This window comes from Sphingopyxis sp. 22461 (assembly GCF_052044915.1).
Taxonomy (GTDB): domain Bacteria; phylum Pseudomonadota; class Alphaproteobacteria; order Sphingomonadales; family Sphingomonadaceae; genus Sphingopyxis.
Genome location: NZ_JBQENY010000005.1, coordinates 1 through 52,472, shown reverse-complemented (window position 1 = coordinate 52,472; position 52,472 = coordinate 1). Strand labels below are relative to the sequence as shown.

Annotated in this window: 69 protein-coding genes and 1 tRNA gene (1 of these 70 running past the window's edge); 19 read left to right on the top strand and 51 right to left on the bottom strand. The window is 62.3% G+C overall.

Annotated features, from left to right (window positions below; all coding sequences use genetic code 11):
• The 3 genes in view from ACTJI5_RS09765 to ACTJI5_RS09755 are tightly spaced (at most 12 nt apart) and all read right to left on the bottom strand, a layout consistent with a single transcriptional unit that may run on beyond the window.
• Positions 1–140, bottom strand: partial view of a 2-dehydro-3-deoxy-6-phosphogalactonate aldolase gene (locus tag ACTJI5_RS09765; protein WP_439511066.1) — the beginning only. 478 nt of this gene lie to the left of the window's left edge; the window shows 140 of its 618 coding nt (coding positions 1–140); it begins with the start codon at positions 138–140; its stop codon lies off the left edge, out of view.
• On the bottom strand, positions 137–1,009 hold the full coding sequence (locus ACTJI5_RS09760; protein WP_440860160.1) for a 2-dehydro-3-deoxygalactonokinase: 873 nt from the start codon (positions 1,007–1,009) through the stop codon (positions 137–139). The genes ACTJI5_RS09765 and ACTJI5_RS09760 overlap by 4 nt, the downstream gene beginning before the upstream one ends.
• Positions 1,010–1,021: 12 nt before the next feature.
• Positions 1,022–2,605, bottom strand: a complete 1,584-nt coding sequence (locus ACTJI5_RS09755) for a sodium/sugar symporter (protein ID WP_440860159.1) — start codon at positions 2,603–2,605, stop codon at positions 1,022–1,024.
• A 210-nt stretch (positions 2,606–2,815) separates the two neighbouring features.
• Between ACTJI5_RS09755 and ACTJI5_RS09750 the strand changes: the two genes are divergently transcribed.
• Entirely contained in the window at positions 2,816–3,535 is a 720-nt protein-coding gene (locus tag ACTJI5_RS09750) for a FadR/GntR family transcriptional regulator (RefSeq protein WP_058537320.1), read from the top strand.
• Here ACTJI5_RS09750 and ACTJI5_RS09745 read toward each other — a convergent pair.
• The 7 genes from ACTJI5_RS09745 to ACTJI5_RS09715 all read right to left on the bottom strand — a co-directional run bounded on the left by ACTJI5_RS09745 (position 3,532) and on the right by ACTJI5_RS09715 (position 13,368).
• Complete coding sequence (locus tag ACTJI5_RS09745; RefSeq protein WP_440860158.1) at positions 3,532–4,428, bottom strand: family 43 glycosylhydrolase; 897 nt, start codon at positions 4,426–4,428, stop codon at positions 3,532–3,534. The two genes, ACTJI5_RS09750 and ACTJI5_RS09745, sit on opposite strands and share 4 nt — an antisense overlap.
• 44 nt (positions 4,429–4,472) lie before the next feature.
• Positions 4,473–7,187, bottom strand: coding sequence for a TonB-dependent receptor (locus ACTJI5_RS09740; RefSeq protein ID WP_440860157.1), 2,715 nt, complete (start codon positions 7,185–7,187; stop codon positions 4,473–4,475).
• A gap of 114 nt (positions 7,188–7,301) precedes the next feature.
• Positions 7,302–8,432, bottom strand: a complete 1,131-nt coding sequence (locus tag ACTJI5_RS09735; RefSeq protein WP_440860156.1) for an endo-1,4-beta-xylanase — start codon at positions 8,430–8,432, stop codon at positions 7,302–7,304.
• A gap of 1 nt (position 8,433) precedes the next feature.
• The gene (locus ACTJI5_RS09730) at positions 8,434–9,579 is read right to left on the bottom strand and encodes an aldose epimerase family protein (protein WP_440860155.1); all 1,146 of its coding nucleotides are present in this window, start codon (positions 9,577–9,579) and stop codon (positions 8,434–8,436) included.
• Positions 9,580–9,645: 66 nt separating this feature from the next.
• Complete coding sequence (locus ACTJI5_RS09725; RefSeq protein ID WP_440860154.1) at positions 9,646–10,506, bottom strand: SMP-30/gluconolactonase/LRE family protein; 861 nt, start codon at positions 10,504–10,506, stop codon at positions 9,646–9,648.
• A complete protein-coding gene (locus tag ACTJI5_RS09720) occupies positions 10,503–12,233 on the bottom strand; it encodes an IlvD/Edd family dehydratase (protein WP_440860326.1) in 1,731 nt (576 codons plus the stop codon). The genes ACTJI5_RS09725 and ACTJI5_RS09720 overlap by 4 nt, the downstream gene beginning before the upstream one ends.
• Before the next feature lie 109 nt (positions 12,234–12,342).
• The gene (locus ACTJI5_RS09715) at positions 12,343–13,368 is read right to left on the bottom strand and encodes a glycosyl hydrolase family 43 (protein WP_440860153.1); all 1,026 of its coding nucleotides are present in this window, start codon (positions 13,366–13,368) and stop codon (positions 12,343–12,345) included.
• An 89-nt stretch (positions 13,369–13,457) separates the two neighbouring features.
• Between ACTJI5_RS09715 and ACTJI5_RS09710 the strand changes: the two genes are divergently transcribed.
• On the top strand, positions 13,458–14,420 hold the full coding sequence (locus ACTJI5_RS09710) for a Gfo/Idh/MocA family protein (protein WP_440860325.1): 963 nt from the start codon (positions 13,458–13,460) through the stop codon (positions 14,418–14,420).
• 24 nt (positions 14,421–14,444) lie between these two features.
• Entirely contained in the window at positions 14,445–15,452 is a 1,008-nt protein-coding gene (locus ACTJI5_RS09705) for an alpha/beta hydrolase (RefSeq protein WP_440860152.1), read from the top strand.
• A gap of 18 nt (positions 15,453–15,470) precedes the next feature.
• On the opposite strand, the gene ACTJI5_RS09700 is transcribed toward ACTJI5_RS09705, so the two are convergent.
• On the bottom strand, positions 15,471–16,538 hold the full coding sequence (locus ACTJI5_RS09700; protein ID WP_440860151.1) for a glycoside hydrolase family 43 protein: 1,068 nt from the start codon (positions 16,536–16,538) through the stop codon (positions 15,471–15,473).
• 324 nt (positions 16,539–16,862) lie between these two features.
• Between ACTJI5_RS09700 and ACTJI5_RS09695 the strand changes: the two genes are divergently transcribed.
• Positions 16,863–19,748, top strand: coding sequence for a TonB-dependent receptor domain-containing protein (locus ACTJI5_RS09695; RefSeq protein ID WP_440860150.1), 2,886 nt, complete (start codon positions 16,863–16,865; stop codon positions 19,746–19,748).
• A gap of 141 nt (positions 19,749–19,889) precedes the next feature.
• On the opposite strand, the gene ACTJI5_RS09690 is transcribed toward ACTJI5_RS09695, so the two are convergent.
• Positions 19,890–19,966 (bottom strand) — tRNA-Arg (locus tag ACTJI5_RS09690).
• Between the two features lie 133 nt (positions 19,967–20,099).
• Positions 20,100–20,288: a hypothetical protein gene (locus tag ACTJI5_RS09685; RefSeq protein WP_440860149.1), complete on the bottom strand. Its 189-nt coding sequence runs from the start codon at positions 20,286–20,288 to the stop codon at positions 20,100–20,102.
• Positions 20,289–20,383: 95 nt separating this feature from the next.
• Between ACTJI5_RS09685 and ACTJI5_RS09680 the strand changes: the two genes are divergently transcribed.
• From ACTJI5_RS09680 to ACTJI5_RS09625, 12 genes are all read left to right on the top strand, one after another.
• On the top strand, positions 20,384–20,710 hold the full coding sequence (locus ACTJI5_RS09680; RefSeq protein WP_440860148.1) for a hypothetical protein: 327 nt from the start codon (positions 20,384–20,386) through the stop codon (positions 20,708–20,710).
• Positions 20,707–20,889, top strand: a complete 183-nt coding sequence (locus ACTJI5_RS09675; RefSeq protein ID WP_440860147.1) for a hypothetical protein — start codon at positions 20,707–20,709, stop codon at positions 20,887–20,889. The genes ACTJI5_RS09680 and ACTJI5_RS09675 overlap by 4 nt, the downstream gene beginning before the upstream one ends.
• Before the next feature lie 15 nt (positions 20,890–20,904).
• Complete coding sequence (locus tag ACTJI5_RS09670) at positions 20,905–21,144, top strand: hypothetical protein (protein ID WP_440860146.1); 240 nt, start codon at positions 20,905–20,907, stop codon at positions 21,142–21,144.
• Positions 21,141–21,329 carry a hypothetical protein gene (locus tag ACTJI5_RS09665; RefSeq protein ID WP_440860145.1) on the top strand — a complete coding sequence of 63 codons (189 nt, stop codon included), beginning with the start codon at positions 21,141–21,143 and terminating at the stop codon, positions 21,327–21,329. Before ACTJI5_RS09670 ends, ACTJI5_RS09665 begins: the two co-directional genes overlap by 4 nt.
• Before the next feature lie 17 nt (positions 21,330–21,346).
• Complete coding sequence (locus ACTJI5_RS09660) at positions 21,347–21,568, top strand: hypothetical protein (RefSeq protein WP_440860144.1); 222 nt, start codon at positions 21,347–21,349, stop codon at positions 21,566–21,568.
• Positions 21,558–21,995 (top strand): hypothetical protein, encoded by a 438-nt coding sequence (locus ACTJI5_RS09655; RefSeq protein WP_440860143.1) that lies wholly within the window; start codon positions 21,558–21,560, stop codon positions 21,993–21,995. The genes ACTJI5_RS09660 and ACTJI5_RS09655 overlap by 11 nt, the downstream gene beginning before the upstream one ends.
• 8 nt (positions 21,996–22,003) lie before the next feature.
• Positions 22,004–22,873, top strand: a complete 870-nt coding sequence (locus tag ACTJI5_RS09650) for a DNA-methyltransferase (protein ID WP_440860142.1) — start codon at positions 22,004–22,006, stop codon at positions 22,871–22,873.
• 159 nt (positions 22,874–23,032) lie between these two features.
• Positions 23,033–23,698, top strand: a complete 666-nt coding sequence (locus ACTJI5_RS09645; RefSeq protein ID WP_440860141.1) for a hypothetical protein — start codon at positions 23,033–23,035, stop codon at positions 23,696–23,698.
• A 13-nt stretch (positions 23,699–23,711) separates the two neighbouring features.
• Complete coding sequence (locus tag ACTJI5_RS09640) at positions 23,712–24,005, top strand: hypothetical protein (protein ID WP_440860140.1); 294 nt, start codon at positions 23,712–23,714, stop codon at positions 24,003–24,005.
• Positions 23,998–24,210: a hypothetical protein gene (locus ACTJI5_RS09635; protein WP_440860139.1), complete on the top strand. Its 213-nt coding sequence runs from the start codon at positions 23,998–24,000 to the stop codon at positions 24,208–24,210. The genes ACTJI5_RS09640 and ACTJI5_RS09635 overlap by 8 nt, the downstream gene beginning before the upstream one ends.
• Positions 24,200–24,460 carry a hypothetical protein gene (locus ACTJI5_RS09630; protein WP_440860138.1) on the top strand — a complete coding sequence of 87 codons (261 nt, stop codon included), beginning with the start codon at positions 24,200–24,202 and terminating at the stop codon, positions 24,458–24,460. The genes ACTJI5_RS09635 and ACTJI5_RS09630 overlap by 11 nt, the downstream gene beginning before the upstream one ends.
• Before the next feature lie 122 nt (positions 24,461–24,582).
• Entirely contained in the window at positions 24,583–24,912 is a 330-nt protein-coding gene (locus ACTJI5_RS09625; protein ID WP_440860137.1) for a hypothetical protein, read from the top strand.
• Positions 24,913–25,743: 831 nt separating this feature from the next.
• Here ACTJI5_RS09625 and ACTJI5_RS09620 read toward each other — a convergent pair.
• From ACTJI5_RS09620 to ACTJI5_RS09590, 7 genes are read right to left on the bottom strand one after another with little or no spacing between them, the layout of a single operon-like run.
• Complete coding sequence (locus ACTJI5_RS09620) at positions 25,744–26,112, bottom strand: hypothetical protein (RefSeq protein ID WP_440860136.1); 369 nt, start codon at positions 26,110–26,112, stop codon at positions 25,744–25,746.
• Positions 26,109–26,372 (bottom strand): hypothetical protein, encoded by a 264-nt coding sequence (locus ACTJI5_RS09615; RefSeq protein WP_440860135.1) that lies wholly within the window; start codon positions 26,370–26,372, stop codon positions 26,109–26,111. The genes ACTJI5_RS09620 and ACTJI5_RS09615 overlap by 4 nt, the downstream gene beginning before the upstream one ends.
• 1 nt (position 26,373) lies before the next feature.
• The gene (locus ACTJI5_RS09610) at positions 26,374–27,057 is read right to left on the bottom strand and encodes a hypothetical protein (protein WP_440860134.1); all 684 of its coding nucleotides are present in this window, start codon (positions 27,055–27,057) and stop codon (positions 26,374–26,376) included.
• Positions 27,054–27,383 (bottom strand): hypothetical protein, encoded by a 330-nt coding sequence (locus ACTJI5_RS09605; protein ID WP_440860133.1) that lies wholly within the window; start codon positions 27,381–27,383, stop codon positions 27,054–27,056. The genes ACTJI5_RS09610 and ACTJI5_RS09605 overlap by 4 nt, the downstream gene beginning before the upstream one ends.
• Complete coding sequence (locus ACTJI5_RS09600; protein WP_440860132.1) at positions 27,380–29,242, bottom strand: hypothetical protein; 1,863 nt, start codon at positions 29,240–29,242, stop codon at positions 27,380–27,382. The genes ACTJI5_RS09605 and ACTJI5_RS09600 overlap by 4 nt, the downstream gene beginning before the upstream one ends.
• Entirely contained in the window at positions 29,243–29,650 is a 408-nt protein-coding gene (locus ACTJI5_RS09595) for a hypothetical protein (protein ID WP_440860131.1), read from the bottom strand.
• Positions 29,651–29,687: 37 nt separating this feature from the next.
• Complete coding sequence (locus tag ACTJI5_RS09590; RefSeq protein WP_440860130.1) at positions 29,688–30,026, bottom strand: hypothetical protein; 339 nt, start codon at positions 30,024–30,026, stop codon at positions 29,688–29,690.
• 89 nt (positions 30,027–30,115) lie between these two features.
• Here ACTJI5_RS09590 and ACTJI5_RS09585 point away from each other — a divergent pair, with 89 nt between their 5' ends.
• Positions 30,116–30,394: a hypothetical protein gene (locus tag ACTJI5_RS09585; RefSeq protein ID WP_440860129.1), complete on the top strand. Its 279-nt coding sequence runs from the start codon at positions 30,116–30,118 to the stop codon at positions 30,392–30,394.
• A 175-nt stretch (positions 30,395–30,569) separates the two neighbouring features.
• Here ACTJI5_RS09585 and ACTJI5_RS09580 read toward each other — a convergent pair whose 3' ends face one another.
• From ACTJI5_RS09580 to ACTJI5_RS09435, 30 genes are all read right to left on the bottom strand, one after another.
• Positions 30,570–33,182 (bottom strand): hypothetical protein, encoded by a 2,613-nt coding sequence (locus tag ACTJI5_RS09580; RefSeq protein WP_440860128.1) that lies wholly within the window; start codon positions 33,180–33,182, stop codon positions 30,570–30,572.
• Positions 33,182–33,547: a lytic transglycosylase domain-containing protein gene (locus ACTJI5_RS09575; RefSeq protein ID WP_440860127.1), complete on the bottom strand. Its 366-nt coding sequence runs from the start codon at positions 33,545–33,547 to the stop codon at positions 33,182–33,184. Before ACTJI5_RS09575 ends, ACTJI5_RS09580 begins: the two co-directional genes overlap by 1 nt.
• 10 nt (positions 33,548–33,557) lie before the next feature.
• Positions 33,558–34,154 carry a hypothetical protein gene (locus ACTJI5_RS09570; protein ID WP_440860126.1) on the bottom strand — a complete coding sequence of 199 codons (597 nt, stop codon included), beginning with the start codon at positions 34,152–34,154 and terminating at the stop codon, positions 33,558–33,560.
• The gene (locus ACTJI5_RS09565; RefSeq protein ID WP_440860125.1) at positions 34,155–34,814 is read right to left on the bottom strand and encodes a hypothetical protein; all 660 of its coding nucleotides are present in this window, start codon (positions 34,812–34,814) and stop codon (positions 34,155–34,157) included. It abuts the gene before it with no gap.
• Complete coding sequence (locus ACTJI5_RS09560; RefSeq protein WP_440860124.1) at positions 34,811–35,158, bottom strand: hypothetical protein; 348 nt, start codon at positions 35,156–35,158, stop codon at positions 34,811–34,813. Before ACTJI5_RS09560 ends, ACTJI5_RS09565 begins: the two co-directional genes overlap by 4 nt.
• On the bottom strand, positions 35,158–35,394 hold the full coding sequence (locus tag ACTJI5_RS09555; RefSeq protein ID WP_440860123.1) for a hypothetical protein: 237 nt from the start codon (positions 35,392–35,394) through the stop codon (positions 35,158–35,160). Before ACTJI5_RS09555 ends, ACTJI5_RS09560 begins: the two co-directional genes overlap by 1 nt.
• Complete coding sequence (locus tag ACTJI5_RS09550; RefSeq protein ID WP_440860122.1) at positions 35,391–36,794, bottom strand: hypothetical protein; 1,404 nt, start codon at positions 36,792–36,794, stop codon at positions 35,391–35,393. The genes ACTJI5_RS09555 and ACTJI5_RS09550 overlap by 4 nt, the downstream gene beginning before the upstream one ends.
• A complete protein-coding gene (locus ACTJI5_RS09545) occupies positions 36,791–37,423 on the bottom strand; it encodes a phage adaptor protein (RefSeq protein ID WP_440860121.1) in 633 nt (210 codons plus the stop codon). Before ACTJI5_RS09545 ends, ACTJI5_RS09550 begins: the two co-directional genes overlap by 4 nt.
• A gap of 7 nt (positions 37,424–37,430) precedes the next feature.
• The gene (locus ACTJI5_RS09540) at positions 37,431–37,751 is read right to left on the bottom strand and encodes a hypothetical protein (protein ID WP_440860120.1); all 321 of its coding nucleotides are present in this window, start codon (positions 37,749–37,751) and stop codon (positions 37,431–37,433) included.
• Positions 37,748–37,903 carry a hypothetical protein gene (locus ACTJI5_RS09535; RefSeq protein ID WP_440860119.1) on the bottom strand — a complete coding sequence of 52 codons (156 nt, stop codon included), beginning with the start codon at positions 37,901–37,903 and terminating at the stop codon, positions 37,748–37,750. Before ACTJI5_RS09535 ends, ACTJI5_RS09540 begins: the two co-directional genes overlap by 4 nt.
• 45 nt (positions 37,904–37,948) lie before the next feature.
• Positions 37,949–38,920, bottom strand: a complete 972-nt coding sequence (locus ACTJI5_RS09530; RefSeq protein WP_440860118.1) for a DUF5309 domain-containing protein — start codon at positions 38,918–38,920, stop codon at positions 37,949–37,951.
• 2 nt (positions 38,921–38,922) lie between these two features.
• Entirely contained in the window at positions 38,923–39,900 is a 978-nt protein-coding gene (locus ACTJI5_RS09525; RefSeq protein WP_440860117.1) for a hypothetical protein, read from the bottom strand.
• Positions 39,901–39,934: 34 nt separating this feature from the next.
• Positions 39,935–40,213 (bottom strand): hypothetical protein, encoded by a 279-nt coding sequence (locus ACTJI5_RS09520; RefSeq protein WP_440860116.1) that lies wholly within the window; start codon positions 40,211–40,213, stop codon positions 39,935–39,937.
• Positions 40,207–40,407: a hypothetical protein gene (locus ACTJI5_RS09515; protein WP_440860115.1), complete on the bottom strand. Its 201-nt coding sequence runs from the start codon at positions 40,405–40,407 to the stop codon at positions 40,207–40,209. The genes ACTJI5_RS09520 and ACTJI5_RS09515 overlap by 7 nt, the downstream gene beginning before the upstream one ends.
• Positions 40,404–42,434: a portal protein gene (locus ACTJI5_RS09510; RefSeq protein WP_440860114.1), complete on the bottom strand. Its 2,031-nt coding sequence runs from the start codon at positions 42,432–42,434 to the stop codon at positions 40,404–40,406. The genes ACTJI5_RS09515 and ACTJI5_RS09510 overlap by 4 nt, the downstream gene beginning before the upstream one ends.
• Entirely contained in the window at positions 42,431–43,756 is a 1,326-nt protein-coding gene (locus ACTJI5_RS09505; protein ID WP_440860113.1) for a hypothetical protein, read from the bottom strand. The genes ACTJI5_RS09510 and ACTJI5_RS09505 overlap by 4 nt, the downstream gene beginning before the upstream one ends.
• The gene (locus tag ACTJI5_RS09500; RefSeq protein ID WP_440860112.1) at positions 43,753–44,178 is read right to left on the bottom strand and encodes a hypothetical protein; all 426 of its coding nucleotides are present in this window, start codon (positions 44,176–44,178) and stop codon (positions 43,753–43,755) included. The genes ACTJI5_RS09505 and ACTJI5_RS09500 overlap by 4 nt, the downstream gene beginning before the upstream one ends.
• Positions 44,179–44,566: 388 nt before the next feature.
• Positions 44,567–44,881 (bottom strand): hypothetical protein, encoded by a 315-nt coding sequence (locus ACTJI5_RS09495; protein WP_440860111.1) that lies wholly within the window; start codon positions 44,879–44,881, stop codon positions 44,567–44,569.
• A complete protein-coding gene (locus ACTJI5_RS09490) occupies positions 44,878–45,075 on the bottom strand; it encodes a helix-turn-helix domain-containing protein (protein WP_440860110.1) in 198 nt (65 codons plus the stop codon). The genes ACTJI5_RS09495 and ACTJI5_RS09490 overlap by 4 nt, the downstream gene beginning before the upstream one ends.
• Positions 45,076–45,089: 14 nt before the next feature.
• The gene (locus tag ACTJI5_RS09485) at positions 45,090–45,644 is read right to left on the bottom strand and encodes a hypothetical protein (protein WP_440860109.1); all 555 of its coding nucleotides are present in this window, start codon (positions 45,642–45,644) and stop codon (positions 45,090–45,092) included.
• Complete coding sequence (locus ACTJI5_RS09480; RefSeq protein ID WP_440860108.1) at positions 45,637–45,885, bottom strand: hypothetical protein; 249 nt, start codon at positions 45,883–45,885, stop codon at positions 45,637–45,639. The genes ACTJI5_RS09485 and ACTJI5_RS09480 overlap by 8 nt, the downstream gene beginning before the upstream one ends.
• The gene (locus ACTJI5_RS09475) at positions 45,882–46,160 is read right to left on the bottom strand and encodes a hypothetical protein (RefSeq protein ID WP_440860107.1); all 279 of its coding nucleotides are present in this window, start codon (positions 46,158–46,160) and stop codon (positions 45,882–45,884) included. Before ACTJI5_RS09475 ends, ACTJI5_RS09480 begins: the two co-directional genes overlap by 4 nt.
• A 56-nt stretch (positions 46,161–46,216) precedes the next feature.
• A complete protein-coding gene (locus ACTJI5_RS09470; RefSeq protein ID WP_440860106.1) occupies positions 46,217–46,456 on the bottom strand; it encodes a hypothetical protein in 240 nt (79 codons plus the stop codon).
• A gap of 740 nt (positions 46,457–47,196) precedes the next feature.
• Entirely contained in the window at positions 47,197–48,552 is a 1,356-nt protein-coding gene (locus ACTJI5_RS09465) for a replicative DNA helicase (protein ID WP_440860105.1), read from the bottom strand.
• On the bottom strand, positions 48,549–49,046 hold the full coding sequence (locus ACTJI5_RS09460; protein ID WP_440860104.1) for a VRR-NUC domain-containing protein: 498 nt from the start codon (positions 49,044–49,046) through the stop codon (positions 48,549–48,551). The genes ACTJI5_RS09465 and ACTJI5_RS09460 overlap by 4 nt, the downstream gene beginning before the upstream one ends.
• A complete protein-coding gene (locus tag ACTJI5_RS09455) occupies positions 49,043–49,180 on the bottom strand; it encodes a hypothetical protein (RefSeq protein WP_440860103.1) in 138 nt (45 codons plus the stop codon). The genes ACTJI5_RS09460 and ACTJI5_RS09455 overlap by 4 nt, the downstream gene beginning before the upstream one ends.
• A gap of 106 nt (positions 49,181–49,286) precedes the next feature.
• Positions 49,287–49,766, bottom strand: coding sequence for a hypothetical protein (locus ACTJI5_RS09450; RefSeq protein ID WP_440860102.1), 480 nt, complete (start codon positions 49,764–49,766; stop codon positions 49,287–49,289).
• A complete protein-coding gene (locus ACTJI5_RS09445; protein ID WP_440860101.1) occupies positions 49,756–50,043 on the bottom strand; it encodes a hypothetical protein in 288 nt (95 codons plus the stop codon). The genes ACTJI5_RS09450 and ACTJI5_RS09445 overlap by 11 nt, the downstream gene beginning before the upstream one ends.
• Entirely contained in the window at positions 50,040–50,210 is a 171-nt protein-coding gene (locus ACTJI5_RS09440; protein WP_440860100.1) for a hypothetical protein, read from the bottom strand. Before ACTJI5_RS09440 ends, ACTJI5_RS09445 begins: the two co-directional genes overlap by 4 nt.
• A 2-nt stretch (positions 50,211–50,212) precedes the next feature.
• A complete protein-coding gene (locus ACTJI5_RS09435; protein ID WP_440860099.1) occupies positions 50,213–50,377 on the bottom strand; it encodes a carph-isopro domain-containing protein in 165 nt (54 codons plus the stop codon).
• On the opposite strand from ACTJI5_RS09435, the gene ACTJI5_RS09430 reads away from it, so the two are divergent.
• Positions 50,303–51,190 (top strand): S24 family peptidase, encoded by an 888-nt coding sequence (locus tag ACTJI5_RS09430; protein WP_440860098.1) that lies wholly within the window; start codon positions 50,303–50,305, stop codon positions 51,188–51,190. The two genes, ACTJI5_RS09435 and ACTJI5_RS09430, sit on opposite strands and share 75 nt — an antisense overlap.
• Before the next feature lie 262 nt (positions 51,191–51,452).
• Here ACTJI5_RS09430 and ACTJI5_RS09425 read toward each other — a convergent pair whose 3' ends face one another.
• On the bottom strand, positions 51,453–51,764 hold the full coding sequence (locus tag ACTJI5_RS09425) for a hypothetical protein (RefSeq protein WP_440860097.1): 312 nt from the start codon (positions 51,762–51,764) through the stop codon (positions 51,453–51,455).
• A gap of 147 nt (positions 51,765–51,911) precedes the next feature.
• On the opposite strand from ACTJI5_RS09425, the gene ACTJI5_RS09420 reads away from it, so the two are divergent.
• The coding region (locus tag ACTJI5_RS09420) for a DUF7666 domain-containing protein (RefSeq protein ID WP_440860096.1) at positions 51,912–52,472 on the top strand (561 nt) is incomplete at its 3' end.

Genomic DNA, 52,472 nt, shown 5'->3' with positions numbered 1-52,472 from the left:
GGCGAATTCAGCGGGACTTCGATGAGGGTAAACCCCGCATCGACGAGCACCTCGCCCGCCGCCGCCGCCTCTTCCGGCCGGATGCCCCGGAGAATGGCGATAAGCGGGCATTGCGCCAGCGCCGCGGCGAAATCCATCATAGCTCCTTCCAGATTCGGGTGATGCCGGCGACAAAGGCGGCATGGCTGTCGACAAGGATCGCCGAGCCGCCGAGTTCCTCGATCGCGCAGCGGTAAAGCCCGCCGAGATGGGCGTCGGCAAGCACATGCACCGGCTCCGACGGATCGGTGAGGCGCGCGCGGACGTCGCTGCCAATAAGCAACCCGCTGGTGAAGGACGCGCTTTGTTCGAGCGGCAGCGAACCAAGCAGGCGGGCCGCGCGGACGGAGAAGAGCAGCGACAGCAGATCCTGCCCCTGCGCCTGGCGGACGCCCGCCAGAAACCCTTCGTTCGGTCCAACATCGCCGTCGAGCAGATCGGCGAGCAGGCTGTGCTGCTTGAGTAGCGCGAATAATTCACCGGTCATCGTCGTGGTGAAATCGACAAGCCGGCCGTCCGCGACCCGCGCCCATTTGCAATGAGTGCCGGGCTGACAGAGCATCGCCCCATCGGGCACCAGCCCCGCCTCGAGCGCGCCGAGAAACTGCACTTCCTCGCCGCGCATCACGTCGGCGCGGCTGTCGTCGAGGCGGCACACGCCGGGGACGATCGCGGTGCGCCGCGCCTCGATCCACTGCGTGCCGCGCGCGATGGCGGCAAAATCGGCGGGCGCCGGCACATAGGGAATTTCGTGCCAGCCGCGCTTCGACCCGACCATGCCGGCGCACAGCATCGGGGCATCGCCAAAGCGCCCACGAATGCCCGCCGCCTCGGCATCGAAACTGCCCGGCGCAATCGCCAGCACGCCGCGGTCGTCACGTTCGGTTTCGATCACCGCACCGCCCGCGTCGATGCTGTACACGCGGCGGTTGGTGGTGCCCCAGTCTACGGCGAGAAAATGTCCGTCCATGCGCCGTCCGACCTACCACCAGGTCGCATAGAGCGCGATCAGTATCGCGATCACCGCGCCGCTTGCCACGTTGAAACCGGTCGTGGTCCGAAAGCTGACGCCTTCGGCGGTAATGCGATCCTTGTCGGCGGTCGCGGGCATCAGCAGCGACAGGCCGACCGCCAGCACGAGTGCGATCAGGAACACAATCCCCATGCGATCCATGAACGGTATCGCGGGCGCGAGCACCTTGAACAGATAGGAGAAGCCGACCGATGCGACCGCCGCAGCAATCGCGCCCGCCTCGCTCGCGCGCTTCCAGAACAGGCCGAGCAGGAAGATCACCGTGATACCCGGCGTGAAGAAGCCCGAAAATTCCTGGATGAACTGGAAAGCCTGGTCGGAACCGCCGAGCAAGGGGCGCGCCGTGACCAGCGCGAGCAAAGTCGCGACCACCGCGACGATGCGCCCGACGAGCACCAGCTTCTTCTCGCCCGCCTCGCTCCGTTCGCCGGCATGCGCGGGCGAGAATTTGGCATAGAGGTCGAGCGTGAAGATCGTCGCGATCGAATTGATCTTCGACGCGGTCGACGCCACCACCGCGGCCATCAACGCGGCAAAGACAAGGCCCAATATCCCCGCGGGCAGCAGCCGCATCATCGTCGGATAGGCTTCGTCGGGTTTCGCGAGGTCGGGCGCAAGCATCACCGCGGCGATGCCCGGCAGCACGACGATCACCGGCATCAGCAGCTTGAGAAAGGCGGCGAACACGATGCCCTTCTGAGCTTCGGCCAGATTTTTTGCGGCGAGCGCGCGCTGGATGATATATTGGTTGAACCCCCAATAGGACAGGTTCGCGATCCACATGCCGCCGATCAGCACCGAGATGCCGGGCAGATCCTTGTAGAAGGGGTTGTCGGCAGTCAGGATCATGTCGAAATGCCCCGGCAGTTCGCTGGCCAGGCGGCTGAAGCCCCCGATGATGCCCGCGTCACCGCCGATTTCGCTGAGCGTGATGCCCGAGATGAGCAGACCGCCCAGAACGAGCAACGTGACCTGGACGATGTCGGTGAGCGCGACCGCCTTCAACCCGCCGTAAAGCTGGTAGAGCAGCGCAAAGCCGCCGAGCGCGAACAGCGCGACATCCTGATCGACCCCCGCGACCTTGTTGACCGCGATCGAACCGAGCCACACGATCGAGGTGAGGTTTACGAAGATATAGAGCGCGAGCCAGAAGATCGCCATCAGCGTGCGGATGTTGGTGCCGTAGCGCTGTTCGAGGAACTGCGGCATCGTGAAGATCTCGTTGCGGATGAAGATCGGCAGGAAAAATTTGCCGACGATCAGCAGCGTGAGCGCCGCCATCCATTCGTAGGAGGCGATCGCCAGACCGATCGCATAGCCCGATCCCGACATGCCGACGATCTGCTCGGCCGAAATATTGGCGGCGATCAGCGACGCGCCGATCGCCCACCAGGGCAGATTCTTCGACGCGAGGAAATAGTCGGCGCTGTCCTTGGCCTTGCCGCCCTTTTCGCGGCTGACCCACTGCGCGAGCCCGAAAATCCCGATCGCATAAGCGACGATCACCGCCACATCGAGAGTCGTCAGCGTCATATTCGGCATCCCCTTTCCCGCGGTGTCCCGCAAACGCCGCGCCGAAAAACGCGCGATCGTCTATTTATACGATTTATAGGCTTTATATTTATATGATCTATGCCACTTGTCTAGAGCCTAGCTGCGAGCGATACGAAGCGCGAGGGAGCCGCGCGCGGCAGGATGCTGTAAAATGCCCGATTTGGCATAGCGGACAAGAGAGGGAAGAGCGTGCAACCAGGTGATCCGGCGGAACTGCGAACCCGATTGGGGCGCAACCTGACCTATGGCCTCCTCGATTCGCTGGGCCGCGCGATCGTCATCGGCGCTTATGAAGACCAGCCCTTTCCGACCGAGGCCGAGCTGGCGAAGCAGCATGGCGTCAGCCGGCAGGTGACGCGCGAGGCGGTGAAGATGCTGACCGCCAAGGGCCTGCTCAGCGCGCGCCCGCGCCAGGGGACGATCGTCCAGCCCGCGACGACGTGGAACCTGTTCGACACCGACGTGCTGCGCTGGCTTCTCGAGCGCAAATTCTCGGTCGACCTGCTGCGCCAGTTCAATCAGCTGCGCGTCGCGATCGAGCCCGAGGCGGCCGCGCTCGCCGCCGTCAATGCGAGCGACGCCGATCTCGAACCGATTTTCGCAGGCCTGAAGCGCATGGAAGCGGCCGAGCGCGGGTTCGACGATCCGCTCGACGCCGACATCGCCTTTCACGTCGCCATCCTGCGCGCGTCGGGCAACCCCTTCTTCGTCCAGTTTCGCGACGTGGTGACGACCGCGCTGCGCAGCTCGATCCGCTTCACGAACCGCATCAAGGGCCGGTCGGCGAGCGTTCCCGATCATGCCGCGGTCAGCGAGGCGATCGCGCGCCGCAACCCCGACCGCGCGCGCAAGGCGATGAAGAAGATCATCGGCGACGTCCTCGACCTCATCGAAACGAGCGAAACCTAGTCGGTCATGGCGATCGGCAGGATCGCACCGCCGGGCGCGTAGCCGACGCGCTCGACCGCTATGCGGCGTTCGCCCTGCAACGGCGTGCTTTTGTCGCGTGTCGGCCAGCGGTGATAGACGATCAGCCAGTCGCCGCTGGCGGGGTCGCGCACGAAGCTGTGATGTCCCGGACCCTGATGGTCCGCATCGGACTGCAGCAGCACCCCGCGATAGCGCCAGAGGCCGACGGGCGAAGCGCCGGTCGCATAATGAACCGAATAACCGGCGCTGTTCCATGCGCCGTGACTGTAGGAAAGATAATAGACCCCGCCGCGTTCGTGCATGAAGGCGCCCTCGGTAAAATGGGGCGGCTGTTCGGTCGCGACCTCGTTGGCGATCGACAGCAGATCATCCGCCAGCCGATAGATGCGAAGGCGCGATCCGGCGCTGCCACCGGCGTAGAGGTAAAAACGGCCGCTCGCGGGATCGCGAAATGCCATCGGGTCGATTGCCTCGAAACCCTCACCGCCAGTGAGCAGCGGGCGGCCGGAGTCCGCGAACGGGCCCTGCGGCCGATCGGCGACCGCGACGCCGATCCGGCTGGGCGTGGGATTTTGCGGACCGACCGAATAAAAAAGATAGTAGCGACCGTTCGCCGCGATCAGCGCCGGTGCCCACAGATAGTGGCGAGGAGCGCCGTCATCGTCGATCCAGCCGATCGCGTCACGACGCAGGATGACGCCGCGAAACCGCCAGTGCCGCAAATCGCGCGTCGTCCAGGCCGACAGCCGGTCTCCGCCGCCGGTCGGATAGACCCATAGTTCGTCGCCGATCGCCACCGCATGCGGGTCGGCCCCGACAATCGATTCTCCCCCGGCAGATTCGGCGGGCGGGACCGGACCGGGCAACATCATCGCTGCCGCGGCCGCCCACGCCCACCGAGGGCGGGAGGATATCATCAGAAGCGCGCGCGCAGGCTCGCTCCATAGAAGCTGTCGTCGACGCGAATGTCGTGCGGGAAGGCGGGCGTGTGGAAATAGCTGTAATATTTGCTCTTGAGGACGTTCACGCCGTCGACGCTGAGCGCCAGATTCTCGTTGATGTCATAGCTGACCGAGAAATCGAGCCGGCCGTTCGCTTTGACGCGATTGAACTTCGCGCCGTCACCCGGCACCAGCAGGCCGCCGCCGAACAGACCCTCGTTAAACTTGCCGCGCCAGGTATAAACGACGCGCGCGGTGAAGCCGTATTTCTCGTACAGCCCGCCGATATTATAGCTGTATTTCGACACGCCGAGAAGCGGTTCGCCGACGAGCGGATCGGTCGGGGTCTTGATCTTGCTGTCGGCGAAGGTGAAGTTTCCAAACATGCCGAGGCCGTCGAGCCCTTCGGGCAGGAAATCGAAGAACATCTGGCCGCTGACCTCGACGCCCTTCAGCTGCGCGCCGCCCAGGTTGCGCGGACGCGAGATATTATAGGTGATGCCGTCGATAACCTCGGGCTCGACGCCGATCGCCACGCGATCCTTGATCTCGCGATAATAGACCGCGGCCGACACATAGCTCGACGGGCCGAAATAATATTCCGCCGTCGCATCCCATGCTTCCGATTTCTGCGACCGCAAATCCGGATTGCCGCCATTGCCATTGGGGCGGATATTCGCGTTGTTCGGCACTTGATAGAAAAGGCCGGGATTAAGGTCGCCGAACGCCGGGCGCGACAGCGTCTTGGCGTAGCTGGCACGCAGCTGGAGCTCGGGCGTCAGCTTCAGCCGGACGCTGGCGTTCGGCAGGAAGTCGGTTTCGGTGCTCGACCGCCGGACGGGCGTCAGCACGCCACTCACCCGGCCCGTCCCTTGCAGGTCACGGTCGTTCGTTACCCAGCGCACGCCGACAAGGCCGTCGACCAGCATGTCGCCGCCAAGGTCGGCGGCATATTTGACCTGCACATAGCCCGACATCGTCTTTTCGTTCGCACGGTAGCTGCGCGATGGATCGGGCGCGGGATCACCCGTCGGGGCGCCATAGAGCTGGCGCAGAAGGTCGGTGTTTTCGCGCAGGAAGTCAGGATCGGGGGTGTACCAGTTCGCCCCGTTGTTGATGAACGGGATCGACGCCGGCGACAGGATCAGGAAATCGGAAGGCAGCCCGACCGAATTGACCTGCGTGACGCGGTTGCCTCCGGGCGCGGCGGGGCCGCCGGCGAAGCCTTCGAACGACGCCTTGCGGTCCGCATAGCGGAAGCCGAGCTGGATCTGGTCGATGAAGCTTTCGACGTCGTAGCTGAAGTCGGTCCGCCACGCCTTCAGCGAGCTTTTCGATGTGTTGATGTCCTGGAACAGGCTGTTCGCAAAGCGGAAATCATTGGGATCGCTCAGCGGATCGCCCGTCATCACGGTCGTGCCATGCCCGTTGTCGTTGATAATGACATTCACCGCGGGGATCGTCTTGCCGATATCGACGATGATGTTGCGCGCCTTGAACGTGGTGTCGAAATAGGAAAGATCACTTTCGAAATGAATGCGGTCATTATCGTACCGCATGCCGCCCGCGATCAGCCACTGGTCGGTCTTGTCGCGCTTGGCCTGCGTGCTGGTGAGGCCGGGAACATTGTTGAAGGTCGCGCTTTCGCCGAGGCACAGATTCTGGGTGGTCCCGCCGTTTCTGGTCGGGAAGCCGCCGCCGTCGACCTGCGCCGTGAAACATTCGTCGCCCGCCACGGCATTGGTGATGCTTTGCGCCGCAAAAATGTCGGAGAAGATGAAATTGGTGGCGAAGCGCGAGCGATAGCCGCTGTAGAGGCCGTCGACGTACAGCTCGAGTTCGGGGGTCGGTTTCCACTGGAGCGCGAGGTTCGCCTGCGGACGGCTGTAGCTGCCGGTGTCGGTCAACCCGCCGACGCACGTCGGCAGCACGATCCCCGCGGCACCCGGAGGGCCGTTGGAGCCCGAGCGCGGGTCGCAGTTGAACGAAATCGGCCGGTTGAAATTCTGATCCGAGTAGGAAATGTTGAGGAGCGCGCCGAATTCGCCGTCGCCGACGTTCCAGCGGCCGCTGATCAGCCCGCCGACCGTATAGCTGAACTTGTCGACTTCCTTGCCATAGGTGCCGCGCCCGTTGAGCGCGACACTGATGCCTTCCTTGAAGTTGAACGGCTTTTGCAGCTTGAGGTTGATCACCCCGGCAACCCCGCCTTCGAGCAGATTGGCCGAGTTGGATTTATAGACTTCCGCACCCGCCAGCGCCTCGGCGGGCAGGTCCTGAAAGGCGAAGCCGCGGCCGACACCGGTGAAAATCTCGCGTCCGTCGAGCGTCGTCAAAATATCGCCGATGCCGCGCACGAGCGGGCTGACAACCTCGTTGTTGAAGCCGTTGACGGTCTGGATGCCGGGCACGCGCTGCAGCGCCGCGGCGACCGTCGAATCGGGGAATTTGCCGATGTCGTCGGCGACGATGACCTCGACCACCTGGTCCGAATTGCGCTTGATGTTGCGTGCGGCCTGCAGGCTGGCGCGCTGGCCGGTCACGACGATTTCGCGATCGGTCGCCGGGGTGCCTTCGCTGGCCACGCTGCCGGTTTCCACCTGCTCGTCCGCCGTCTGCGCCGCGGCGGACGCCGATGCGAGCAGGGCCGCCATCGACGCACTCGTAAACATGAACAATCTGGTCTTCATCGGTCGTCTCCCCATAGAGCTGCCAGGTGGTGTTCACCCGATCTTGTTGATTTTAAATATCTTATTTGTAATACAAATTATTCAGGCACAAAAATTTGAAGGATTGGAAGGGCGTTATTTCGTCGGCACGACGCCCTTCGGTGCGGCGGTCAGGCGCTTGATCAGGTCGACTTCCGCCTGGCGATAGGGCGTGCCGTCGCTGCGCAGAACTTCGTGGAACCAGATCGGCGGCTCGTCGCCGGTGTAGGGCTTTTTCCAGCTATCCCACGGCAGCCGCGTCTGCGATTTGCCGTCGACGAAGCCCCAGTTGATCATCGCGACGCCATATTTCTTGCCCAGCGGCAGCGAGCCGTCGAAGGTCGATCCATTGCCGCGCGCCATATATTCGGTGCACAGCAGCGGCCGGCCATAGACTTGCAGCTGCTTGACGCGGCCTTCGAAAGTTTCCGGCCAATTATAATCGTGGAAGGAAATGACGTCCGACTGCGCGACCTGGATCTTCTCGACCGCATCGAGCTTTTTCATGTCCGACCAGTCGTCGCCGATCCACAGCCCGCTGGTCAGCGGCTGTTTCGGCTTTGCACTGCGCGCCCAATCGAAGACCTGACCGAGCAGTCCGGCGACCATCGCCTTCTTGTTCGGCGTCGGTTTGTAATTGCCGCCGCCCTCGTTGTTCGGCTCGTTCCAGACGTCCCAGGCGAGGACGCGATCGTCGTTCGCGAAATGGCCGACGACGTCCTTCACATAGGCTTCAAGCTTGCCATGCTGCGGCTTGTCGGCAAGCCGCGCGGCGCCCGGCGCCTGCATCCAGCCGCTGTTGTGGACGCCGGGGATCGGCGGATGCTGCGGGCCCGCAACGGGGTTCGGGTCCCAGCAGCTGTCGAACAGCACGAACATCGGCTTGATCTTGTGCTTCGCCGCGATCGCAAGGAACTGGTCCATCCGCTGCTTCAGCCCCTCGGGATCATTTTCCCAGAGCAGATTGTGCAGATAGACGCGCATCGTGTTCATGCCCATCGCCGACGCCCAGCCGAGTTCCTTGTCGATCGTTGCGGGATCGAAGGTTTCCGCCTGCCACATCTCGAACTGGTTGATCGCGGTCGCGGGGTTGTAATTGGCCCCGACGAGCCACGGCTGCGCCTCGTACCAGCTGTGCGCCTGCGCCTTGGTCCAGCGTTCGGCGGCATGCGCGGGCGATATCAGGAACAGCGCGGCGCAGACGAGCGCCATCAATGTGCGAAGCATCTCACTCTCCGAAAAAGAGACGGTAAACCATCTTGTTTATATAGGTTTCGCCCGGGGCCAGCCGGGCCGAACCGAGCGCGGGCTGGTTCGGCGTGTCGGGAAAAATCTGCGGCTCGAGCACGATCGCATCGCCCTGGCGATAGAGCTTGCCCGCCTTACCGACGACAGTGCCGTCGAGGAAATTGCCCGAATAAAATTGCACCCCGGGCTGGTTCGACCAGAGCTCGAAGCCGCGGCCCGAAACGGGCTCCTCGACCCGCGCGAGCTGGCGCAGCGCCTTCGACACGGTCTTCGCGACGACGAAATTATGGTCATAGCCCTTGCCGATCACGATCTGCGGATCGCTTGCGTCGCGCACCCGCTCACCGACCGCATGCGGCGTGTTGAAATCGAACACCGTGCCCGCGACAGGCTGGAACACGCCGGTCGGGATCAGCGTCGCGTCGACCGGGGTATAGGCCTGGGCGGGGATAGTCAGCACATGCCCCATCGCCCCCTGCCCCGATCCCTCGCCCGCGAGATTCCAATAGCCGTGGTTGGTGATGTTGACGATCGTCGGCTTGTCGGTCGTTGCGCGATATTCGATGCCGAGCTCGTTCTTCTCGTTGAGCGAATAGGTAGCAAGCACGGTAAGCTTGCCCGGATAGCCCTGATCGCCGTCGGGGCTGACATAGCGCAGCGTGACCGACGCCGTGTCGCCCTTCTTGACCTCGACAACCTCCCACAGCACCTTGTCGAAACCCGCGGTGCCGCCATGGAGCGAGTTGCCGATGTTGTTGACCGGCGTCTGATATTGCTTGCCGTCGAGGCTGAACTTGCCCTTGGCGATGCGGTTGGCGAAGCGGCCGACCGTCGCGCCGAAATATTCGGATTTGGCGAGATAACCGTCGAGCGAGGGATAACCGAGCTGGACGTCGGCAACCTTGCCCTGCTTGTCGGGCATCATCAGCGACTGGATCGCGGCGCCCCAGTTGATGATCGTCGCCGAGACGCCCTTCGCATTGGTTAGCGTCACCGCCTCGACCTGCCGTCCGTCGGGCAGCGCCCCAAAAGGCTTGCGCTGGATTTCCGCCGCGCCCGCGGGGGCAAGGGCCAGCGCCCAGCCGGCCGCCCCGATTGCGAGCGATGCCGCAAGCTTCGCCTTCATGATGATCTCTCCCTTTTCATGGTCTATCACGCACCCTTTTGCGAGTAAAGCCGTTTAATATGATAATTAACTTGCGAATTGGCGTGGAGCGAATCCCCGGACGCCGGCATCGACCTCGAACAAGGCACCGGCGTGCAGCGACCCGGTGTCGTCTTCGGCGGCAGAGGTGACGAACAGGCGGTCCAAATCGGCACCCGCGAAGGCGCAGCTGGTGAGTTGTACCGCGGGCAGCGCGATACTGCGGTCGAGGCTGGCGTCGGGGGCATAGCGTTCGATGCGGCCGGCACCCCAGAGCGCGATCCACAGCCCGCCTGCGGCATCGAAGGTCATGCCGTCGGGAGTGCCGTCGCTATCCGAAAAATCGAGAAAAATGCTGCGATCGTACAGACGGCCGTCGTCGGCGATGCGATAGCGATAGACGTGGCCGAGCTTGCTGTCGGTGTGGAACAGATGCTCGCCGCCGGGCATCAGCGCGGGGCCGTTCGCGATCGTATAGCCGGTATCGACGCGGGTGACGCGGCGGTCGGGGTCAAGCCGATAGAGGCTGCCGCTCGCACCCTCGCAATCGAACGGCATCGTCCCCGCCCAGATGCGCCCCGCGTCGTCGGCCTTGGCGTCGTTCATCCGGTTCGCGGGCAGGTCGGGCTCGGGGTCGTGGAACGGCGTCACGGTGAAGGGATCGAGCCACAGTTCGGCGAAACCGCTTTGCAAACCGGCGATGAAACCATCACCCGACGCGCGTTCGATCACCCAGCCGATCGGCTCGGCGAGCGTCCAGCGGGTTACGTCCCCGCCCGCGAGGTCGAGGCGATTGAGCGCGCAGCCGAGGATGTCGACCCAGTACAGCGCATTGTCGCGCGGCGACCACAAAGGCCCCTCGCCCAGCCGGTCGCGCGTGCCGCGCTCGACGATCGCGAAAGCGCTCAATGGCTATCCCTCGGAAGTCCGGCATTTTGGGCGAGCCGCTGAAATCTGGTCGCGTCCTCCAGCGCGGCGCCGCCATCGAACTGGCCGACCAGCTGGCGCTGGATTTCCTGCCACGGCGTCTGCGACGCCGGATAGGTATAGCCGCCCGCCGCCTCGAGCCGGCTCCGCCGCGCGGCAAGCTCGGCGTCGTCGACCAGCATGTCGGCGGTCCGGCGGACGAGGTCGACCCGAATGATGTCGCCCGTCGCCAGCAGCGCCAGCCCGCCGCCGGCCGCCGCCTCGGGCGAGGCGTTCAGGATCGAGGGGCTGCCCGACGTCCCCGACTGCCGCCCGTCGCCGATGCAGGGCAATGTATGGATCCCCCGCTTGATCAGCGCGACGGGTGGCTGCATGTTCACGACTTCGGCGCCGCCCGGATAGCCGATCGGCCCGGCGCCGCGGATGGCCAATATGCAGTCCTCGTCGATGTCGAGCGCCGGATCGTCGATGCGCGCGTGATAATCTTCGGGACCGTCAAAGACGATCGCGCGGCCTTCGAAGACGTTTGGCCGATCGGGGTCCGACAGGTAGCGCGCGCGAAAGGCGTCGGAGATCACGCTCGCCTTCATCACCGCCGAATCGAACAAATTGCCGCTGAGCACCATCAACCCCGCATCCTCGCGAAGCGGTGAGGTAAAGGGCCGGATCACCGCCGCGTCCTGCGTCATCGCTTCACCGCAATTTTCGGCGAGCGTGCGGCCGTTGGCGGTCAGCACATTCCCGTCGAGCAGTCCCTCGCGCAGCAGCTCGCCGATCACCGCGGGAACGCCGCCGGCGCGATAGAAATCCTCGCCCAGATATTCGCCCGCGGGCTGCAGATTGACGAGCAGCGGAACATCCTCGCCCTCGCGCTGCCAGTCGTCCATCGTCAGTTCGACGCCGATATGACGCGCGATCGCGTTGAGATGGATCGGCGCATTCGTCGACCCGCCGAGCGCGGCATTGACCTTGATCGCATTCAGAAACGCGGCGCGGGTCAGGATGTCGGAGGGCTTGCGATCGGCGTGGACCATCTCGACGATCGTGCGGCCGGTCTGCCACGCGCATTCCTGGCGATCGCGATAGGGCGCAGGGATCGCCGCCGATCCCGGCAACGCCATGCCCAGCGCCTCGGCCAGGCTGTTCATCGTCGTCGCGGTGCCCATCGTGTTGCAATAGCCGGTCGACGGCGCCGAGGAGGCGACGAGTTCGACAAAGCCCTTATAGTCGATTTCGCCCGCCGCGAGCATCTCGCGCGCTTTCCAGACGATCGTCCCCGACCCGGTGCGCTGCCCCTTGTACCAGCCGTTGATCATCGGCCCCACCGACAGCGCCGCCGCGGGGATGTTCACCGTCGCCGCGGCCATCAGGCACGCGGGGGTCGTCTTGTCGCAGCCGATGGTGAGCACGACGCCGTCGAGCGGATAGCCATAGAGCGTCTCGACGAGCCCGAGATAGGCGAGGTTGCGGTCGAGCCCCGCCGTCGGCCGCTTGCCCGTTTCCTGAATGGGGTGCACCGGAAATTCGATCGGGATGCCGCCCGCGTCGCGGATCCCCTGCTTCACCCGATCGGCGAGGATGATGTGGTGGCGATTGCATGGCACAAGATCGCTGCCCGTCTGTGCGATCCCGATGATCGGACGGTTCGACTGCAACTCCTCGAGCGACAGGCCATAGTTCAGATAGCGCTCGACATAGAGCGCGGTCATGTCGGGATTGTCGGGATTGTCGAACCACGATCGCGACCTCAGGGCCGGCCGCTTCGATCCGCCGTCGTGCTTGTCGTCCGTCACATTATTTCCTGACTTGGGTTCAATGTCATTTGAAGGCCGCGACCAGCTTGTCATACTGCGCCTTGCTGATCTCGATCATCGATCCGTGCCGCGCACCCGCGGGCACCGCGTAGCGGTTCCATTCGGTCACCCCGCTGTTCCCCGACATCTGGAACCACGGCCCCTCCAGCCGCGGCGCTTTCGACAGGCCATAGCTGGTGCCGGCATATTGCTCGTAATAGAGCAGCCAGTCGGCGCCGTTGGGGGCGCGGATGATCGTCGGCGCCTCGCGGAAATTGGGGCTGAGCGCCGGGCCGGGGGTCGGATAGGGGCCGGTCATGTCCTTCGCGCAGGTGATGCGGACGGTCTTGCCCTTTGTCCAGGCATAGGAGGGGTAACGCTCGTCCTTCAGGAGCGCGCAATAGCCGCCCTCGGGGTTCGGCTGGATGACCGTGTCGATCGTCGCCATCTCCCATTCGAACAGGCGCCGCGGCGGCCCGGCAAAGCTTTTGAGGTCGGGCGACAGGACATAAAGCGTGCGCTGGCTTTCCCAATAGCGCTCGGGGTCGCTCGCCGATCCCGGCACGGTCGGCGTGTGCCAGCTCAGCAGGAAGCGCTTCGACGGCTTGTCGAAATAGAGTTTGGGCGCGCCGATGCGCTGCAGCGGGTTGGCCAGCCCGACCGCCGACTGCAGATCGGGCTGATAGGTGCCATAGGGCGCCCAGTTCACCAGATCGTCCGACACCCAGAAACGGATCAGCGGATCCTCGTCGTTCTTGTTGCCGACCAGATAATAGCGCCCGTCGGGACCCTGTGCGATCGAAGCGTGGCCGTGATAATCCTTCGACACCGGCTTTCCGCCATTGAGCTCAGTCCAGTAGAGGCCGTCGCGGCTGACCGAGTAATAGAGGATGCCGTAATGGCCCGTTTTCATATGCGCGAACAGATAGGCTTTGTCGGGATGGACATAGGTGTCGGGCGCCGAGGACGGCTGCGTGTTATCCTGCGCCAGCCCGGGCGCGATGAACGCGGCGAATGCAAGGCAAGCCATCGACAATCTGCGAAGCGACATGATCTCTCCCCTCTGCGGACCTTGCGCGGCCCCTTGCATATGCTTTGATCTCGTATAAGCAGATATATATGATAAATAAAGAGGATGCGATGGGCGAGAAGAAAGATTTTTCAGGAGCGAGCGAAGGCGCGGAAATCCGCCTCGCGCTGGTCGGCATCGGCAAGATCGCACGCGATCAGCACCTGCCGGCGATCGCCGCCGATCGGCGCTACCGGCTGGCCGCAACGGCGAGCCGCAACGATTCGGTCGACGGCGTGCCGGGCTATCGCAACATCGACGAGTTGCTTGCTTCCGGCCTGCCGCTCGACGCCGTATCGCTATGTACGCCGCCCGAAGGACGCGCTGATATCGCGCGCCGCGCGATCGATGCCGGTCTGCATGTCATGCTCGAAAAGCCCCCCGGCGTGACCGCCGAAGAGGTGCACGCGCTCGCGCGCCACGCGTTGGGAAAGGGCGTCACCCTGTTCGCCTCCTGGCACTCGCGCGAAGCCGCTGCGGTCGATACCGCGCGCGATTGGCTGTCGGGTCGTGCCGTCACCGGCGGGCGGATCATATGGAAAGAGAATATCCGTCAGTGGCATCCGGGGCAGGAATGGATATTGGAGCGCGCGGGCATGGGCGTCTTCGACCCGGCGATCAACGCATTCTCGATCCTGACCCGTATCCTGCCGGCACGCTTCGAGGTCGAGGCGGCGACCCTCGACATTCCGGGCAACCGGTCGGCGGCGATCGCCGCGGCCTGCACGCTGCGCAGCGCCGAAGGCTATGCGATCGAAGCCGAGCTCGATTTTCTGTTCGGCGGCGCGCCGCGCTGGGATATCGAAATTGAGACCGACGCCGGGCGGCTAATCCTGCGCGACGGCGGCGCCACGGTCGAGCTGCCCGGCGCCGCGCCGCATAGCAGCGAAAATTTCGAATATCCGCGCCTCTATGATCGCTTCCACGCGCTGGTCGAGGCCGCCGAAATCGAAGCCGACACCGCGCCGCTCGAACTCGTCGAACAAGCCTATGACCTCGGCACGCGCCGCAGCGTGCCGCCGTTTGAATTTTGAGAGGAAACCGGCGGGAGACTGGTGATGCGGAACGATAGCGAAGCCCTCGACCGGCGAACCCTTCTCCGGCTGGCCAGCGGAACGGCGCTGGCGATGGGAGCGTCCCGCGCGCTCGCCGCGCCCCCCGCGCCCATCGACGTCGCGCAAATCTGGCCGGGCCGCGAACTTGTCCGGCTCTGGCCAGGCGCGGCGCCGGGAACACCCGCGCGCCTGCCGCCGTTCAGGATCGAGGACCGCGGCACCCCGACCTTCCTCAACCGCGTCGTGACCGGGATCCGCGATCCCGCAATGATCGTCTGCCGTCCCGCCAGACCGAATGGCACCGCGATATTGCTGATGCCCGGCGGCGGCTATGGGGTCGAATATGTCGACAACGACGGCCTGCGCGAAGCCGACTATTGGACGGCCCGGGGCATCACCGCCTTCATCCTCGTCTATCGCCTGCCCGGCGAAGGCTGGGTCCGGCATTCGGACGTTCCGTTGCAGGATGCGCAGCGGGCGCTGCGGCTGATCCGCGCCCACGCCGACGATTATCGCATTGCGTCCGACCGTATCATGCTCCTCGGTTCGTCGGCGGGCGGCCACCTCGCGGGATCGCTCGCAACGCGTTTCGGCGAAGACGTCTATTCTCCTGTCGATGCCGCCGACCGACGATCGGCGCGGCCCGATCTGGCGGCGTTGCTCTATCCCGTCATCTCGATGCAGGCGGACATCACGCATCCCGGTTCGCGCGCGGCGCTGATCGGCGCGGACGCGCGCCCGTCCCTTGCCGACCGATATTCGGTCGACCGCCGCATTGCCGCCGATACCCCGCCAATGTTTCTCGTCGCGGCGGGCGATGATGACATCGTGCCGGTCGAAAACAGCATCCTCGCCTATCGGGCGATGCTCGCGCGAGGGCGCAGCGTATCGATGCACCTGTTCGAAACCGGCGGGCATGGCTTCGGCCCGAACTTGCCCGCCGCGAGCCCCGCGTCGCGCTGGCCCGATCTGCTTCTGGCCTTTGCCGCCGCCCGCGGGCTTCTGGAATGAAGCCAGTGCCGGACGCGCCTAGCGCTCGCGGCCACCCGACGGCACCGGAAGCCTTTTTCCGATAGCGACGGGCGCGCCGAAATCCGGCCAGCCCGCGCCAGTCCATCCAAAACGCTGGATATGCGGCGCCCGTTTCGCCGTGCAGCCCATGCCCGCGGCCGGATTGGCATGATAGATGATCCAGTTCTCCCGGCCGTCGGGCGACCGGAAAAAGCCGTTGTGCCCGGTCGCATAAACGCCGTTGGCACTTTTGACGACGGGCTGCGGCGACTTGCTCCACGCAGCGGCGTCGAGCGGGTCGGCGCCGGGCGGCGCGCGGAGCAGCCCCAGCGAATAATCGTCCGACCAGCAGGCGCTGGCCGAATAGGTCAGGAACAGATCACCCTTCGGGCCGGGCAGGAATTCGGGTCCCTCGACGATCTGCCGCCCGCCCTGCCGTTCCCAGACATGGTCGGGCCGCGCGATCACCGCCTCGCGTCCTTTCAGGGTCCAGGGACTCTCCATCTCGGCAATCGCGATCGCGCTGTCGGGCCCGATATAGGGCGAATAGGCGAAATAGCGTTTGCCGCCGTGATCGAAGACGGTGCCGTCGATCCCGGCGTGCTCCGTATTGACGCGGCCGCGATCGACCCATTTTCCGCGCAACGGATCGGGGCCCGCATTTTCCAGGACAAAGACCGCGCGATGATCGTCGTCGGTGAACCCGCTGGCGGTCGCCGAATAATAGAGAAACCATTTGCCATCGATGCGATGCAGTTCGGGCGCCCATATCGAATGCGCATTCGCGCCCTCTTTCGGCGGCGTCCAGACGGTCACCGGCTCGACCTCGCCCAGCCTCGCGACATTGTCGGTCCGCCACAGCGCGATCCGGTCGCCGAGCGTGTGGGTGTAGTAATAATATCCGCCGACCTGCAGGATCCACGGATCGGGGCCCGAGGGAAGCAGCGGGTTGGCGAAGGTGGAGACACCCGCCTCCTCAGCCGCCGCAGGCAATGCGAGACCGCCGATTGCCGCGACCGCAACACCCCACGCGACCCGCCGGACGAAACGGCGCGCAAGACGGTTGGCCGAACCCGAAAAAAGCATGCACCTCTCCTCATCGTTCTGATCATTATTTATAATATAAGTATGATCAAATTGGCAACCGACGACTTGGGCGCGTATGCATGGATGCGTTCTGGCCGGTAGCGGCCTGTCAGCTTTCACTTCGGAAATTGTGAGCGCGGCGGCCCAATCACGTAAGGATTTCGCGCTCCATCCGGACTGTGGCCGTAGGGCCACAGCGCCGCATGATTCGTATCCGGCGGGAGCTTCGCGTTCATCCTAACCCTTTTCCCGAGCGTTGCTGACGCGGCTGCCGGATTTCGGCGACCGCACACATATGCCTGAAAACAACAGGAGGAGAGGATAATGACCCAATTCCAGCAATTTGCTCGGTCGGGAACAGCCGTCATCGCCGTCGCGGCAGCTCTGGCAAGCGCCGCCCCCGGCAACGCACAGCAATCGGAACCGCTTCCGCAGGACAGCACGGCCGAAACATCGGGGGAAACCATTGTCGTCACCGGTTCGCGCATCCGCCGCGACCCGCTGGATCAGGAAGCCCCGATCGCGTTCATCGGTCAGGAGGATATCGCGAAGACCGGTCTCAATTCGGTCAACGACGTGCTTCAGCGGCTGCCCAGTTCGGGCGGCGGTCTCAACAGCAAGTTCAACAACAGCGGCAACCTCGGCAACCCGCCCGACGGCGGCGGCGTCGGCGCGGGCGCGGCCGAAATCGACCTGCGCTACCTCGGCTCGCGCCGCGTCCTCGTGCTCGTCGATGGCATCCGCTATGTGAACGGGGCTTCGGCAAGCGGCGTCCCCGGATCGACCGACCTCAACTCGATCCCCGAAAGCGCGATCGAGCGCATCGAGGTGCTGCAGGACGGTGCCTCGGCGATTTACGGTTCGGACGCGATCGCGGGCGTCGTCAACATCATCACCAAGAAAAGCCAGGTGGGGCTGCGTGCCAGCGCGCAGGTCGGCGGTTATGGCCAGGGCGACGGCTTTACCAAGAGCGCGCAGGTGAGCTGGGGCAACGGCCGCGGCCCGACGCAGATCGTCGTCGGCGCCAACTATGTCCAGCAGGACGGCGTCCTCGCGGGCAGCCGCGCAATCTCGCGTTTCCCGGCGCCCTATTCGAACACCTGCCTCGATGGCGGCTGTTCGGGCTTCGTGCCGCTCGGACGCTTTATCGTGTTCGGGACGCCCGATGCGCAAGGCCAGATAGTAAGAAATGATTTGACCCTGCGCGGCCCGGTAATCGGCCGCAACCCCGTGTATAACGCGGGCAATCCAACCGATCCGGCAAGCGATTTCAAGGCCTTTGGCAACGCCGACCGCTTCAATTTCGGCCCGTTCAACTATCTCCAGATCCCGGTCGAACGCTATGGCGCCTTCGTCAACGCCCGCCAGGAAATCTCCGACAGCATCAATTTCTCGGTTCGCGGGATATGGAATCAGCGTAAATCGAAGAACCAGGCCGCGCCGCTGCCCTTTGGTTTCGGCCCCGCCGCGGGGCTGACGCCGGTGCTCGACGCGATCACCGTCGATGCGACCAACCCCTTCAATCCGTTCGGGGTAACGCTCGACGCGAGCAACACCGATCTGGTCTATCGCCGCTTCGTCGAGGGCGGCCCGCGCCGCTTCAACCAGACCGTGACCACCCTCTATGGCGTTGCGACGCTCGACGGCAGCTTCGACATCGGGGGCGGGCGCAAATGGTATTGGGACGTCAACGCCGCCTATGGCCGCAACAAGGCCAAGCAGACGATGTTCGGCAACATCAATTCGGATCGCCTGCGCCGCGCGCTCGGCCCGGTCGCCGCCTGCACCGGCGAATGCGTGCCGTTCAACATCTTCGGCGGGGTCGGTTCGATCACCCAACCGATGATGGACTATGTCATGTTCACCCAGCGCGACCGCAGCCGCCAGTCGACCTTCAGCGCCTCGGCCAACATCACAGGCAGCCTTTTCGACCTGCCGGGCGGGCCGCTCGGTATCGCCATCGGGGCCGAATATCGAAAGCTCAAGGGCAGCTTCGATCCTGACCCGATTGTCGCCGCGGGCTTCAGTTCGGACATCCCGGCGCTGCCGACGCGCGGCAGCTATGACGTCAAGGAAGCCTATGTCGAACTCAGCGCTCCGGTGCTGTCCGACACCCCCTTCTTCGACCTGCTCGAATTCACCGGCGCGGTGCGCTGGTCGGACTATTCGACCTCGGGCTCGACGACGACGCTGAAGGGTGGGGTCAACTGGAAACCGATCCAGGACCTGCGCCTCCGCGCCTCCTATGCCGAAGGCTTCCGCGCGCCGTCGATCGGCGAATTGTTCGGCACCCAGTCGCGCTTCGACCAGCAGATCAACGATCCCTGCTCGACCTCGACGACCACGGGCCAGAACTGGAACAATAACACAACCGTTCGGACCAATTGCATTGCCCAGGGGGTTCCGGCGGCGGGCTATGCGCAGGCCAATCCACAGATTTCGGTGCTCGTCGGCGGCAATCAGGATCTGGCCGCCGAAAGTTCGAAGAGCTGGATTTTCGGCGGCGTTTACAGCCCCGGTTTCATCCCCGGCCTGTCGATCGAGGCCAATTATTACGACATCAAGATCAAGGGGGCGATCCAGGCGGTGAATGCCGAGATCACGCTGGCGCAGTGTGCCGGACAGAATGATGCCGACGCCTGCGCGCTTGTCACCCGCGCGGGCGGCGGACAGCTGACCTTCGTCGAAGGGCTGCTCCAGAATATCGCCGGCATCCGTACCAAGGGGATCGACGCCAACCTGACCTACCGGACACAGAAAACGTCCGCCGGGCGGTTCGGCTTCACCTGGAACAACACCTTCCTCACCCAATATGACGTGATCGTGCCGACCGCCGACGGCTCGCTGGTCGTCAGCCGCGAGGGGACCGAACAGGGCAGTCCCAGCCAGGCCTTCCCCAAATGGAAGTCGGTCGGGATCCTCGACTGGGACGGCGCATCGATCGGCGCGACGCTGACCGGCCGCTATGTTTCGGCGATCCGCGAACCTCTGGCCAACGACAACAAGTTGAAGGCGCGCTTCTACACCGACTTCCAGCTGCGCTGGTTCCCGGCGGAGGACCCCGAGGCCTTCGGCTTCGCGCTCGGCGTGAACAATCTGTTCAACGTCAAGGCGCCGGGGTGCATCAGCTGCGACATCAACAATTTCGATCCGACCGCCTATGACTTGCCCGGACGCTATTATTACGTCCGCGCCAGCTTCAAGATGTAGGCATTCGCGCTTGGAGGGTGATCGATCTCGCGCGAGAGCGATCACCCCTTCGCATTGGGATCCAACATCCTCTACCTGACGGGCGGAACGAAAGAGGCGGAAGCGCTGCTGACGGCGATCGAATTCGGGCAAGCCGAAAAATGGTGCACCCGACAGGATTCGAACCTGTGGCCCCCAGATTAGGAATCTGATGCTCTATCCTGCTGAGCTACGGGTGCTTGGTAGAAACGCTAGCATTTCCGGGGTTCTCGCTAAGGGTGGTCGGGGTAGCCGTCAAGGGCCGGTAGGAACAAAGGGTAAAAACCCGGCACAATGCGGCACACTGGCGGCACATTGTGCGGCACAGTGCTGTCAGGCGCGGCCCTTGCCTTCGCGCCGCTCCAGCTCGCGCTCGACGGCCTCGCGGATGAAGTCCGACCGCTTTTCCTTGTCCCCAAGCTGCGCGTCGATTCGCGCCAGCGTTCCGAGGCGAAACCGCCCCGGTGTTTGTTCATCGTTGATCTTCGGCCTGCCCACGGGCGCGGGCGTATCCGATATCACTTTTTCTGCCAAGCTTGTCATTTTGTTGATATCACCTATTGACGCGTACCTGATATCATGTATGATAGGTGATATCAGGTACGGAGACAAGAAAAATGACCATCAAGATCGAAATCGGTGATATCGTGAACGTCCCGCTCGCTGGCGCGATCACCTCAGGCGGTGCGCTTTGCTGCGCTGGCTTCCACGGTGAAGTTATTGAGGCGACCGAAAAGGCTATCAAGCTTTCCGGCACGACCGAGAGCGGTAAAGAAATCTCGGCATGGTTCCCGCGCAAGGCTTTCGTGAAGCCGACTGATCGCGGCATATTCGGCAATCAGCGCATGATGACCGCGACGCTGGCACGCTGGTTCCGCCCCGATGGCTGGACTGCCCGCTTCGTCTCCCTGACCACCGAAAACAGCACGCTGGTGGCGGCATGAGCCGCCCCCTCATCATCATCGCTGGCGCCGAAGGCGATGAGCTTGACCGCCTCGTCAGGATCATTCGCGACGCACTCGACCGCGATCTTGATCCGGAGGCACCGACACCGCGCCTCACCAGCACGACGGGCGATCCAGATGGAATCGTCCTGCCATCGGGTTGGCACACCACCTATTGAAACCGGAGAGCCCGCATGACGCATCCCACCGAATATCGTGGCTGGAACGTCCACTACGACAACCCGCCGATACCGCTCCGCTCGATGGACTGGTCGGCTACCTCGCCTGACTATGACGTCGATTGCGACAGCGAAAGCTGCTGGGTCTGCGCCGGTCAGCAGGTCCACGCCGCTACCTATGACGAACTGGTCAACGAGATTGACGCGGCCATCGAGGAAGGCGCCCCCACCCCGACCAAGGACTCCCGCGAATGACTGACGCTCAGACCCTCTACAACGTCCTCGACCGGCTGGTTCACGCCAGCATCATCTCGCGCGAGGACGTGCCGGATAATCGATATTCGCCGCTCGGTCAGGCTCTCTACGTCCTGCACCGCCTCGACTTCCACACGACCGAGGATTGCGTCTGCGCAAAGCAGTTCGCGATCCCGCCCGCTTGATCGCAAGGACTCCTCTCATGGCCAATGACAAGCCCCTCTCGCCCGCCTGCATGAAGTGCGAGGCTGTCACCGGAAAGACGACGTGCTTCCCGGGCCCATGCGTGTTTTACCGCGAGCGCGATATCCCCGGCACCAAGGCGAACAACATCGCGGCATTGGATCGCATCCGTCGCGGATCGCGCGCACCTGTCCACGCGGCAACCGACCTCAGGGCGAAGGACTCACGGCATGGCTACTGATTTAGATATGCGGAAGATTGTCGTTAATCGCTGCCACGGCGGTTTCGGACTGAGCCATGCGGGCGTGCTGGCATACGCGCGCCATAAGGGTATTACGCTCTACCCCGAACATGACGGAAAGCCTTATGGCTTCTGGACCTATTGGCTGGTCCCGACTGACAAGCGCCCGCCAGATCAGGACAACTGGCACGAGATGACGCTGGAGGAGCGACAGGCATCGAATGCCGCTTGGGATGCAGCCAGCCTCACGCCGAGCGATATTGCCCGCGACGATCCCGCACTCGTCGCGGCCGTAGAAGAACTCGGCGTCGAAGCGAACGGAGACTTTGCCAAGCTCGACGTAACGCCGATCCCAGCCGACGTGTCGTGGCATATCGAGGAATACGATGGCCGCGAGTGGATCGCCGAAAGCCACCGGACATGGTGAGCCCTCCCGTGCCTGACCGTATGACCTCATTACCCCAACCTTTTCAGGGCGTTGGCTCTGACGAGCCCCGCGCTGCGACCGCTTCGCGGCTCAGCCCCTGCGGGTCTTCGGCCAAGCTCGCATCGACTAACGCGGTCACAATCGGCAATGCCACGCTTTATCTTGGCGACTGCCGCGAAATTCTGCCCACGCTTCCCGAAGCCACCGCCGGCATCACTTTCACGTCGCCGCCCTACAACCTTGGGGAAGGCATGGAGCACAAGGGCGGGATGCGCCGCGCTCCCGGTCGCAAATGGGCGCGACTGTCTGATGGCTACGAAGGCGACGGCGACAACCTGCCTTACCCTGAATATTGCAGCCAGCAGCGCGAGGTTCTGACCGAACTGTGGCGCGTGACCAGCGGCGCGATATTCTACAATCACAAGCCCCGGATCGTGAAGGGCGTCGCGCGGCTTCCGTTTTTCGTCGAACTCCCGCTGCGCCAGATCATCACATGGGATCGCGGCTCCGGCTTTAACTGCAACGCCGGCGCGTTCGCCCCGAACTGCGAATGGGTTCTGATGTACGCAAAGCCCAACTGGCGGCTGCGCGACCTCAAGGCGAGCATGGCGGGCGATGTGTGGCGTATCGCCGCCCAGCCCGACCCTGACCACCCCGCGAGCTTCCCTGTCGCGCTGCCGATGCGCGCTATCGAAGCTGTCGCTGATCGCGTCATTCTCGACCCCTACATGGGCTCCGGCACGACCGGGGTTGCCGCGCTCAAGCTGGGCCGCTCGTTCATCGGTATCGAACGCAACCCCGCCTTCTTCGACCTCGCCTGCCGCCGAATCGAGGAGACACACCGACAGGGTGATTTGTTTGCAGGAGCAGCAGCATGACCGCAAAAGCGATGGAAGCCCGTCAGGGCCGAGACGGCGAAGCTGGCTCGGTCGAAGACGACAGCGCGGTCGGCAACGCCGATTTGCCCGAGGAACGGCGCTCATGACCAAGGATAGCTCTGTACGGTCGTCCCTTCGCGCTCACATGGGGACTGGGGGATGAAGGCCCTCGTCGGTTGCGAATATTCGGCCGCCGTTCGCGATGCCTTGCGTGCCCGCGGACTAGACGCCTGGTCTTGCGACCTTCTGCCAACAGAGGGCGACCCGCGCTGGCACCTGCAAATGTGCGTCCGCGAGGCTATCCGGTCGCGACCGTGGGATTTGATTATCCTGCACTTGGAATGCACCAAGGTAGCCGTCAGCGGCAACCGGCACTACGGGAAAGGCAAGGCCCGTCACCAAGAGCGCATAGATGCGATTGAGTGGTCTGTGGAGACAGTGCGGCAAGCCCTGATGAGCGCGCGCTGTGTCGCCGTGGAAAATCCAGCAAGCGTCCTCTTTCCGGTTCTACGAGATCGCCTGAACGCTACGGTGCAATATGTGCAGCCGTGGCAGCATGGCCACCCTGAAATGAAGAAGACCGGATTTGCTACATGGGATTTGCCGGCGCTCGTCGAGACCGAAAACGTCTTTGATGAAATGATGACACTACCGAGGCGCGAGCGCGAGCGGATACATTTCATGTCTCCGGGTCCGGATCGATGGAAAGAGCGGTCGCGCACTTACCGTGGCCTGGCGGAGGCGATCGCCGAACAGTGGGGCGGCCACATTCTCGAGACGCATAACCAGTTCGGACCCGATCAACTCGACCTCTTCGCCGCCTAACAGGAGAACACCAATGGAAGCCAATGAAGCGATGAAGGGGATGGCGCGAAGATGCGCTGCAAAATACTGGCAGACCGGCGATCCCGGCGACGAGGCAGCGGCCCGCTCGATCCTGTCTGGTGAATGGGACGATCAGGCATACACGCAAGCCGCCCTTGCAGCCATCATCGAGACGCAGGCTCGGGATGCCGCGCTGGCGGACGCCGTTGCGATCAAGCGCGGCCATGCGAACGCCGATGTTCTCGACCTCGCCACCGCCATCCGCGCCGGTGAACACTATGCCCTTGCAGGAGATCGTCATGGGTGACGGAAGCAATATCTTGTCGACGCAACCGCTGCCGACCTTTCAGCGCGTTGGTCCCGCGCCTGCCGCCGACGAACTCACCGCCCTCAGAGAAAAGGTGGCGGGGTTGAAAGGCGCGCTTCAAAATATCGCGGATGGCTGGCCCTTCCCTGTTGCCGAAGCTCGACGCGCCCTCCTCGACCTACAAGGAGGAGAAGATGCGCATTGACGACGCTCGCGCACATCTGGATTCAGCCATACGGGCCTTGGGTATCGAGGTTCATCGGATGGCCATCGATGGGAAACCTATAGGCGACCATCTTGCGTCGGTCGAAATTGAACTGGATCGCATGGATCGCGCTCTTGGTGGCGGCACCCTGCTGAAGAACATCGGAGAGACCGTGCAGGAGGCCTTCGTCGAAATTCTTGCGGCGCGTGATGCGCTCAAAGGCCCGGAGAGCGATAATGCTGGGATATGAATGCGACCAATGCGGTGAACTGATCACCCAATCAAAGCCCGGTGAGCGACGCGACTGCCCTTATTGCCGTGCGCCGGCGATCGATACCTATCCGCCGCGCAAGGAAACGAAGGGCCGCGATAATGGATAAGCAGGATGAATTGGCAGCGGTGATCGAACAGGCGTTGCGCGATTGCGTGGACGGTCCTCGCATGGGGCTCAGCCAGTCGGGACGCGTCGCCGCAGCCGTCCGCTCCTTTATGGGGTCGCCGGAGGTTGTGGAGCGGGTAGGGAGTGGGGTTCGTGCATATCTCGCAGACCACACTGGCTTTAGCACCCCCGAGGGTGACGACATCGTGGCCGCCTATTACGGCGGAAACTGGATCATGCTGAACACGGCACAAATAGCCCGCGCCGCCCTGTCTGCCGGTATTGGTGAGCCAGAAGGTGCGCTAAGGAACCCTGATGCTTGAAGCCGTGAACACTCGCCTCAATTGGTTCTTGCTCGGCATCGTAGTCGGCGCGGGTTTGACGAGCCTGCTGTCGTGAACCGCTTTGTCCGCCATGGTCAGAGGATTGCGATTGCGGGCGGGCTGCAACTGGTCGCGCTGGGGCTGTGGTGGCTGATCTATGGATGAAGGGCTTGGCAGGGTGATGAGATGACGGCGAGCGACCGAGACACCCCAATCCGAACTCGCCGCCACTATGCCCGGCGATCAACTCGGGCAGCCTTGCAAGCAAGGTCTTGAGGCGCAAACGGAGCGATAGGCACTGCCCACGACGCACACGCCGTCGCGCTCAATTCTTATGGCAGAAAACCGCGACCGGATCAACGAATCATTGCGAACAAAAGGTGATTCTGTCTACCGTCCCCATATGGGCGACTTACTCGACAACGGAATGACGCTAGGAGACTATCTCCGCACCACGATTCCGGTGGAGGCGCGCTGCAACAAGTGCGCGTTTCAGCGCCCGGTCGATATAGCGGCGCTGGCTGAAAAGGTCGGCAAGGCATATCAGCTTTGGGACCGTCGCTCGCGATGCAAGCAGCCCGGGTGCGAGGGATGGGTGAGGTTTTTTTCCGCGCGGGGCGGCGTTTTCTTGCCGCTATGGAGCGACAGGGCTGTGGAGAGGTGGATGGCTATGGAAGCGCGTCAGCCCAAGACTTGACGCCCGCCACCTTCGACGCGCAATCGCCATATGCCGCCCGCATGGCAAGCAGGTACGCCAGAACGATCCGGTCGCGCTCGATCCCCGGTGCGGGCAATTCAGGGGCTCCCGGTTCCGCCTGACAGGTCAGCAACCTAGCGGGGGGCTTTGTCGCTACCGCCAGCACCTTCTTTTCGCAGGCTCCCAAAGGCATCGCGCAAAGGATCATCAGACCCGCGAGCAGCATCTTCGGCACGTTCGTTCCCGGCATCAACCGTTCCTTTCGTTTCGGTGGCCACGTCCATAGCTTCCGCATCTGCAATGGCGTCGGCGTCTTCCAGTATCTCGGCAGCGGCTTCCCATTTGGCGCGTTCGGCGTCCCTGCCGCTGTCATAGGCCCACGAGTAGGCCAGCCAGAGCGCGAGAGCGGCGAGTGCAAGTGCTACGCCGCGAACAATCCATGCGGCAGCTTTCGGGCCTAGGGCCGTCCTGGTGGACAGGAAGGTGGCTATAATGGCGATCATGGGTGTGTCTCCGTTACAGATACGGGGTCGTCGGCTTTCCCGCTGGGGGCGTCGTCTTTGACCTTCCCGCCCGACGATGAGCCGAGCCAGAAGCCGAACGCGAGCAGTGCGACGTTCTGCCAGGTTCCGACGATGGCGCCCTTGGTTACGTCGTCATTGGTGTACCAGAGGACGTAAGCGCTGATCGCGGAGAAGCCGATGATCGCGGCAGCGGACACCATCACGACAACGCCGAGATGCGGGATGCGGGATGCGGTCATTTCAGTCCTCCCACTTGCCGGCGAGGAGCGCGGCCTGAAACTTCTCGGCATAGCCAGCGATCAGCTTATCCCGGTCGGTGCCGTTGATGATCTTGCGCGCTTGGCGGAACTGCTCGAACGTTCCGACCTCGCCGGAGAGACAATGGCGGAGAGATTTGCCCGTGAATGCCCCCGTTTCCATTCCGAGAATTAGAATCCGGGACGCAATATTCGGCTCAAGTGCGCGATCAAAGTTCCGCAGGAGCGAGCCGTTAAGGCCAAGGGCAGCGTCGGCCCATTCAAAATTCGTGTCATGCGTTAGCTGAACTAGGCCACGACCGTAGGGCACCTGACCGTATTTGCCGGGTTTGCCGTAATAGCGCCCCCTGCCCTTTCCGATCTCGGGGATGGGTTTAAGCCGTGCCTCATGCCATGCGGTCGCCAGTCCGTATGCAAGCCAAGCCACCGACCAATGCGAGGCGCCGGCCAGCAACCCGTTGATGGTGTCGACCTGCACCTGCTCCAGTCTGCCCGTGATGGCCTTCACCGCGGCAAAGAACATCTCCGGCTTCAATAGCTCCCGCTTGCCGTCGAGTGTCCGCAGAGGGCCCACAGGAAGCGGCACAGCGGGTGGCATCGGCGGAGCGGGCCGCATGACGTGCTGCGCCGCCAGTCGGGCCGTGTCGAGCATCTGGGCGAGGTTCATTTGAACAACCCTCCTTTGATTGCGGCGATCGATCCCAGTATGGACACCACGGCCGTGACGATTATTCCGAACGGCTTGGAATTGACGATAGCCGCGCCAAAGCCGAGCGCGCCGTCTCGGCGGTCGCGGTCAGCTTCAAGAGCATCAATGCGCTTCTCCAGCTTGGCCACCGTTGCCGGGAGGTCGCCCCATGCGAATACACGCTCGGCAATGCCGTCCACCTTCGTGGCGGTGTTGTTGCTGGAATGCACCAGCTCGCGAAGCTGGCCACGAATTTCACCGACAGCGAGCGTCAGCGCCCCGATGTCCGAAGGATCGCCCATCACGCCACCCGCACCTTCACGGCGGACCCGGTACGGTAGAGTTGCGACACAGCCACGCCAGCAGCAGCAGCAGCCGCATCATCCGCCGCGTCGGTCAATGCAAAAAATCCGGATTTCCATCGAAGGCCGGAGGCGCCGAGTGACGTTAAATTGTCCTCAAGCGGGGCGAAGAAGCTGCCGTCATTCTCAAAAATGAGCTTGTGCAGAACGCCGCCCGCGTCCTTCACTCCAAGTAGCAGGCCCAGAGCGTTTGCGACCGGCTCATGTTGGACATACCCGGAGCCCGCAAAGAGCTTCCATTGGTCAGGGTTGGAGATGCCGCCCAAATGGATTTGGCTGTCGGCATAGAGCCTGTCTGCAAGAATGTTGGCAGCGTGGACCAACTGTGCGCCCGAGAGGAGAAGTCGCTCGGAGGCGTTTAGTTCGCCTGCGATCTCACCGACGATGACGACACGATTGCTGTTCCAGTCATAGGAAGGGCCGGCGCCGTTGTAGCAGTTGACGACGAACGTATCTTCCCCAATTTCAAGAAAGATGTCTCGGATTCCGGTCGCCAGAGTGTCGCCATTGCGCTGAACATTGTACAAGCTGTTTGCAGCGCTGTCGTAACCAGTACCATCGGCGGCATGGATCAAGTGATTGACATAATCGCCCTGCGCGTCCCAGAAGCCCAGACTGTCGAGCGTCCAGCCCTTGGCGCTGTCAAATACCAGCCCGCCGCCGGGGCATATCTGGAAATTGACCCCAACGAACTTGTTATTGGTCAGCCATGTAGCCGCTTGCGTGTTGGAGATGCGGAAGAATTGTTCGATCGCTGCATTATAGCAGCGCTGCGGCGATATGACGTTCTCGTTAAACCGCGGCCCGTGACAGATTACATCGAAGCCGTGAACCGTGGACGACATATCCGCAGGGAGAACCCAATCACCGCCCTCAAAACGGTTAGCGTACAATCCCGCATCGCTTGGGCCCCCATCGGGGAAGCGTGCATACCAGCAAGCTTTGTCGTCGTTCTCCTGATTTACATCGACCGAATAGGTTGAGGCGATGGAGCCGTATTCGCCGAACTCAACGACGTGACCAGCGCCAGCTGCCGCAACCAGCTTCCCGCCACCGATGATACCGCCACCGCGATAATAATCCTCGTTGCCGACGCGAACGACCGGTTCATTCGACCCCGTCTGCGTGATGACCGTGCGCGAGCCCAGAACGAGGCGTGGACTGCGGTCGTATGAGCCCTCCAGTGGGATCGCCAGTGTGATGGCGTAATCCCGGTCTGAGGCCACCACATCGCCGCCGTCAAGCGAGCGAGCATAAGCGATGGCTCGCTGGAATGCCTGTGTATCGTCGCTGTCTCCATCTTGGCGATAGTCATCGACCATGACAGGAAGGCTGTTGATGAGCTGATCCAGCGTCCGTGGGGCCGCGCCAGTCCCGAGGGCTGAATAGCCCACCATGCCCCCACCGGTGGGGGCGGCGAGAACGGCTGTCGTCGGACGCGCATCAATGTCGTCCTGAACCGTGCCTGTCGGGGTGCCGACGAGCGTTGCACCGGTTTCCGCTGACAGGTCCACCACGACCGATGCGGCATTCACCATCGGTACACCCGTTTCCACGGACACGAACACGTCATTCGCGTCATAGAACCGCATGTCATAGGTGCCGTTGGCGACGAACCAGCGAAACATGCCGTTTTCATCGCTTAGTGCGGCATTCGCCACGCCAGAGATCGTTGAGATCGGCGTGCCACTCTCATCCGCAAAAATGTCCACCTGATTGCCGTCGCTGTCATAAAGACGCGCGAAATATCCCGGCAAGGCGTCGCCGCTGCGATTGATGAAGGCGTTCAGATATTGATACATTTATGCCCCGCTGTTGTTCGAGAGGGTGATGTCGACCGAGCCAAGGGCGGTTGTGCCGAGGCTGTCGGTCGCCGTGCAGCGATAGGTTGCGGACCGGCTGTCACCGGGGCCGATGCTGGCCCGGAATGCGGTGCTGGCGTTGTTGGGATTGGTCACCGTGAGCGTATCGCCTGACAGGTGCGTCCAGGCGTATGTGAAGGGGCCAGTCCCTCCGACGGGAGTTGCCGTCGCCGTTGAACTGGTGATCGATATGAGGCCGGGAGAACTCCCATTGTAGGCGCCCGTGACGCTGGGGGTGACCGATAGCGACATGGGCGGCGCGAAGGACTGGACCAGCTTCCATGCGCTGCCGTCATATGCCTCGATGCGGGTGACGCGCTTCTGCACGCCGCCTTTCGTGACCTCCATTTTCACAACGTCTTTTTCGACGGTGCCCACGACCACCTTAAGCGGCATGGTAGGCGACCAGTGAGCCAGCAGGCGGCGACGTCGGCGCCGCCGAGCCATCGACCAGCGTGTAAATCCGCGGTCCCGTGTGGCTGGCGTCGTTCGCGTAGTAATGGCCGCCGAAGCCCGAGCGAATGATGTTCCCCGTCACCGTGCCGCCGGTCAGCAGCAGCGGGTTGCCGATCGCTACGACCTGATTGGACAGCTCTTTGCCGTCCGCCATGATCTGGCGCATCTGGTTGTTGTAGCTCGCCAGTGCCGTGCTGTTTTCGGCAAGCGAAAGCCCCGCCAGCGTGAGGTTCGCGCTGGGCGTGAGACTGTAGGCGGAAAAACTCATGGTTTCCCGTTCCTTCTATTTTGGTGGTTTTGCTGACTCGACTCCCGGGGGAATCGACTTAAGTTGCCCTCGGGAATTGGGAGGGAACGATGGCCTACAATCTATTTATTGCTTACGACCTGAATTCGCCGGGGCAGAATTACGATGCTGTGCGCGACGCGATCAAAGACCTCGGGCAATGGCACCAGTTCCAGTTCTCATTGTTCTACGTGAACACCCAGCTTAGCCCCGCCGAAGCCTTCGCCGTCGTGAACGCCACGATGGACATCAACGACAAGCTGGCCGTCATCAACGCGGAAGGCGGGGTGGTCAGCACTTGGGATCACCCGCCCATCGACGCGATAAACGCCATCTGGACCCAAGGTTAGATCAAAGCGCCCCGAACTGCTCTGTAGCGGGTCAATTGCAGGCATGGCTTTTACGCTCCTGTTATGTTAGCGATTGGGGATGGATCGAGTGATGTACGTCGCGGTGGCGAGCGGTTGTTCTGCTCTATTGGCCTCTATGCTGAGAGACTGGATGGCCCGCCGGAAACGCCGTTATTTATTGCGAAGACTGCGGCAGCATCGAAGCGCCCGTCGCCGCGCCGAAAAGGCCCGCTTTGCGGCGTTGCTTCAGGATTTTGTCCCCAATAGCTCGTGCGGTAGGTCCGCGCCCGGTCAGTGCCTTTTGCGCGACTTTCGCCCCGGTCTTACTCGATAGCGCCATTGCCAGTGCGGTTAGCGGCAGTGACACCATCGGACTGGCGCCAGCTATTGTAGCCGCAGCCCCGCCCGTTGCCATAGAGGCAGGAAGAGCGAGTGTTTGCATGGCCGCCATGCGATCCGCAGTACCGCTGTTCGGAACGGTCGGGGGCAGAACCTTGTTGGCATCCTCGACAATCTGACGAAACGGCGCCTGAGTCCCGGCGCTCGCGTATTTGCTGGACGAAATGGCGTCGGTCATTTGCGACGGGGTGTAGACTTCCATTTCACCCGAGCGGCTGCCCGTGCGAGCACGCTTGACCGCATCCGCGATCAATTTGAAGTCACGGTAGGCCGTATTCGCTTTGTCCAGATTCTGCGTGATTTCCGGCGAAGCGTTACGCGAAATATTGCCCTTGAGTGCGTCCTGCACAGAGGACAGGGCCTCTCGGTAATCCTGCTCAAAACCCGCCTTGGGGGTTTCCGCCTTGTACCCCTTCAGGCCGCGCATCACTTGACTGAAATTGTCGCCAGTCAAGTTGCCGCCTGCAATCGCAGGGTTCACCCGGTTTTGCATCGCGAGATTGAACCGCGTGGCCAGATCGTCGGGAAGCGCGGCGCCGCGAGCCAACGCCGCCTGCAATTCAGCGTTGAACTGCGCGTCAAGCGGCACGTCCACGCCCGCAACCGAATTATCGATAGCGTTGCCCGCCGCCGCCAAGCCGTCCTCTGCGCCGCCGTAGCCGATGCGCGAGGGGGTGAAGCCGATGGGCGCCCCCGCCTCTTTGGCGATCTCGCGGTTGACCTGCTCGAATCCTTCAGTGAGGCGGGCGGTGTTGTTCGCACCAACGAAAGGAAGGCTATCAAGGGCCGTCAAGAACTTGCCACCCATGCCCTTGTTGCCGACAAGCGCGGAAAGGTTCATCTGGACGCCGCGATCAGCAAGCCGGTTCACGGCGGGATCTGTGACCCCGCGGACGGCTCGACCGGCGCCACCAATGAGGCCGCTACCAATCTTGTTGCCTGCTCCGCCGACTGCGCCGCCGACGAGCGCGCCCACAGGGCCGTTCTCGAATCCGCCGCGAGCCGCGCTGAAGGCGATGTCATTGCCAACATAGCCGCCCTTGGTGAGCGCCTGCCCTGCCATCGCGAGGGGCTTGATAGCCGAGCGTCCGGCGACATTGGCAATCCCGCCAGTACCGAGAACGCCCGCAACGCCGCCAGCAATGTCACCGCCCATGGAAGTCATCGGTCGCGACTGGCGCGCAGCGTCCATAACTGCCGCCCCTTGGTCTCCTGCCATGTAAGCGGGAAAGCCAGCCGTGGCTGCGTTCGCAGCATTCATGGCGAAGTTGCCGAGATCAGTATCGGCAGCGCGGCCCAGCATGGTCGTTTCTTGCTGAGCGGGGAGCATCGAGAAGTTTTCCCAGCCGCTACCCAGCGATTTAATGGGGGGGCGAGGGTCGGCGCGGTGGCGCTGCACAATGTTAGCAATGGTCGCGGCCATATCCGGCCCGACACTGGCCCCGAACTGCCCGTATTGCTGATTAAGGAACGCCGTGACCTCGCTAGGCTCTGCCCCCTTGCCGATCATATCGGCGACCCGATCAGGAAGCCCCCCTAGCGCCTGCTCGAAGCGCAACCCACCCTCAGACGTGACGCCCATCGGCCCCATGCCGGGATCAGCCTGCGCGCCCTCCGCTTGCGGAAGAACCGTAGGGCCGCCCTGCTGAACAGGCGTGATGTTGCCGTTGGCGTCCGGGGTGCCGCCGAGCATCATAATCGCCTTTTGCTCGGTTTCGTCGGCCAAGTCGCGGATAGCCTGGATCTTAGATTGTGCGTTGGTGTCGCGATCCCACGTAGACGGCGTGTACGGGCTGTAAAGCTGATCGGACTCGCCAAGTGTGTTGCCCTCGCCGCCAGTGAAGCCCTGCGAACGCTTCAGGTCGCCACGATTGCGCAAGGACATGCTGTTAAACACGTCCTTGTCCTGCGACGGGAAATAATCAGCAATGCCCATCGGGCCGCTCGTCTGGCCGATGGTCTTTTCGAACTGTGCCTGCATTTCTTCAGCGGATTTACGCAGCTTCGTTGCTGACTGATATGCAGCCACCGCGTCCGAGAATTCTTTCGCGGTCAATGCGGGGCGGCCACCACCGCCAGCGCCCTTCGGGGGCGTGACGCCGGGGATCCATTCGGCACCCGACATGTCGGCTTTCCAGCGCATCCCGGCTGGCAGTTTGCCGTATTTAGCCTCCATCAACGCCGCACGCTTAGCCTCGTTGTCGAGCTGAGTGCCCACTAGGCCAGCCGCAGCCTTTGGCTCCTCATACCGCTTTGCCGGGTCGGTGGGGCGCACCTGCATCCGCGACGGCTGCTGCTGGTTCACGTTGCCGACGGGGCGGTCGCCTACAGGGTTGCCCTGCGCGTCAACGTTCCAGATGAAGCCGTCTTCGTCTACTGCTTGCTGCATTATTTCACCCTCGCCATAAGGCCGCTTACGTATTTCTTGGTTTCGGCAGGCATGGCATCGAGCCAGCGCGGTCCGTATCTCTGGATGGCCTTGTCAACCGCGCCGGGACCGGCGTTGTAGGCCGCCCACATCTTCGCCAGATCACCGCCGTAGCGCCGCTGCATCACAGCCCGGTATTGCTGCCCCAGCCGGTTCATGTCGCCCGGGTCGTTGGGATTGGCGGCGCGAAGGCCGAACCCCGGATCGCGTGCCGTGGCAGGCATCACCTGCATCGCGAAACGCGCGCCCTTCGGAGAAGTCACCGCCCTGCCGTCGCTGTAATAGTCCCGATTTCCGCTCTCTGCGCCTGCCGTGAGCGCGTTCAAATCACGCCCGTTAAAAGTTACCAGACGGGATTGCCGTCTGACCTCCATTGTACGGGGTGAGTTTGCCTTTCGGACGCTGCGGCATCGCCTGAGGCGCCATTGCCGGACGGATCGTGCCGTCCTCGTTGACCATGTTCGGAATTTCGACGTACTCGATATATTCCTCGCCATTCGGCCCGTAGGTCTTTTGGGGGATGCGCTTGGCGTTCGGGTCACGAAAGATTAGCTTCTTCTCACCCGTAGACGGATTGATCGACCAGCGATTGCCCGCGTTGTCGTCGAAATAGTCAGGGTCCGGATTGGCGCGCTTGTACTCTAGCAGCGAACGCTGGTCAGCCAGCGTATCGCCACGGCGACGCTGATATTGCTGCTCGGCGTAGGCTTGAGCGTCACGGCGCAAGCGCTGCTGCTGCATCATCGGAACATAGCTAGCCTGCCCGCCGCCAGCGATCGACAGGCTATCACCCAGCACGCCGATCAGCTTGCCCCAGTCGAAGCCCTTCTTCATGGGCTGCTCGGTAGCGGTCATGGCTGGCTGCTGCTGCGGGACGCGGGCCGATGCGCCGAACAGGCCGCGACGCTGCATCAATCCGGGTGCGAGAGCCATCTAGCCGCCTCCTGCATATGCTTGGGCCGCGTTACCGGCCATCTGCGCGAGAAGGCCGGCGAGCGAGCCCTTCTGGGTGGTCTTGGTGTTCTGGTACTGCCCAAGGAGGCCGCCGACTCCCGACCCTGCGCCGATTGCGGCACGGATGGGGGCCTGCATCGCGTCATAGGCTTGAAATGCTGGGTCAAGGATGCCGTTCTCGGCAGCGATGAGGCCGGGAACCTGCGACACGGCCTGCCCCATGCGGTCGCGCTCGGCGCCGTAGTCGGCGTACCGGAGGCCAAGGGCCTTGTCCGCCACCGCGCGTCCAACGATGTCGCTATGCGCGCTGCCGCCCGTGAGACCGCGCGTGCCCAAACTTGCGGACACTTGGTTGCGCGTTTCGTTGCCGGCCTTGTCAACCATCTGGTCAAGGTAGGGATTGCCAGCGCCCAGATACTTGCCGCCCAGCACGTCGGTATTGTAGCCGCGAGCGGCGGTGATGTTGGGGTCCCCAGCTTGGTATTTTGAAGTCACGCTGTCCAAGATGCCGCCGAACTTATCCGCGCCAGCCTGCAGGCCCGGCTGCGCCTGATTATAGGCGTTCGTGATATTGCCAGCGGCCCCCTCAATCTGGGCGCCATACACAGGCTTATTGGTGGATTTCGATTTACTTTTCATGTCAACGGCAACTCCAAATCATCGCCCACGCGCGTCCAGTGCGGCAAAATCCTTTGCCAGCCCTTCCGCCCTTCAATTTTCAGTTTGTTGCAGCCCACCGCCTTGGCGAATGCGCTGATTTCAGCTTCTGCCGTGCCGCACCAATCGCGAACGCCCTTGCCCACGCCGACCCAGATCAAAATCGCATCATCCGCCGTGCGGGCGAGCAACAGGAAGCCGCCATCGACGGGCCAGCCGATTGCTTTGCCCGTCGAAACCTCCTCGATTATCTCCGCTGCCGTGTGGCCGCCTCGTTCCGCTGTTTCGCAAATTTGTGGCCACCAATCGGACAGCCACGGGGCCATCACCAATGATCCTGCCAGGTCGTGCCGTTGTACGTCCGCAGCTTGTGCGAGGTGCTGTCCATATAGGTCATGCCCTCTACCGGGCTTGCAGGCTCGGCAATGGGCGTGAAGGTGATTGTCTCCACTGTGTAGGCGGTCGCCCCGAGCAGCGCCTTCACCTTGTTCTCGAGCGCGTTGACCGCATCAGCGACCAGACGAGGCCAATCCGAAGTGCGACTGTATCGCGGGATCGTCATCGCAGCCCCCCCGCGCTCAGCTCATATTCGAAGGCGCGGCAATAGCCCCACTCTGTGCCAGCGGGGATCGTCATCGTTGTCTTGACGTACTTTCCCGTCGCGCGACAAGGCATGATTCCGCTCGCCCGCAAGGGGCTTGCCGTCACAAGGTTCTCCGCGTCCCCGAGCCGCTGGCGGCAGTCCAGCACGCATTCTGCCGCCGTCATGTCGCCAACCGGTCGGAACGAGCGAATGCGCGATACGGCGTCCTTACTGAATTCGACAAAGCCCATTCCGATGCGGGCCTTGAGTGGTACGCCCTCCATCGTGCCGATCTCGCCATCCTGCACCATGAACAACCGAGGCGCCCCGCCCGAGAAGCGAGGATCGTCGACGGTCAGCGCCGGATCGGCGTCGGTGTTCGTGATGCCCGCATTGTCGGTATCGACAGACGAGGTGAAGCCAGAGAACATCCCGTCACAGGAGAATGTCCCGAACGACCATTCCTGCATCGTCCAGTTGTAAATCCAAATTTTGCCCATGACACCGGGCAGCATCCACCAGACCAGCGTATTGCGCGGATCGACGGCCGAATAAATGCGATGCCATTCGTCTCGCGGAATCTGCGCCTGAAAGTCGCGGTCGACCTTTTCGTTACCGATAGGCAACGGAACCTGCCCATCCTCGCAGGCCATGAAGCCGCGATCGGACAGGAAAAACACCGACCTCCCCGCTTGAGCTACGCTTCCCTTCGATGCGCAGCCAACATTCGGGGTGATTTCATCGAAGGCGAAGGGCGCGTCCGCATCCCCGGTGCGCGACATGCGAACGAGGCGCTGGCGCTGGAGGATGACCCCAAACTCGCCCCCTGCCAGCCCCATGACCTCACCGCCGGTCAACATGGGCTGGAAACCGCTCTGATTGGTCCCCGGAGTCCATCCCGTGTGATCGTTGAACGCCGACCATTTGATGAGCAAGATGTTCCCGTCCGCCTGTCCGATCACCACCTGATCGCCAACGACGGTAATACACGTCCCAGGAGGGGCGCCAGCAAGCGCTCCGGCTGTCCCCGCATTCAGGTCTACCACTTGAGTGGCCCCGCCGTTGACCGTCACGACGTAATCGCCAAACTGCGTATAGGCCCACCGTTGAGAGACCGTCAGGCCCGTCAACAGGTCCACCCAGCCTCCAGCCGAGTAGCGAACAAGCTCTTCGGTGGTCCCCGCCAGAAGATAGCTTGTCCCGCCCGTCGAGATGAACGCAGCACCGCCGTTGAACGGGTTTGGCAGCGCATCGGAGCCGGTCAGGAAATCCCGCACGGGACGGTAGCCATCAACCGAACGGTACACGTTCTCCGCTATCGTGATGACACCGCTGTTGATGGACTGGTCCGGCAGATACGCCGGAAGGTCAATCCTCACACCACGCCAATCATTGTCGGCTTGAGAGGCGCGCCGCTGTTCCGGTAGCGCTCGCTCTCTTCGATCATCTGCCCGAGTACCGTTTCGAACATCGTCCGGTAGCGGCCGATCTTGGTCGCGTCCTCGATGAAGTCCGAAGCCTGAACGAGCGCGCCGTAGAAATAGGCGTCAGGATGCTTGTCGAGCACCCAATTCGACGGGGCCGATTCCGTCAGCGCCGGTATCTTCCGCTCGTAGACCAGCGTCCCGTTATGGGTGCTGTTCGGGATCGGGGAGAACCAAAGTTGCTGGGCGATGATGGCGTAGGCGTTCGGGCAGCCAGTGCATTGGTTGTTGGCAACCACAGAGGCAGCGGCGAGGCTCAGCGACACGCCAGAGCCGACCGTGATATGCCGAACAGCCTTGAAATCGATCGGCAGTGGCGAGGTCTGGGCGCTAACCGAAAGCGCGGTCGTCACCTCACGAGCAGCGACGGGCAGAACCCGCTCCATTTCGCGCTCAGCAAGGTAGATGAAGTCCGTCAGGTCGTCATTGTCGAACGTGCGATCCAGACGCGCGGAGATCGATTCCTTGAGGCCCGCCAGCGTCTGGAAGCGAACGCTGTCTTCGGTCGAAATAACAATCGTCATGGCGACCTCACAACATGAAACTATTTACACGGAGATAGCGATACTCAGACGAGTTCAGCAGCCTTTTGACCCCTTCCTTGTGATTGGGGTTGAAAAGGTCGATGCCGTATTTGTCGATCCACTCAAAAATCACCTGCACCGGGATAGAGGCGGCGAGGCGCATGTCCTTCCCCATCCCCTGCCCTTCGATGCGTGCATTCTGGTCGATAACCGCCTTCGTGGTCGGCGCGTCAATCTCGTCGATAAGATATTCCTGCCCGTCTGCGTCCACGCCGAAATATTGGCGGACGCCATTCAACGGGTCGTAGTCGAGCAGGAACTTCTTCATTCGACGATCTTCTTGTCTTTGAGCGCCTTGGCCGTCTCGGCGGTCAGCGTGATTTCGTCGCCCGCGACGCGCTTCTTGCCGTCCTTGTCGAAGGCAATGTTGCCTTTGGTGACGGTCAGCGTGGCGTCGGGCTTCTTGGTGTCGGTCGTCATGGTTGCCTCCATAAAAAGGGGGAAGCCGAAGCCTCCCCCAGATCGTTATGCCGCCTGAACGTCTGCGATGTTGGCATTGCCCAGTTCGTTGGCGCACTTGAGCGTTGCCTGAACCGCAAGCATCTTGCGGTCGGCGTGGCCCGTCTTCGCCAGTTCGCTGGTGTTGAACCGCTGGAGGTACAGGACTTCCCACAGCGACGGATCAATGATCGACACGTCACGGCCCGTGGTGAAGCGCGACGGGGTGAACGAGATGTTGCCGAAGTCGGAAACATACACGTCAGCAGCGCCGATAATGGTCGCCGCCTTGCTCCCCGGCGCATCCTTGCGGATCTCCGCGATGCCAGTGAAGGTCGAAGCCGTCTGCTTGAGGGTGCCCGACATGAGCGCCATCGTCGGCTCACCGCCCTCGTTCCACGCTTCCTGAATGGCTTCCTTGATCAGAGCCTCAGTGAAGGTGCGGAGCGTGCCGTTGGTCGCCGCGGCGTTGATGTAACCTGCGGTCGTGCCCGACAGGGTAGCCGCCGCGCCGGTTGCGCCGCGCGATCCGTTGGTGCGGATGAACGCGACCATGCCGGCGGATTCGCCAGCCGTGCCGTTGGCCAGAGGAACCGCAGCATAGTTGCCGCAGAAGCGCTTTTCCATGTCGCGCTTGATTTCCTTCGACTTCTTCAACATCTGGTAGGCCATCTTGGTCTGATTGCCCGCAGATTTGACCGACTGCGTGGTCGTCGAGATGCCCACAACCTTATCCATGAGCTGGGTGTAGTTACCCAAGCGCACAGCGTCGGTGAGAGCATCGTTCGCAGCGTCGTCGCCGTCGATGACCTTGTTATCGGCATCAGCGGCGGCAAGGGTGTCGGTCAGCCATTCCTCATAGGTCTGGTTGGCGTTGTCGCTACCGATATTCGAGATGAACGGGGTCTGCGTCGGCGCGATATTGCTGATCGTGTCGTGCAGGCTTTCGCGCACGGCGACTTTGCCCGCGCGCTGGAAGGTATTACCGGGTACTGCCATGTCTAAAATCCTTGTGCTTCGAATGCCGCAATCGCGTCGGCATCACTGCCGGTCTTGCGGAGCCTCGTGGTTGCGTCTTTGAGGGCACGGGCTGTGCTGCTGCCTTTCGGCTGGGCTGCACCCGGCTTGGCGGTCTTTCCATTCCGCACACGCTGCATCTGCTTCGCCATGATGGCGTCGTATTTCGCAGCTTTATCTTTCCACCCATGGGCGGCCACCAGCGCCTTGAAGTCCGTCGCGTTGCCATCCCGCAAGAGGATGTCGCGATCATATCCAAGCGCCTCTGCCACGCCGAAGGCCCGGTCGAAGAAGTCCGTCCGCGTTTCCTCGTTCGCGACCTCTGGGATGGCTAGAAGTTCCCGGTCGCGCTGCTGGATAAACGCCTGATCGATTTCCTGACTGGCCTCGTCACCGAGCGCGCCTACTTGCTGCACGAGTTCGTCATGCTGGGCTTTCGCGGCGTCGTAATGGGCTTTCTGTGCGATATATTCGCCCGGGTTCTCACGAGCCAACATGGGATCGGGAGGGGTCGGGGCGAGATGGCTTGCGAACTCCGCAAGCTGGGTGGCGAATACCGCCTTCGCCTTGCTGTGCGCCTCTGCTGCGTGCGACTGTGCGGCGCGCTGGGCATTGGCGGCTTTGGTGGTCGCATCCTGGACTTGTGAATTGCGGCGAGCTTCGCTGGCGGCCCATGCGCGCTGGGCTTCCGGGGGAAGCTGCGCGAATACCGCCTTCTCGTCCGCATTCAGACTGACAGGAGCTTCGATGGCCGTTTCCGGTTCGTCGCCTTCCTGCTCGTCCTCGTCTGCTTCCTCACCCTCGTCCGTCTCGCCGTCAGGGTCATCCCCCTCGGGTTCGCCGTCTTCGGGCAATTCTTCATCCTCGTTTTCGAGGTAATCTGCAAAAGCCGCTACCGCGCCGTCATCCCCAAGGGATTCGGACACGTCAACGGCTTCCGAACCTTCGTTCGGATGGGCCATGACTCTACTCCATGATTATGCGCCGAAGCGCGGCTTAGAAAAGCTTCCCGACCTTGCGGATGCGGGCGAGGTGTTCGTCTTCATGGGCGGCGAGATCGCCTGCCCCGATGACCGCGCCGACATGACGGTCCAGTTCGTCAACGAGCTTGGACGCTATCGAGAGCTTCCACAGGCCGTCAGTGTCCTTGGCGCCGAGATCAGCGGCGCGCTCGAAATAGGCGCGGCGCAAATCGGTCAGCATGTCGTGCAGGCCGCCTTCCTCCTGATAGAAGGCGCGCCAGCGATCAGAGCGGGCTTTGGGGTCCATCACCATTCGTCGTCCCGGCCAAAACCCACAGGGTTGGGCGCGCGCCAGATGGGGCTCCCATCAGCATCGATAAGGCCGGTGTCGATGGCCACATGCTCGTCAACGGTGATCGAGGGGGCGAAGCCGCCGCGCTCGTCGTCGAACAGGTCATCGCCGCACCATCCTTCGGAGCGCGGGCGCTTGGTAAAATAGCGGCTCATTTGTCTAGATCCCCACCGGGGCGGTTCTTGCTCACCTCAACCGCCGTCTGCGCCTTTAGGGCGGCTTGCTCGCGAGCCATGGACGCTTCAAACATCATTCGGTCGCGGGATTGCTCTTTCTCGAACTCGAATTTTTCGCGAGCGAGCTGCGCCTGAAATTCCGCTTCTTCCCGTGCGAGTTGCTGCTTCGCCGCCGCCTCTTCGCGCTGCCCCTGAATGCGGATGGCAGAAAGTTGCTGCTCGCCTTCGATCTTCGCCTGTTGCGCCTGCGCGTCCATCTGGGCCTTCACCATTTCAGGATCGGGCTTCGGCTCTTCAGGCGGCGCGTTCTTGGGATCGGTGAAATAGTCGTCAGGCTGGCCGATGCCCATATCACGGACGAGGCCCGCTGCGCTGTTGAACAGACGCTGCTTGTCGACCAAGCCGATCTCCAGACCTTCGCGCTGGATCTCCAGCAACTGCATCCGCTGGGCGATGCGGTATTCCTTGCGGTTCGTGCCAAGGCCCGTGCGAATGATCAGGTCAGGCTCATCAGGCCACCGCGAGGGGTCAACCTCTGCGTAGCTGCCGCCAACCTTGACAGTGAACGGCTCGCCCGCATCCTTGACCAAGCGGTACTTGCGCCAGAACATGCGGCCCACGCACTCGGCGAAGTTGCGGGCGATGAATTCTTCGTATTGCTGGCCCTGTGCCTGCATCAACGCCGTGCCGGTCGCTGTCTTGTTCAGAGCGTCGGCATCGAGACCCTGGTTCATCCGGGTAATACCGGTGCGGCTTTCCTTCTCGCCAGACCAGAACTCCAGCACGCCAAGAGACTTGCCGATGTCGAAGCCATCGTTGAGCGCTTGGGGGGCAGCACCCTTCCCTCGCACCGGGGCGCCGGGGATGACAGTGAGCAAATCGTTGATCGTGTTTTCGGTCGTGCTCTCCGTCGGCACCCAATAGCGAGGCATGTTCGACAGATACATTCCGTTCATCAACTGGCGGGCGACCACCGAGCGGATGCGCTGGATGTCCATCGCCTTCTCTGCGAGGCTGTCGCCAACCATGCGATGCGGGCGCGGGAACGGGCAAAAGACCGTGAAAGGATGGTCCGTTACAATCTCGGGATCACCAAGCAGCCGGTCACCAACGCGGAAGCATTTCAGAAGCTCAGCGATGCCGTCGCCGTCCGCGTCGATGCGGATATACTCTTCCCAAAGCTCCAGCTCTTGCATGGAGGCTTGGCGGGTGTCCGACCAGCCCCTGTCAAAGCCCTCGTCTCGTTCCTGCGAACGCCCATCGGTCCACAGCGTGTCGTCGCCAGTGGGCAGATCATAGATTGTGTCAACGTCGAAACCCATCTCAACGAGATCGGAGCGGGTCTTGCGGCAGACGTGGGCGAGGTAGTCCGCCTTGTCCTCGTGCCGGGTACGCGCGCTGAAACGAAATTCCTCGCTCGGCACCGTATAATCGCAGAAATAGCGGCGCTTGGTCGCCCTCTTCACCGTGACGCGAAATGAACCGTCGCCATTGTCGATGATCTCCGCGTCCTCGGGGACTTCGCCGCGTTCGTCGGCTGCCGCGATCTCTTCGGCGGAAGCTTCGAACACCTGCTCGTCAACGGCGTCCTCTTCGATCACCGCGGACTTCACGACGCCGATGATCTCGATCAACCCCGCCTTGAGCCAGTCGTGCAGAACGCGGTAACCGTCCTGGTGCTGCATGAAAATCTGCTGGATCGTTTCGGTCGCCTGATCGACGGCCTCTTCTTCCTCCGGCGACTTCGCCTGAAACTCGACCACGCGGTCACCAGCGACGAACGTGCGCAGGACGCTGATCGTCATGTAGTCGACGGTTTCCTGCACGTCCTTGACGACGATCTGGGAAAGCCCCTCAACTTCATCGCCGAACAGGTCGCCGTCGTAATATTTCAGGCACTGCTCCTGACGCTCGGCAAGCGCGGTGTCGTGGAACGTGCAGGCACTGTCCGCCTCGTTCTTGAGAGCGTTGACCAGTTCGTCTTCGTCTAGGGGTTCGGGCTTCATGCTACCCCTTTCATCAATCTGCTAAGGTCGAGCGCCTTGGGCGCGTGAACATCGTTCGGCTTGCCGATCGCGAAGGTGCGGAATGCGTCGGACGGGTCGCTCGCCCAATCGTGGAGCGGCGTGTCGCGGTATGATTTCAGCTTCTCGTCCCAAACACGGCGATAGGACCGGAGCGCATCCAGTCCCTTTTCGGTCTTCTCTTTGTCGAAGCGGCACATCGGCAGTATTTGCCGGACCTCGTTGATATCGTTGGCAACGCTCTTGGTGCGGGGAACGACGCGGACGCCCTTAAGCCCCATGCTTTCGACCGTCTCGGCGATCGAGCCTGTCGTGCTGACCAAGTGCTCGTTATCGGCGTCGTGCGGAAGCAGGTGTTCCCCGTAGTTATACGGCTTGCCCCGAACCTCTTTGACATACCAATCAATGCCAACGCTCGTTGCGGCGAGGTAATCGATAATATCCCAGCCGGCGCCGTTCGCCTGGATGAACCAGATTGCTGTTTGGTCGTTGCGCCCTAAGTCCCACGCGGTGTGGACTTGCCGCTGGGGGTTATACGGGACAAAGCCAATCTTACCGTCGGCATCGAGTCTATCGATCAACTTGGCGTAGTAGGCCCCAGGCAGGCCAGCGGAGAAGCTGGTCATATATTCCTGCTGGTATATCGCCTCACCGTCCTCTTCGCCGCGTTCCTCTTTCAGCTCGGCCAGTTCGGTTGCCAACGTCTCGGCAGAGAACACCCCGGTATTGTCGGCCGTCAGGCGCTCGGCGAACCAGTCGTCAGACTTCTGCGCCATCTCGAACATGCGGTGCGCGTGATTGCGGCCGCGCGGCGTCGTGATGAACAGCGACCAGCCGCCGTTCTCAGCAAGGATCGGGCGAACCAGCGACCAAGCCTGAGGATTGCTCAGCGCCCATTCCGAAAACACCACCCCAACCGGTGGCGTCCCGACCAGCGCGTCATAATTGTCAGATCCGATGACCTGCCATGTCGAGCCGCATTTGAACCGGATCAACATATCCTGTTCGCGGGTCGTCTCTCTCAGCTCGTGCGGAAAGGCATCGTCGATACGACGCCTGCCCGTGTGAGGGTTCACCGCGTCCCAAATGGCCTTCCGCGCTTGATTCTGCTGCGGCAGCAAATGCCAATATACCCCGGTGCGCTCATGGGCGGCGCAGGCCGTGTAGTGGAGTGCTACGTCGTCCTTGCCGTGTCGACGCGGCCAAATCGGAATAGCCCGCTTGCCGCCGCTGTGCATGTATCGCCAGAGCGGCACCTGATAATCTCTCGGCTGCCAGTTGTTCGGCAGTTCGATTCTGCTCATGCCGGCTTGTTAACGACCACGGTCAAGTTGCCGCTATGCTCGACATCAAGCTTGTCGCCGTATTTCCTTGGCGCCAGCTTCGCTGCCATCCATTTTCGAGATTCCACGCGCAATCGCCGATGCTCGATCATGTCGGACTGGACGACCTCAACAGCCCCATCGGCTTTGATCGTCCGCTTTTCCCCAAGCATGGTATTGTCTGAAATTTCATGGACTTCATCGAAGAACGTCGTTGCCTGCACCTCGCGTGCGCGCGCGTACTTGTCCGAAAATTCCGAATTCCCATGCAGCCACAGATAAACGGAGCTTCTGGCTGGCATCGCTTCGTCGGCGCAAATCGCAAGAAGGCTCTCGCCCTCCATAAGCCGCAAGCAAATGTCTCGCGCGATATCTTCGCTGTATGCGCAAGGTCGTCCAGCCATCGGGCCAATCCTCTCTTTCTGCTCCCCGATGGGGTGGGCAGTTTCGGATCGTGAATTGTCGGCGTTGCTATCTTCGCTGCTCTAATGAAGGCCCCGTACAAAGCCCGGAAGCTCACAGCGTTGAGTCGTGAACCAGAATAGCCGTTAAGCCCGCCGCCGACGGTCGGGCCAAGGAGAACGCGCTTCCTGTCGAATGAAACCCGCCGCGCAGCATCATCGCATCCAGCAAGGGAGGACTGTGCGATTGTCGATGTGCTGGCGGCGGGAACCGGCTGCGGAAAGGAGCAACGCGCCGGAAACGAAAAAGCCCCAGCGCGATTGCCGGGGCCTTGTGACGCAGAGCGCCATGTTCAATTAATCCGTGTTTTGAATGATCTCGGCGGGTATGTCAATACCCGTTAAGCTCCGCCTTCGTGGCGGCTAGCTCGATTTCAAGTCTGGCAATCCTGCTCTCCAGAAGGTCGCGCGTCGTTCGTGCGTGCAACAGCTTGAAGTACCGCGAACCGGGTATTGCCTCCAGAAGCCCTTTTATCTCTGCGAAAGCGACAATCCCCAACCCTAATGCCTTCATCTCTGGCCAGTCGAGCGGGTCCGCCTGCCCCAAGGTCGCGAGCCCGGCGTCCCCGCACATCTTCCGAGTTCGGATGCGGAACTCGCAATCCTCGATCTTCGTTGAGCGCCACGTCTCAGTAACCTTCATCATGGCCTCGGCCCCAACCCGGCAGTTTCGGCCTTGCGACGCTCCACATAGCCCTTGATGCTGGCAGTCGTGATGCGGGTTGCCCGACCATCCTTGAAGACCTCAAGCTCGCCAGCGTTAATGAGATCGTAGATTTTGGTCAGTCCGTAATCGAGAGCGCGACAGGCGCCCTTGGGGGAAACGGCGATCGGTTCCATTGTCTTCTCCTTTGTCATGCGGCCAGCTCCTTTCGGTATTTGTCGCCGTGGACAATGATCTGAAGCGCCTCTATCGCCAGATCAAGCTTTGCCCTGGGGATTTCTGGGAGTGGATCGGATGGCCGAGATTCCTTGCACATAATCAAAAAATCTAGCCAATCTGGGCCGTAATCAAAGTGATCGTCGAGAACCAGTTGATCGAATGCGGATCGCCCCCCCCCTCCGACTGGGCCAATGTCAGCAAGTTTGCGGTTCAACCAATCCTCGGTTCTCTTTTCGCCCATGTAGCCGGAACCACCGCCTTGGTCGCCTAAGGTGCAGTTGATCTTGCCAACGCCGAAGGTGGACCAGTATATGCGGTAAATGTCGCGACCGGCTCGCATAAGCGCCTGCCCATCTTCTCCCAGAAGGCCGGCGCGATAAGCTCTTCCGATGGCATCGCAGCCATCGGTGCCGTACTTGTCTTTCTTCGCTGCCGTCCGATCGTTGCCGCGGTCGGGCATGATGATCGGGCGAAGTTTACCCTTGGCGTCTCGCCGACCCTGCTTACGTGGGCGCCCCTTAGCCATTCTTGGATCCCCCGTTGTCGTCCATGATCTTGCGTATTTCGATGACGATCCGGCGTTCATCGCGCGCGATGTCGAAGTGAGTAAGCAGCCGGGTGGCCATAGACGGCGCGACATCAGCGACACGCTTGCGGACCCGCTCAGCGGCCGCGGTGCCTTCCTCTTCGATGATCTCTTCAATCTGCCCGCGGATCGAGAGGCGGAGCGCTTCGATAAGCGTTGTTTCAGTGATGGCGGCCATCATTCCCCCTCCTTGGTATCGATGGGGGCAGCCGTGCGGAGCATGGCGCGGTAGATGCCCCACGAATCGGGCAGTTCAACCGGCGGATCGCAGTCAGGGACGTTAGTCATCTCGACAGAATTCCCGGCGGTAAGCATCTCCTCGGTCGGCTCTATCGGGACGATGGCGTAACCGGCTTCTGTGAGGGCAGCGAGGATGCCGGGAACCTCGTCGCGAGCGCGGGCAAGCTCGTTCTCGCTCGGCGAATAGCCTTGCGCCTCAATGATCGCCCTGGCCATCGTCTCTAGCGGTCCATCGTCTCTTAGTGGAGGGCCTTGGATGTGGTTGGGGGTGGTCACTTGACGTTCGCCCGAACAGCAGCGTCCTTGGCTTCCAGCAACTTGCGAAGCGCGACCGAACGTTCGGCATTGCGCGGCAGATTCGACACGACGATGCGCGCCATGTTGCAGAAATTCACCGACATGGCCTGCAATGCGGGCGGGAGGTGGCTGTAGTGGAAATACCGCAGGATCGGATCGTCGGCCAACTGCTCGGCGGTAAACTCGACGGGTGCGGGGTGGATTGCGTCTGTCATCTCAATTCTCCTCTTTCCAAAATGCTATGATGTCGAATGCGAATTCCCGGTTCGCCCAATTCCACTTTGCTGCCGGGAGAGCCGTCTTGCTGGTCGTGCCGTCGCGGAACTTGACCTTGAGCGGCGCGTCCCCGGTGCGGGGTGGCTTCCACTTGGTGGGGGTCATGGGCTGGCACCGCTGAGGTGAGCGAGGAACGATCCGGGTGCAGGTCCAGCGGGACCGTTGGCTTTCGGGGCCACAAACTCAGCTTTGAAGCTCTGCCATCCCCTCGAAACCGTCTCGGCAAGAGCAGCTTCCAGAGACCAGCCGGCGATTTTGGCCTCTCGGCGGATTCCAGCCATCGCGGTTTCGCTGACCGGGGCGCGCTTCACCTTCCGGTGCTGGACGAAATCAGCCCAAGTTTGTCCCGAAACGTCGTCGGGCTTGGCAGGGATATGCGGCTTGGTCCGGTCCCCCTTACGCGCGGGTGTTATATTCTCGGGGGTATGGGTGGGGGGGTTAGATATTTTTTCATTGGGGGGGAGGGAAAGGGGGATGTCCTCGTGACTGTCCCGTGACTGTCCCGTGACTGTCCCGTCCGTGTCACCGGCTTTGGCGCGTTGGCGACGCTTACGGTCACGCTCGGCGGCGCGGCGGGAGTCGATAGCATCCTGCCCCTCTTCGATAGCCCGTATGGCGATCAGTATTGCTTCCATCGGCGCACCAGCGGCACTCATGGACTCGATGAGATCAGATACCTTCATAGGCCGCGCACTGCTTGGTAGGCGCCATGGAAAGCCCCCACCCCTTTGCCGGTTTCGCCGTTGCGGCGCTTGGCGCACAGGAACTCGATTTTGCCCTTATTCTCTGTCATCAACTGCTCCCACTTCATGTGTTCGGCAGTGTGGGGCTCGGGCTGTTCCTTGCTCAGATAATATTCGTTGCGGAGCAGGAACATCACCGTGTCGGCGTCCTGTTCGATCTGCCCGCTGTCACGGAGGTCAGAGAGTTGCGGGCGGCAGCCGGGGCGCTTCTCGACTTCGCGGCTGAGCTGGGCGAGCGCGAGCACGGCAACATCATGCTCCTTGGCGATGGCCTTCAACGCGCGGCTAATCTGGCTAACCGCTTCATAGGCGCTCTTGCCCTTGTCGGCGGACAGAAGCTGGAGGTAGTCGACGACAACGAGGTCTAGGCGCTCACCCTTGGCAGCGAAGCGGCGGGCGTAGCGGCGCACCATGACCCCAAGGCGATGCACTGACAGGCTGGAGGCGTCGACAACCTCAATGGGCATGTCGGCGAGCATCTGGCGAGCCTGCTTGATCTTGTCGCGGTCGCGGGGCTTGATATCTTGATTGACGAGATCGCCGTAATAGACCCCGCCGTGACCATCGAAACAAAGGTCAGCGGCCATGCGCGCACCAAGCTCGGCTCCGGACATTTCGAGCGAGATATAGAGGACGCCATGGCCGTTCTGCGCAGCGCCTAGGCTGTACGAGAGGGCAACCGCCGTCTTCCCCATGGCGGGGCGTGCGGCGAGCACGATCATCTGCTTGCGCCTGGCTCCGCCCAACAGGTCATCCATCGGCGGGATAACCTTGCAGGTGACGCCGCGGTCTTTGCTGTCGAGCTGCGCCATCATGGCATCGAGACAGCCGGCGCCCGTCATGAAGCTGATACCGCTGCTTTGCTCGGCAGCGGCCGACATGGCCGTGTCGACATGCTCAACGACATCGGAGAGGCTCACCGACTGGTCGGCAACCATATCCATTGCGTCGGCCATGCCTTCCGCGATGCGGCGGCGCTTGGCGAGATCGGACACCTGCTTGGCGAGGTCGAGCGCGCCGATGAGGGCAACACTGTTCCCGGTGAGATTGGCGAGCAGGGCGAAGCCACCGGCGGACTGATATGCCTCGTCACTGGCGAACATGCTGTTCAGCGCGACGGCCCCGCACGCCTTCCCGGCAAAGTAGGAATCGCGCGAGGCGAGGAACAGGCGGCCCAGCAGCGGATCTACAAAATCCTCTGGCTGCACGATGTCCGCAATGCGATCGATCTTGCCGCTGTCTATCAGCATCGCCGCGAGCACGACGTTCTCGGCTTCGACGTTGGCGATCATCCGATGAGCATCCGTCCAAGCACGCGATTAGCGGCTTCACCAATCGGGGTGCATTCGCGGGTGTGCCAGCCATTGGCGAGCAGGAAGCCCGTCAGGGTATCGAGCGAGCGGAACAGGCCGCACAGGTGCCCGCCGTCGTGAAGACGGTTCAGCATGGCGTATTGCGATAGCGTCACCGGGCCACCGGCCTTGATCTCGGCGCGGCACACCTTCCCGGCGTTCTCGCCGATCCCGTCGATAATCAGGTCAGGATAGCCAGTCGCCAACCCTTCCCGCCTCGCCTTGCCCCTACCCGCCTTGCTGGCGATGTAGGTGCCGTTGGGAACCGCTGATACCATGCACGGGACGATGATCGGCAGGCCCTTGACGATGCTCGCCTGTATGGCAATCTCGGAACTGCGGCGGCCGAAGCTGTCCATAGCAACGCCAACCTCGTCATAATGCCAAGGTGCGGCGCGGCAGTCAGCTACAGGGGCGTATTCGGATTTACTCACCCGCCGACACCTTCACGCATCTTCGCCAGACGCCATTCATGGCGCGAGACAAAGCGGCCATCGGGTGCGCGGGGGTGTGTCGGGGCTTTCGGGAAGCGCAGCATGCGCAGGCGGAAGATCAGGCGCGCGATCACTCGCCCCTCCCCGCCATGGTCATCCATGCGCAAACCAGAAAGCCGAACGTAGCCGTGGAGAGAGGGACGATTACCGCTAGCCAGAGCGGGATTGTGACGGGATCGTTCATGCTGCACGACGCTTGCCGAGAGCGACCAACTGGCTGCCGCGAGTGACCATGCGCGAGCCAACGACCGTCAGGCCGGGGCGCTCGTAATCGTCGAATTTGCCGTCGATGGCGGCGCGGGTGACGGTAGCGTTGTCGTCGCTGTTGTCCGCCGCGAGCGCGCCGGGATCGGGTTCCTCGTCGGGAAGGTCAAAAGCCCCCTGCCCCATCAGCCCGATCCATTCGTTCGTGAAGGTCGCGCCGAGAAACAGGCCGATGCTCGCCAGCGCCTCTTGCGAGAGAGGGCGGTAGTCTGGGCTTTCTACGGCGCACATGGCGCTCTCAATGACCCGATCCTTGATGCCGCTGCCGTTGGCGAGCTGCTTCACGGAATAGCGGCGGCCGCGCCCCACGAAGAGCCGCAGCGCAGCGCCTTGAGCGTTCCCGATGCGTTCGCGGGAAACAAGAGGTTGAAAGTTCGCGGAATTGTCAGAGGACATTGGCTATCTCACGCTCATGGATGAAAGGGAAAAACCGGAACGGGACAGCAATCCCGCTGTCGCCGATGCCGATCAGGACGACCGTGCCCGGCTGATTGGAAGCATCGTCGCTGAATGGATTGCCTCGCTCGGCGTCGATCAGGCGTTCACGAGCGGGGGTGTTGTGATTATCGGGGGAGAGCGGGAGAATATCGCCCTCCCCCTGCCCGCGCTCGACATTTGCAGAAGCGTGCGCGGACTCTCGCGACCCAGCGAGATAGGCGTTGCGGACGATCATGCGGGCTGGCCCTTGAACTCGGCATCGCTATGCGAGCAAAGCGCGCGGCCGCATTTGGCGCAGCGGGGCATGTGGTCCAGATGACCGATGCGGATATTCACCTGAACCTCACCAACCATGTGGCTGGTGAGCAGATGACCGCCGCGTGGCTGATCCCCCGCGTTCATGGTCAGGCTGCCTGTTCAGCGAGCACTCGCTCAACTTCGGGGCGGCGATCAGGCGGGATGCGGTTGCGATCCCACCAGCCTTGGACCGTCGTATGATTTCGATGGCCCAGCTTGCGAGCCGCAGGACGAATACCGCCGAGCTGCTTGAGGATTTCGATATCAGTCATTTCGATGACGTACGCTCATTGCGTACGGATTGCAAAACATTTTTGTACGCACCGCTGCGCGTAGAAAACGTACGTACGGACGGCGATAAGTCGGGCATGACAGACGAATCTACAGGCGCGCGGCTTCGACGGCTCCAAGAGCGGTCGGGACTGTCCTACGATCAGATTGCCAAGGCCGCCGGCTACGCGGGCCGCTCGTCGGTGCAGCGTTATTTCAGCGATGATTTTGACGGGCCGATTACGACGTCCCAAGCGAAGAAGCTGGCGCTGGGCTTCCAAGGATCGAATGTGACGGCCGATGAGATTTGGGCGCTGGCAGATTTGCCGACGCCGAATGCCACCCCTCTGACGATGGGGGATGAGCGGGCGGGCCGCATGGCCCGCGACATCCCGGTCTACGGCACTGCGCTTGGTGCTCCAGCGACTTTCGATGGCGTGGCGATTGAGCAGACGCACCTCGATCAAGGCGAGGTCATCAACTACTTCTCGCGTCCGTCAGCCTTATCGGGGCGCAAGGACGTCTATGCGGTCTATATCCAAGGCTCGTCGATGGCGCCGCGGTTCCAAGAGGGCGAGGTCGCTTTCGTGGACAGCAAGCGCCCGCCGATGGTCGGCGATGACGTGCTGGTCTTTATCAGATCCCCGGAAGATGACGGCGAGCGCGTGACAGCATGCCTCATCAAGCGCCTGGTTCGGCGCTCAACCAGTTATGTCGAGCTGGAGCAGTTCGGCCCCGCCGCCACGTTCAAGGTCAACAGCGAGCGCGTGTCGCATATTCACCGCGTCATCCCTTGGGCCGAGCTACTCGCCTAGCCGGGGATACAAACGCCGTAAACGATCCAAGGTCCCCCAACGATCATCCCGCCAGACCGCTCAGACTGCTCTTGTGCGCGCTGCTTGCGGCGCTCCGCTTCGGCCTCTAACGCCCTTTGCGCAGCCGCACAACGTGCGGCGCTCGGGTAGTCTGCTACCGTGACGCCACCCGCAGACCATGTCAGAACAAGTTTATACGGAATGCCTGGTTGAGCTGACGCCGTGCTGGCGATCAGTGCTAGGCCGAGCAGGAAAATCCGCATCAGTACCCGCGAGGCGGCTTGTAGCCGTAAAGCGGCTTCGGAGGCTTCGGCGGTGTATAGGTCTGCGGCTTATACTGGTAGGGCTGCACGCGGGGCGGCGCATACGGATCTACCGTGCCTTGCCGACCAGTGTACGGATTGTAGTTCGGCGAGGTCGAGTAATTGTCGCTCGGCGTGCTGTTCGGTGACGAGCGGTAATGCCCCTGCACATAGGTGCCGTCCGACCGCACGTGCGGCTTCACATAGGTGTCACGCGCAACAGCGGTGGCCGACAGGCTCAGGCTCGCGGCGATCAAGATAATGGCTTTCATGCTATTCCCCCTCATCCCGCCATCATAAGAAATAGGGTGTACATTTCATACGTTTAGGATGCGTACGCATTTACCGTACGTTTTCCGCTTGACGTGTGTACGTACGGCGCGTACACCGGTTCCAACGAAACGAGTTGGAGCCAAAACATGCCTCGCAAAGCGAAAGCCGCCGAAACCGAAACCGCCCCCGTCGAGATCGCATCGATCAAGGGCTTCGAAAGAGACCTGACGTGCCGCGGCTTCCAGTTCGAGGTCGGCAAGACCTACGAGCACACGGGAACGGTTCAGGCATGTGCGGGCGGCTTTCATGCTTGCGATGCCGCCGAGCATCCTCTGAACGTCTTTCAGTTCTACGCCCCGGCGACCTCGCGCTATTTTGACGTGACCCAAGCGGGCGAAATGAGCCGCGATGGTGAAGGTGCGAAAGTTGCCTCTGCCAAGATCACGCTCGGCGTCGAAATATCCCTCCACGATCTGGCATTGCGCGCGGTCGAGTTCGTCATGTCGCGAGCCAAGGGCAAGGATAAGGCGACCAACCGGGCACGTCTTGGGCTGGCCTCGAACAGCGGCGACAGCGGTGCGGCCTCGAACAGCGGCTACAGCGGTGCGGCCTCGAACAGCGGCGACAGCGGTGCGGCCTCGAACAGCGGCTACAGCGGTGCGGCCTCGAACAGCGGCGACAGCGGTGCGGCCTCGAACAGCGGCTAC

Coding starts and splice junctions, on each gene's coding strand:
- ACTJI5_RS09565 (WP_440860125.1), bottom strand. CDS start 34,814: ATGAAAAGTAAATCGAAATCCACCAATAAGCCTGTGTATGGCGCCCAG.
- ACTJI5_RS09735 (WP_440860156.1), bottom strand. CDS start 8,432: ATGCTTCGCACATTGATGGCGCTCGTCTGCGCCGCGCTGTTCCTGATA.
- ACTJI5_RS09710 (WP_440860325.1), top strand. CDS start 13,458: ATGGGCGAGAAGAAAGATTTTTCAGGAGCGAGCGAAGGCGCGGAAATC.
- ACTJI5_RS09560 (WP_440860124.1), bottom strand. CDS start 35,158: ATGGCCCCGTGGCTGTCCGATTGGTGGCCACAAATTTGCGAAACAGCG.
- ACTJI5_RS09620 (WP_440860136.1), bottom strand. CDS start 26,112: ATGATCGCCATTATAGCCACCTTCCTGTCCACCAGGACGGCCCTAGGC.
- ACTJI5_RS09540 (WP_440860120.1), bottom strand. CDS start 37,751: ATGAAGAAGTTCCTGCTCGACTACGACCCGTTGAATGGCGTCCGCCAA.
- ACTJI5_RS09425 (WP_440860097.1), bottom strand. CDS start 51,764: ATGAAAGCCATTATCTTGATCGCCGCGAGCCTGAGCCTGTCGGCCACC.
- ACTJI5_RS09490 (WP_440860110.1), bottom strand. CDS start 45,075: ATGGAACCGATCGCCGTTTCCCCCAAGGGCGCCTGTCGCGCTCTCGAT.
- ACTJI5_RS09500 (WP_440860112.1), bottom strand. CDS start 44,178: ATGGCTGGACGACCTTGCGCATACAGCGAAGATATCGCGCGAGACATT.
- ACTJI5_RS09675 (WP_440860147.1), top strand. CDS start 20,707: ATGAGCCGCCCCCTCATCATCATCGCTGGCGCCGAAGGCGATGAGCTT.
- ACTJI5_RS09505 (WP_440860113.1), bottom strand. CDS start 43,756: ATGAGCAGAATCGAACTGCCGAACAACTGGCAGCCGAGAGATTATCAG.
- ACTJI5_RS09595 (WP_440860131.1), bottom strand. CDS start 29,650: ATGGAGGTCACGAAAGGCGGCGTGCAGAAGCGCGTCACCCGCATCGAG.
- ACTJI5_RS09695 (WP_440860150.1), top strand. CDS start 16,863: ATGACCCAATTCCAGCAATTTGCTCGGTCGGGAACAGCCGTCATCGCC.
- ACTJI5_RS09480 (WP_440860108.1), bottom strand. CDS start 45,885: ATGATGGCCGCCATCACTGAAACAACGCTTATCGAAGCGCTCCGCCTC.
- ACTJI5_RS09585 (WP_440860129.1), top strand. CDS start 30,116: ATGGCCTACAATCTATTTATTGCTTACGACCTGAATTCGCCGGGGCAG.
- ACTJI5_RS09655 (WP_440860143.1), top strand. CDS start 21,558: ATGGCTACTGATTTAGATATGCGGAAGATTGTCGTTAATCGCTGCCAC.
- ACTJI5_RS09515 (WP_440860115.1), bottom strand. CDS start 40,407: ATGAGCCGCTATTTTACCAAGCGCCCGCGCTCCGAAGGATGGTGCGGC.
- ACTJI5_RS09570 (WP_440860126.1), bottom strand. CDS start 34,154: ATGGCTCTCGCACCCGGATTGATGCAGCGTCGCGGCCTGTTCGGCGCA.
- ACTJI5_RS09470 (WP_440860106.1), bottom strand. CDS start 46,456: ATGACAGACGCAATCCACCCCGCACCCGTCGAGTTTACCGCCGAGCAG.
- ACTJI5_RS09600 (WP_440860132.1), bottom strand. CDS start 29,242: ATGTATCAATATCTGAACGCCTTCATCAATCGCAGCGGCGACGCCTTG.
- ACTJI5_RS09715 (WP_440860153.1), bottom strand. CDS start 13,368: ATGTCGCTTCGCAGATTGTCGATGGCTTGCCTTGCATTCGCCGCGTTC.
- ACTJI5_RS09590 (WP_440860130.1), bottom strand. CDS start 30,026: ATGAGTTTTTCCGCCTACAGTCTCACGCCCAGCGCGAACCTCACGCTG.
- ACTJI5_RS09670 (WP_440860146.1), top strand. CDS start 20,905: ATGACGCATCCCACCGAATATCGTGGCTGGAACGTCCACTACGACAAC.
- ACTJI5_RS09435 (WP_440860099.1), bottom strand. CDS start 50,377: ATGACTGATATCGAAATCCTCAAGCAGCTCGGCGGTATTCGTCCTGCG.
- ACTJI5_RS09645 (WP_440860141.1), top strand. CDS start 23,033: ATGAAGGCCCTCGTCGGTTGCGAATATTCGGCCGCCGTTCGCGATGCC.
- ACTJI5_RS09760 (WP_440860160.1), bottom strand. CDS start 1,009: ATGGACGGACATTTTCTCGCCGTAGACTGGGGCACCACCAACCGCCGC.
- ACTJI5_RS09640 (WP_440860140.1), top strand. CDS start 23,712: ATGGAAGCCAATGAAGCGATGAAGGGGATGGCGCGAAGATGCGCTGCA.
- ACTJI5_RS09625 (WP_440860137.1), top strand. CDS start 24,583: ATGGATAAGCAGGATGAATTGGCAGCGGTGATCGAACAGGCGTTGCGC.
- ACTJI5_RS09580 (WP_440860128.1), bottom strand. CDS start 33,182: ATGCAGCAAGCAGTAGACGAAGACGGCTTCATCTGGAACGTTGACGCG.
- ACTJI5_RS09665 (WP_440860145.1), top strand. CDS start 21,141: ATGACTGACGCTCAGACCCTCTACAACGTCCTCGACCGGCTGGTTCAC.
- ACTJI5_RS09730 (WP_440860155.1), bottom strand. CDS start 9,579: ATGAAGGCGAAGCTTGCGGCATCGCTCGCAATCGGGGCGGCCGGCTGG.
- ACTJI5_RS09740 (WP_440860157.1), bottom strand. CDS start 7,187: ATGAAGACCAGATTGTTCATGTTTACGAGTGCGTCGATGGCGGCCCTG.
- ACTJI5_RS09610 (WP_440860134.1), bottom strand. CDS start 27,057: ATGAACCTCGCCCAGATGCTCGACACGGCCCGACTGGCGGCGCAGCAC.
- ACTJI5_RS09630 (WP_440860138.1), top strand. CDS start 24,200: ATGCGCATTGACGACGCTCGCGCACATCTGGATTCAGCCATACGGGCC.
- ACTJI5_RS09530 (WP_440860118.1), bottom strand. CDS start 38,920: ATGGCAGTACCCGGTAATACCTTCCAGCGCGCGGGCAAAGTCGCCGTG.
- ACTJI5_RS09450 (WP_440860102.1), bottom strand. CDS start 49,766: ATGTCCTCTGACAATTCCGCGAACTTTCAACCTCTTGTTTCCCGCGAA.
- ACTJI5_RS09680 (WP_440860148.1), top strand. CDS start 20,384: ATGACCATCAAGATCGAAATCGGTGATATCGTGAACGTCCCGCTCGCT.
- ACTJI5_RS09660 (WP_440860144.1), top strand. CDS start 21,347: ATGGCCAATGACAAGCCCCTCTCGCCCGCCTGCATGAAGTGCGAGGCT.
- ACTJI5_RS09520 (WP_440860116.1), bottom strand. CDS start 40,213: ATGGTGATGGACCCCAAAGCCCGCTCTGATCGCTGGCGCGCCTTCTAT.
- ACTJI5_RS09705 (WP_440860152.1), top strand. CDS start 14,445: ATGCGGAACGATAGCGAAGCCCTCGACCGGCGAACCCTTCTCCGGCTG.
- ACTJI5_RS09615 (WP_440860135.1), bottom strand. CDS start 26,372: ATGACCGCATCCCGCATCCCGCATCTCGGCGTTGTCGTGATGGTGTCC.
- ACTJI5_RS09745 (WP_440860158.1), bottom strand. CDS start 4,428: ATGATGTTGCCCGGTCCGGTCCCGCCCGCCGAATCTGCCGGGGGAGAA.
- ACTJI5_RS09555 (WP_440860123.1), bottom strand. CDS start 35,394: ATGACGATCCCGCGATACAGTCGCACTTCGGATTGGCCTCGTCTGGTC.
- ACTJI5_RS09720 (WP_440860326.1), bottom strand. CDS start 12,233: ATGACCGCGCTCTATGTCGAGCGCTATCTGAACTATGGCCTGTCGCTC.
- ACTJI5_RS09510 (WP_440860114.1), bottom strand. CDS start 42,434: ATGAAGCCCGAACCCCTAGACGAAGACGAACTGGTCAACGCTCTCAAG.
- ACTJI5_RS09545 (WP_440860121.1), bottom strand. CDS start 37,423: ATGACGATTGTTATTTCGACCGAAGACAGCGTTCGCTTCCAGACGCTG.
- ACTJI5_RS09440 (WP_440860100.1), bottom strand. CDS start 50,210: ATGAACGCGGGGGATCAGCCACGCGGCGGTCATCTGCTCACCAGCCAC.
- ACTJI5_RS09445 (WP_440860101.1), bottom strand. CDS start 50,043: ATGATCGTCCGCAACGCCTATCTCGCTGGGTCGCGAGAGTCCGCGCAC.
- ACTJI5_RS09755 (WP_440860159.1), bottom strand. CDS start 2,605: ATGACGCTGACGACTCTCGATGTGGCGGTGATCGTCGCTTATGCGATC.
- ACTJI5_RS09430 (WP_440860098.1), top strand. CDS start 50,303: ATGATTTCGATGGCCCAGCTTGCGAGCCGCAGGACGAATACCGCCGAG.
- ACTJI5_RS09465 (WP_440860105.1), bottom strand. CDS start 48,552: ATGATCGCCAACGTCGAAGCCGAGAACGTCGTGCTCGCGGCGATGCTG.
- ACTJI5_RS09475 (WP_440860107.1), bottom strand. CDS start 46,160: ATGGCCAGGGCGATCATTGAGGCGCAAGGCTATTCGCCGAGCGAGAAC.
- ACTJI5_RS09525 (WP_440860117.1), bottom strand. CDS start 39,900: ATGGCCCATCCGAACGAAGGTTCGGAAGCCGTTGACGTGTCCGAATCC.
- ACTJI5_RS09635 (WP_440860139.1), top strand. CDS start 23,998: ATGGGTGACGGAAGCAATATCTTGTCGACGCAACCGCTGCCGACCTTT.
- ACTJI5_RS09700 (WP_440860151.1), bottom strand. CDS start 16,538: ATGCTTTTTTCGGGTTCGGCCAACCGTCTTGCGCGCCGTTTCGTCCGG.
- ACTJI5_RS09495 (WP_440860111.1), bottom strand. CDS start 44,881: ATGATGAAGGTTACTGAGACGTGGCGCTCAACGAAGATCGAGGATTGC.
- ACTJI5_RS09485 (WP_440860109.1), bottom strand. CDS start 45,644: ATGGCTAAGGGGCGCCCACGTAAGCAGGGTCGGCGAGACGCCAAGGGT.
- ACTJI5_RS09535 (WP_440860119.1), bottom strand. CDS start 37,903: ATGACGACCGACACCAAGAAGCCCGACGCCACGCTGACCGTCACCAAA.